51 protein-coding genes are annotated in these 57,080 nt (G+C 37.7%); 31 read left to right on the forward strand and 20 right to left on the reverse strand.

The genetic code is table 11. The features are described from left to right. Positions 1–39: 39 nt before the first annotated feature. Entirely contained in the window at positions 40–1,413 is a 1,374-nt protein-coding gene (yvcK, locus tag H5968_RS11795; protein WP_096571796.1) for a gluconeogenesis factor YvcK family protein, read from the reverse strand. 515 nt (positions 1,414–1,928) lie between these two features. Between yvcK and ruvC the strand changes: the two genes are divergently transcribed. The 4 genes from ruvC (at position 1,929) to H5968_RS11815 (ending at position 4,623) form a co-directional block, all read left to right on the forward strand. Beyond that, positions 1,929–2,420 carry a crossover junction endodeoxyribonuclease RuvC gene (ruvC, locus tag H5968_RS11800; RefSeq protein WP_096571797.1) on the forward strand — a complete coding sequence of 164 codons (492 nt, stop codon included), beginning with the start codon at positions 1,929–1,931 and terminating at the stop codon, positions 2,418–2,420. Between the two features lie 161 nt (positions 2,421–2,581). Beyond that, positions 2,582–3,001, forward strand: a complete 420-nt coding sequence (locus H5968_RS11805; protein WP_187040110.1) for an EVE domain-containing protein — start codon at positions 2,582–2,584, stop codon at positions 2,999–3,001. A 38-nt stretch (positions 3,002–3,039) separates the two neighbouring features. Then, positions 3,040–3,633, forward strand: a complete 594-nt coding sequence (locus H5968_RS11810; protein ID WP_187040149.1) for a cytochrome b/b6 domain-containing protein — start codon at positions 3,040–3,042, stop codon at positions 3,631–3,633. A 249-nt stretch (positions 3,634–3,882) separates the two neighbouring features. Beyond that, positions 3,883–4,623 (forward strand): molybdopterin-dependent oxidoreductase, encoded by a 741-nt coding sequence (locus H5968_RS11815; protein WP_187040111.1) that lies wholly within the window; start codon positions 3,883–3,885, stop codon positions 4,621–4,623. 63 nt (positions 4,624–4,686) lie between these two features. Here H5968_RS11815 and H5968_RS11820 read toward each other — a convergent pair whose 3' ends face one another. After that, entirely contained in the window at positions 4,687–5,487 is an 801-nt protein-coding gene (locus H5968_RS11820) for an Rpn family recombination-promoting nuclease/putative transposase (protein WP_187040112.1), read from the reverse strand. A gap of 362 nt (positions 5,488–5,849) precedes the next feature. Here H5968_RS11820 and H5968_RS11825 point away from each other — a divergent pair, with 362 nt between their 5' ends. From H5968_RS11825 to H5968_RS11835, 3 genes are all read left to right on the forward strand, one after another. Next, positions 5,850–6,041, forward strand: coding sequence for a hypothetical protein (locus H5968_RS11825; RefSeq protein WP_187040113.1), 192 nt, complete (start codon positions 5,850–5,852; stop codon positions 6,039–6,041). Positions 6,042–6,222: 181 nt separating this feature from the next. After that, complete coding sequence (locus H5968_RS11830) at positions 6,223–7,656, forward strand: bifunctional orotidine-5'-phosphate decarboxylase/orotate phosphoribosyltransferase (RefSeq protein WP_187040114.1); 1,434 nt, start codon at positions 6,223–6,225, stop codon at positions 7,654–7,656. Positions 7,657–8,082: 426 nt separating this feature from the next. After that, positions 8,083–8,340: a hypothetical protein gene (locus H5968_RS11835; RefSeq protein ID WP_187040115.1), complete on the forward strand. Its 258-nt coding sequence runs from the start codon at positions 8,083–8,085 to the stop codon at positions 8,338–8,340. Positions 8,341–8,649: 309 nt separating this feature from the next. Here the strand turns inward: H5968_RS11835 and ggt are convergent, their stop codons facing one another. Beyond that, a complete protein-coding gene (gene ggt, locus H5968_RS11840; protein WP_187040116.1) occupies positions 8,650–10,377 on the reverse strand; it encodes a gamma-glutamyltransferase in 1,728 nt (575 codons plus the stop codon). Between the two features lie 176 nt (positions 10,378–10,553). On the opposite strand from ggt, the gene H5968_RS11845 reads away from it, so the two are divergent. From H5968_RS11845 to modB, 3 genes are all read left to right on the forward strand, one after another. Continuing rightward, complete coding sequence (locus H5968_RS11845; protein ID WP_187040117.1) at positions 10,554–11,708, forward strand: AAA family ATPase; 1,155 nt, start codon at positions 10,554–10,556, stop codon at positions 11,706–11,708. Further along, the gene (locus H5968_RS11850) at positions 11,705–12,310 is read left to right on the forward strand and encodes a DUF4276 family protein (RefSeq protein WP_187040118.1); all 606 of its coding nucleotides are present in this window, start codon (positions 11,705–11,707) and stop codon (positions 12,308–12,310) included. Before H5968_RS11845 ends, H5968_RS11850 begins: the two co-directional genes overlap by 4 nt. Before the next feature lie 135 nt (positions 12,311–12,445). Next, complete coding sequence (modB, locus tag H5968_RS11855) at positions 12,446–14,254, forward strand: molybdate ABC transporter permease subunit (protein WP_187040119.1); 1,809 nt, start codon at positions 12,446–12,448, stop codon at positions 14,252–14,254. Positions 14,255–14,329: 75 nt separating this feature from the next. On the opposite strand, the gene H5968_RS11860 is transcribed toward modB, so the two are convergent. Further along, a complete protein-coding gene (locus H5968_RS11860; protein ID WP_187040120.1) occupies positions 14,330–15,601 on the reverse strand; it encodes a murein transglycosylase A in 1,272 nt (423 codons plus the stop codon). A gap of 230 nt (positions 15,602–15,831) precedes the next feature. Then, positions 15,832–17,157: a proton extrusion protein PcxA gene (locus H5968_RS11865; RefSeq protein WP_187040121.1), complete on the reverse strand. Its 1,326-nt coding sequence runs from the start codon at positions 17,155–17,157 to the stop codon at positions 15,832–15,834. 76 nt (positions 17,158–17,233) lie between these two features. Here H5968_RS11865 and H5968_RS11870 point away from each other — a divergent pair, with 76 nt between their 5' ends. Both H5968_RS11870 and msrA read left to right on the forward strand, forming a co-directional pair. Then, the gene (locus H5968_RS11870) at positions 17,234–19,411 is read left to right on the forward strand and encodes a recombinase family protein (RefSeq protein ID WP_187040122.1); all 2,178 of its coding nucleotides are present in this window, start codon (positions 17,234–17,236) and stop codon (positions 19,409–19,411) included. A 154-nt stretch (positions 19,412–19,565) separates the two neighbouring features. Next, positions 19,566–20,231 carry a peptide-methionine (S)-S-oxide reductase MsrA gene (msrA, locus tag H5968_RS11875; protein WP_187040123.1) on the forward strand — a complete coding sequence of 222 codons (666 nt, stop codon included), beginning with the start codon at positions 19,566–19,568 and terminating at the stop codon, positions 20,229–20,231. 347 nt (positions 20,232–20,578) lie between these two features. Here the strand turns inward: msrA and H5968_RS11880 are convergent, their stop codons facing one another. Further along, positions 20,579–23,230: a PAS domain S-box protein gene (locus H5968_RS11880; RefSeq protein WP_370569764.1), complete on the reverse strand. Its 2,652-nt coding sequence runs from the start codon at positions 23,228–23,230 to the stop codon at positions 20,579–20,581. A 319-nt stretch (positions 23,231–23,549) separates the two neighbouring features. Continuing rightward, positions 23,550–23,822 (reverse strand): adenylate/guanylate cyclase domain-containing protein, encoded by a 273-nt coding sequence (locus tag H5968_RS11885; RefSeq protein ID WP_370569765.1) that lies wholly within the window; start codon positions 23,820–23,822, stop codon positions 23,550–23,552. A 300-nt stretch (positions 23,823–24,122) separates the two neighbouring features. Between H5968_RS11885 and H5968_RS11890 the strand changes: the two genes are divergently transcribed. Together H5968_RS11890 and H5968_RS11895 are read left to right on the forward strand one after the other, a co-directional pair. Further along, positions 24,123–25,751 (forward strand): DEAD/DEAH box helicase family protein, encoded by a 1,629-nt coding sequence (locus H5968_RS11890; RefSeq protein WP_187040125.1) that lies wholly within the window; start codon positions 24,123–24,125, stop codon positions 25,749–25,751. Then, positions 25,681–26,901, forward strand: a complete 1,221-nt coding sequence (locus H5968_RS11895; protein WP_187040126.1) for a DUF790 family protein — start codon at positions 25,681–25,683, stop codon at positions 26,899–26,901. Before H5968_RS11890 ends, H5968_RS11895 begins: the two co-directional genes overlap by 71 nt. Before the next feature lie 110 nt (positions 26,902–27,011). Here the strand turns inward: H5968_RS11895 and H5968_RS11900 are convergent, their stop codons facing one another. Together H5968_RS11900 and H5968_RS11905 are read right to left on the reverse strand one after the other, a co-directional pair. Further along, positions 27,012–27,998, reverse strand: a complete 987-nt coding sequence (locus tag H5968_RS11900) for a hypothetical protein (protein ID WP_187040127.1) — start codon at positions 27,996–27,998, stop codon at positions 27,012–27,014. 40 nt (positions 27,999–28,038) lie between these two features. Beyond that, positions 28,039–28,776 carry a Uma2 family endonuclease gene (locus H5968_RS11905; RefSeq protein ID WP_187040128.1) on the reverse strand — a complete coding sequence of 246 codons (738 nt, stop codon included), beginning with the start codon at positions 28,774–28,776 and terminating at the stop codon, positions 28,039–28,041. Positions 28,777–29,002: 226 nt separating this feature from the next. On the opposite strand from H5968_RS11905, the gene H5968_RS11910 reads away from it, so the two are divergent. From H5968_RS11910 to H5968_RS11920, 3 genes are all read left to right on the forward strand, one after another. Next, the gene (locus H5968_RS11910; RefSeq protein ID WP_187040129.1) at positions 29,003–29,341 is read left to right on the forward strand and encodes a hypothetical protein; all 339 of its coding nucleotides are present in this window, start codon (positions 29,003–29,005) and stop codon (positions 29,339–29,341) included. 150 nt (positions 29,342–29,491) lie between these two features. Next, positions 29,492–30,835: a histidine phosphatase family protein gene (locus H5968_RS11915; protein WP_187040130.1), complete on the forward strand. Its 1,344-nt coding sequence runs from the start codon at positions 29,492–29,494 to the stop codon at positions 30,833–30,835. 108 nt (positions 30,836–30,943) lie between these two features. Beyond that, complete coding sequence (locus H5968_RS11920; protein WP_187040131.1) at positions 30,944–32,200, forward strand: dihydroorotase; 1,257 nt, start codon at positions 30,944–30,946, stop codon at positions 32,198–32,200. A gap of 572 nt (positions 32,201–32,772) precedes the next feature. On the opposite strand, the gene H5968_RS11925 is transcribed toward H5968_RS11920, so the two are convergent. From H5968_RS11925 to H5968_RS11935, 3 genes are all read right to left on the reverse strand, one after another. Then, positions 32,773–33,402: a 4Fe-4S single cluster domain-containing protein gene (locus H5968_RS11925; RefSeq protein WP_187040132.1), complete on the reverse strand. Its 630-nt coding sequence runs from the start codon at positions 33,400–33,402 to the stop codon at positions 32,773–32,775. A gap of 939 nt (positions 33,403–34,341) precedes the next feature. Next, on the reverse strand, positions 34,342–35,682 hold the full coding sequence (locus H5968_RS11930) for an alkaline phosphatase (protein ID WP_187040133.1): 1,341 nt from the start codon (positions 35,680–35,682) through the stop codon (positions 34,342–34,344). A gap of 27 nt (positions 35,683–35,709) precedes the next feature. Further along, positions 35,710–35,937 (reverse strand): hypothetical protein, encoded by a 228-nt coding sequence (locus H5968_RS11935; protein WP_187040134.1) that lies wholly within the window; start codon positions 35,935–35,937, stop codon positions 35,710–35,712. A 154-nt stretch (positions 35,938–36,091) separates the two neighbouring features. Between H5968_RS11935 and H5968_RS11940 the strand changes: the two genes are divergently transcribed. Continuing rightward, a complete protein-coding gene (locus tag H5968_RS11940) occupies positions 36,092–37,531 on the forward strand; it encodes a carotenoid oxygenase family protein (protein WP_187040135.1) in 1,440 nt (479 codons plus the stop codon). A 91-nt stretch (positions 37,532–37,622) separates the two neighbouring features. After that, positions 37,623–38,465: a lysophospholipid acyltransferase family protein gene (locus H5968_RS11945; protein ID WP_187040136.1), complete on the forward strand. Its 843-nt coding sequence runs from the start codon at positions 37,623–37,625 to the stop codon at positions 38,463–38,465. Between the two features lie 51 nt (positions 38,466–38,516). Here the strand turns inward: H5968_RS11945 and H5968_RS11950 are convergent, their stop codons facing one another. Further along, a complete protein-coding gene (locus H5968_RS11950) occupies positions 38,517–39,125 on the reverse strand; it encodes a hypothetical protein (RefSeq protein ID WP_137666097.1) in 609 nt (202 codons plus the stop codon). 237 nt (positions 39,126–39,362) lie between these two features. After that, positions 39,363–39,953, reverse strand: coding sequence for a thylakoid membrane photosystem I accumulation factor (locus tag H5968_RS11955; protein ID WP_096571829.1), 591 nt, complete (start codon positions 39,951–39,953; stop codon positions 39,363–39,365). Between the two features lie 306 nt (positions 39,954–40,259). Between H5968_RS11955 and H5968_RS11960 the strand changes: the two genes are divergently transcribed. Further along, on the forward strand, positions 40,260–41,597 hold the full coding sequence (locus tag H5968_RS11960; RefSeq protein WP_187040137.1) for a Mur ligase family protein: 1,338 nt from the start codon (positions 40,260–40,262) through the stop codon (positions 41,595–41,597). A 90-nt stretch (positions 41,598–41,687) separates the two neighbouring features. Here the strand turns inward: H5968_RS11960 and H5968_RS11965 are convergent, their stop codons facing one another. Continuing rightward, complete coding sequence (locus tag H5968_RS11965) at positions 41,688–42,461, reverse strand: hypothetical protein (RefSeq protein WP_187040138.1); 774 nt, start codon at positions 42,459–42,461, stop codon at positions 41,688–41,690. A 271-nt stretch (positions 42,462–42,732) separates the two neighbouring features. Here H5968_RS11965 and H5968_RS11970 point away from each other — a divergent pair, with 271 nt between their 5' ends. The 4 genes from H5968_RS11970 to H5968_RS11980 all read left to right on the forward strand — a co-directional run bounded on the left by H5968_RS11970 (position 42,733) and on the right by H5968_RS11980 (position 44,386). Next, positions 42,733–43,002 (forward strand): hypothetical protein, encoded by a 270-nt coding sequence (locus H5968_RS11970; protein ID WP_187040139.1) that lies wholly within the window; start codon positions 42,733–42,735, stop codon positions 43,000–43,002. Next, positions 42,999–43,199 (forward strand): putative toxin-antitoxin system toxin component, PIN family, encoded by a 201-nt coding sequence (locus H5968_RS25115; protein WP_222620658.1) that lies wholly within the window; start codon positions 42,999–43,001, stop codon positions 43,197–43,199. Before H5968_RS11970 ends, H5968_RS25115 begins: the two co-directional genes overlap by 4 nt. Beyond that, positions 43,199–43,426 carry a putative toxin-antitoxin system toxin component, PIN family gene (locus H5968_RS25120; RefSeq protein ID WP_222620659.1) on the forward strand — a complete coding sequence of 76 codons (228 nt, stop codon included), beginning with the start codon at positions 43,199–43,201 and terminating at the stop codon, positions 43,424–43,426. Before H5968_RS25115 ends, H5968_RS25120 begins: the two co-directional genes overlap by 1 nt. A 156-nt stretch (positions 43,427–43,582) precedes the next feature. Beyond that, positions 43,583–44,386, forward strand: a complete 804-nt coding sequence (locus H5968_RS11980; protein WP_187040140.1) for a type 1 glutamine amidotransferase — start codon at positions 43,583–43,585, stop codon at positions 44,384–44,386. Positions 44,387–44,506: 120 nt separating this feature from the next. Here H5968_RS11980 and H5968_RS11985 read toward each other — a convergent pair whose 3' ends face one another. The 3 genes from H5968_RS11985 to H5968_RS11995 form a co-directional block, all read right to left on the reverse strand. Next, on the reverse strand, positions 44,507–45,253 hold the full coding sequence (locus tag H5968_RS11985; protein ID WP_187040141.1) for a hypothetical protein: 747 nt from the start codon (positions 45,251–45,253) through the stop codon (positions 44,507–44,509). Positions 45,254–45,342: 89 nt separating this feature from the next. Beyond that, on the reverse strand, positions 45,343–46,176 hold the full coding sequence (gene thiD, locus H5968_RS11990; protein ID WP_187040142.1) for a bifunctional hydroxymethylpyrimidine kinase/phosphomethylpyrimidine kinase: 834 nt from the start codon (positions 46,174–46,176) through the stop codon (positions 45,343–45,345). Positions 46,177–46,312: 136 nt separating this feature from the next. Further along, entirely contained in the window at positions 46,313–46,744 is a 432-nt protein-coding gene (locus tag H5968_RS11995) for a hypothetical protein (protein WP_096571837.1), read from the reverse strand. A 123-nt stretch (positions 46,745–46,867) separates the two neighbouring features. On the opposite strand from H5968_RS11995, the gene H5968_RS12000 reads away from it, so the two are divergent. Both H5968_RS12000 and H5968_RS12005 read left to right on the forward strand, forming a co-directional pair. Next, positions 46,868–48,718 carry a S8 family peptidase gene (locus H5968_RS12000; RefSeq protein ID WP_187040143.1) on the forward strand — a complete coding sequence of 617 codons (1,851 nt, stop codon included), beginning with the start codon at positions 46,868–46,870 and terminating at the stop codon, positions 48,716–48,718. 361 nt (positions 48,719–49,079) lie between these two features. Next, a complete protein-coding gene (locus H5968_RS12005) occupies positions 49,080–49,310 on the forward strand; it encodes a hypothetical protein (protein ID WP_096571839.1) in 231 nt (76 codons plus the stop codon). Here H5968_RS12005 and H5968_RS12010 read toward each other — a convergent pair. After that, positions 49,297–49,620 (reverse strand): thioredoxin family protein, encoded by a 324-nt coding sequence (locus tag H5968_RS12010; RefSeq protein ID WP_096571840.1) that lies wholly within the window; start codon positions 49,618–49,620, stop codon positions 49,297–49,299. The two genes, H5968_RS12005 and H5968_RS12010, sit on opposite strands and share 14 nt — an antisense overlap. 1,593 nt (positions 49,621–51,213) lie before the next feature. Between H5968_RS12010 and hetF the strand changes: the two genes are divergently transcribed. From hetF to H5968_RS12030, 5 genes are all read left to right on the forward strand, one after another. After that, positions 51,214–53,706, forward strand: a complete 2,493-nt coding sequence (gene hetF / locus H5968_RS12015) for a cell division protein HetF (RefSeq protein WP_187040144.1) — start codon at positions 51,214–51,216, stop codon at positions 53,704–53,706. A gap of 222 nt (positions 53,707–53,928) precedes the next feature. After that, positions 53,929–54,267 carry a P-II family nitrogen regulator gene (locus H5968_RS12020; RefSeq protein WP_187040145.1) on the forward strand — a complete coding sequence of 113 codons (339 nt, stop codon included), beginning with the start codon at positions 53,929–53,931 and terminating at the stop codon, positions 54,265–54,267. A gap of 255 nt (positions 54,268–54,522) precedes the next feature. Then, complete coding sequence (locus H5968_RS25125) at positions 54,523–54,705, forward strand: hypothetical protein (protein WP_222620660.1); 183 nt, start codon at positions 54,523–54,525, stop codon at positions 54,703–54,705. A gap of 114 nt (positions 54,706–54,819) precedes the next feature. Next, positions 54,820–55,143 carry a HigA family addiction module antitoxin gene (locus H5968_RS12025; RefSeq protein ID WP_187040146.1) on the forward strand — a complete coding sequence of 108 codons (324 nt, stop codon included), beginning with the start codon at positions 54,820–54,822 and terminating at the stop codon, positions 55,141–55,143. A 96-nt stretch (positions 55,144–55,239) separates the two neighbouring features. Beyond that, positions 55,240–56,340: a hypothetical protein gene (locus H5968_RS12030; protein ID WP_187040147.1), complete on the forward strand. Its 1,101-nt coding sequence runs from the start codon at positions 55,240–55,242 to the stop codon at positions 56,338–56,340. Between the two features lie 33 nt (positions 56,341–56,373). Here the strand turns inward: H5968_RS12030 and rdgB are convergent, their stop codons facing one another. Beyond that, complete coding sequence (gene rdgB, locus H5968_RS12035) at positions 56,374–56,952, reverse strand: RdgB/HAM1 family non-canonical purine NTP pyrophosphatase (protein WP_187040148.1); 579 nt, start codon at positions 56,950–56,952, stop codon at positions 56,374–56,376. Between the last annotated feature and the right edge of the window lie 128 nt (positions 56,953–57,080).

The raw sequence follows: 57,080 nt of genomic DNA on the forward strand, positions 1-57,080 counted from the left end.
CCCAGTCCCCAGTCCCCAGTCCCCAGTCCCCAGTCACCATTACTTCCCATGTTGCGCTCCACTGTACCATTTCAATAACACCTTCGCTAGTTTTCGGGGATCGTGGCGGACAAAACCAGTTTCATCTTCGTGTAAAACGTTAGCGGGGACTAAGCGCCGTCCTAACTGAGTAACTGCTTCTCTGTCTAGGAAAACGGGATGGGAATTTTGTTGGGCGTAACGGATTAATGCTTGGGCTGATGGGGTTTTGCGATGTACGAGTACAGCATCAAAAAGTTTTCTGTCACCAGCAGCTTTATCAATGGCTTGGATATGTTCAGCAACGGTATAGCCCTCTGTTTCTCCCGGTTGGGTCATAATATTGCAAATATAAATGCGGGGAATTTTTGTAGCCGCGATCGCATCGGCTATTTCTGGTACTAATAAATTGGGAATTAAGCTAGTATACAAACTACCAGGACCAATAATAATGTAATCAGCATCTTTAATTGCCTTAATTGCTGCGGGTAAAGCGGGAGGATTTTCGGGAATACAGCCAATTTTAATGATTTTTCCGCCGGCTTTGGGAATACTAGACTCACCTTCAATTCTGCGCCCATCTGCCATTTCTGCCCACAGACGTACATCACTAAGAGTTGCTGGTAAAACTTGTCCCCTCACCGCTAACACCTTGGAACTAGCAGCAACAGCCCTTTCTAAGTCCCCAGTAATATCAGTCATGGCAGTTAAAAACAAATTACCAAAACTGTGACCTGTTAAGCCATCTCCAGCGCGAAAACGATATTGGAATAATTCGGTTAATAACTTTTCTTCATCTGCTAGTGCAGCTAAACAATTGCGAATATCCCCAGGAGGTAAAACACCAAATTCCTGCCGCAACCTGCCAGAAGAACCACCATCATCAGCGACTGTGACAATAGCAGTAATATTAGCACTATAGGTTTTTAAGCCCCGGAGTAAAGTAGAAAGTCCAGTACCGCCACCAATAACTACAATTTTTGGACCCCGGTATAAACGACGATGTGCCAATAGAACATCTATCAGTTCTTCTTCATCACCTTGAGGTCTTAAAACCTCTGTAATTGAACCTACAGTACGGGATTGTCCCCACAATAACAACAGCACACCCAGCAGCAACACCAAAGGTCCGCTGACATAGTTGGGTAAGATGTTGGTGAGGAAACCCAACAAACCTTTAAGAAATTCCAATGTCCAAAAAATTGGGGTTAGCTTAATCCAAATAGCTAACCCCAAACTTGCCAATAAGAAACCTCCTACACTGACTAGAAACCAGCGTTTTACCGATATTCCAGGGGATAACCACTTAAACCACTGGTTAACGCGGTGGGAAGTGCGGCTGTGTGACTGAAGTTGTATGGCGTTGAGGGCTTGTTTAAGAAAACCGATTGACATACCTAATAGGGAACTGTGGTAAAAACAATATTTAAAAGCAAATGTACACTAACAGGGACTGGTGACTGGTGACTGGTGACTGGTGACTGGTGACTGGGGAGTGGTGACTGGTGACTGGGGACTGGTGACTGGGGACTGGTGACTGGGGACTGGTGACTGGGGACTGGTGACTGGTGACTGGTGACTGGTGACTGGTGACTGGTGACTGGTGAAAAATATTTACCTCCTGCCTTCTGCCTTCTGCCTTCTGCCTTCTGCCTTCTGCCTTCTGCCTCCTGCCTCCTGCCTTCTGCCTCCTGCCTTCTGCCTTCTGCCTTCTGACTCCTGACTCCTGACTCCTGCCTCCTGACTCCTGACTCCTGACTCCTGACTCCTGACTTCTGAAAGTGCTTATTTCTTCATGATTGGCGATCGCTAACCGGAAAGTGCAGATTAAGTATAGTAGGAGTCGGGTGTTACAAATCGAGAATCATAGTTAATTTGATGGAAATTTAGAGAAAATTAGCCAAAATTTTATGGAAAAACGAATTTTAGGATTAGATCCAGGTTTAGCTATTGTGGGATTTGGTGCAATTACGTTACAGCAAACTCAAGGTAAAGTACAAGACTTTTCTGTAAAGATGCTAGATTTTGGTGTAATTCGCACGTCTTCAGATATGGAAATGAGTCAGCGACTAGCTACTTTATTTGATGATTTAAACACCCTAATGGACGATTTGCAACCGGATTTAGTGGCAATTGAAAAATTATTCTTCTATCGTATGGCCAACACTATTTTAGTGGCACAGGCTAGGGGTGTATTAATGTTGGTTTTGGGGCAGCGCAAACTTCCTTATGTAGAGTTTGCCCCTCCGCAAATTAAGCAAGCGTTAACAAATTATGGTAAAGCAGATAAGGAAGAAGTCCAGGAAGCGGTGATGCGGGAGTTAGATTTAGAGGAAATGCCTAAGCCTGATGATGCAGCAGATGCTTTGGCGGTGGCTTTGACTGCTGCGTTTCAGTTGTAATCATTTCCGTTTAATTAATTAGCATATCTGTTAGGACAGGGAATAGGGAACAGGGAACAGGGGAAGGAAAAAAATTCTTTTCAGTAATTAGCTGAAGATGATATCAATAGCGATAAAATTTACAGTGATTGATAAATAGTAATAACCATAGATAAAACCACATGAATTACTGGCTATTTCAAGGAAACCCTAAATATTACAAAGTTATAGAAGCTATAAAAGACTTTGAGCAAATGCCCTGGTTAGTGACTCGCTACGCTAAAGATATCGCTATCGGTGATGGTGTGATCATTTGGGTATCTGGTACACAAGCGGGAATTTATGCCATAGCAGAAATAACTGAATCTGCCAAATTTATCACCGAAATACCAGATAAAAAATATTGGTCTGATTCTACCCGTGCTTTAGGTAAACAACAAGCAATAGTTCGCTTCACAAATAAACTCATAGAACGTCCTTTGTTAAAAACAAGTTTACAGCAAGATCCCATACTTAAAAATCTGCTGGTAATTCGCGCTCCTAACTCCACTAATTTTAAAGTCACTTCCGAAGAATGGTTAAGAGTGCAAGAATTAATTTAATAATTCAGGAGTCAGGAGTCAGGAGTCAGAATATTGGTATGAATTATCAAGTGAAAAACCCAAAATTACCCACCCAAACACTAGCCGCTAAAATCTTCCACTCTATTAATATCATGAGCTTGTTTTTAATGATTACCAGTGGATTGCAAATTTATAATGCTAACCCCGTTTTTGGTGGCCGTGCAGGTTTACATATTCCCCCTATCTTCACATTAGGTGCTTGGTTAGCAGGAGGTAGACACTGGCATTTTGCAGCTATGTGGCTTTTTTCACTCAATCTTTTATTTTATGGAATTTACATTTTAATTACCCGACGTTGGCAACATAGATTTGTCGGCAGTAATGACATCAAAGCATTACAAAAAACGCAAAATCCTAAGCGTTTAACTTATGCTTGGCATCGGATTATTTACACATCTATTATTCCTGTATTGTTGTTAGCAATATTAACAGGAATCGGAATGTATAAACCTGCCCAATTTCCCTGGATAGTTGATATGTTTGGAGATTGGCAAGCATTAAGAATCGTACATTTTGCTTCTGTGCCATTGGTGGTAATATTTGTAATTATTCATTGGCGATTAGGACAGAAAGCGGGAGGTGATAAATTAATTGAGTCTATGTTTTGGTAATTTTGGAATTAATAATTTAACGCAGATAAACGCAGATAAACACGGGAGCATCCCAATTTTGAAAAAATCACCCTAGCAACATTAAAAAATCTCTTAAAATCTCTTACCTTTGTGTCCTTTGCGCCCTTTGCGGTTCAATCATATCAGAACCTTGGAGCGTTTTATTTCGTTAGTTCAACATAAATTTACACATTTGGGATACTCCCGATGAACACAGATAGTTTTTTAATTAGGGGAAGTTATTAAATCATGAATCATACTCATAAAAAACACCTAATTCATATAGTGAAACCTCGATTTAACCGCCGTAAGTTTTTACAAATATCTGGAATTTCCAGCATAGGTGGTTTACTTAGTGGTTGTGGTACACCAGCATTAGAAGACTTGGTAGGTAAACTTTCAGAACCCTTAAATCAAAAAGTTGAAGAATTAATATTTCAACCCCAGAAACTTGTACCAGAATTTGCAGCTAGTGAAATTCAACCAGCAGCTTTAATCATTAATAGTTTCCGGGGTATACCAATTATTGATGTTGATAAATTCCGGTTAATTATTGATGGTGAAGTAAATAATCCCCTGAGTTTAAGTATGGCAGAAATTCAAAATTTACCTTTAACTTCTATGATTATTCGTCATGTTTGTGTTGAAGGTTGGGCAGCAATTGTACAATGGGGAGGTATTCGTTTACGTGATTTAATCGCTTTAGCTCAACCCCAAGAAAATGTGAAGTATGCTTATTTTAAATCAGCAGATGGTTATTATGAAAGTTGGGATTTAGCTTCTGCTACTCATCCCCAAACTTTGTTAGCATATCAAAAAAATGGGGAAAAGTTGCCTGTGGAAAATGGTGCGCCTTTACGTTTATCTTCTCCTATTAAATTAGGTTATAAACAAAGTAAATGGGTAACGAGAATTACTTTAACTAGCCAGTTATCAGCTTTTAAAGGTTATTGGGAAGATCAGGGTTATGAATGGTTTGCGGGGTTGTGAACACATATTAAGTTGAGAAAGATTATTAGGTGTAAAAGATAATCCTTTACACCCTGTAAAAATTTAAGATTTTTGAATTTCTTGTTGTAAAGTTTGCACTTCCTCAACAGATAATTCTGTGACTTCAGCAATTTGTTCTAAACTCATTATTCCCATTCTTAACAAGTTTAAAGCTAACTTTCTGGTTGTTTCCGTTTTACCTTCGGCTTTACCTTCGGCTTTACCTTCGGCTTTACCTTCTTCTAGGATTTCTTGATAAATGACTGATTCGCGCATAATCTCACTCCTGAATATTTTCCTAATTACATCTTTGTTTAACACTAGACCAGCTAAAACGCTACTAGCAGCAGCTATATTTCTTTGTAACCTTTGTTCTGTGATTCTTTCTACTGCTTGTGCTACTTGTGTTAATACCATTGTAGGATCATTTGTCTGACTCAGCGCCGCGAAGGGGAATAAACCGGGAACTGTCAAAAATTGCTCTGTCGGTTGTTCCCATAAGCGGATAACCTCAAATTGATGGTAGGTGTTTTCTAATTTGAAATTGTTTTCATAGACTAATTCTGACCCTGTTTTTCGCAAATAGATGACTATTTGACGCATTTTTTTATGAGGAAACCGACGATGTCCCTTAATTCGATAATCTAACATCCGAAAAGGTATATCTTTATCTGTGTCGGTTTGAAATTCGATATGTAGAACTAATTCATCTGATTGTAATAAAATTAATGAATCAGCGCGAATTGGTTCGTTTGATAATTCTGTGGGGCTAAGTTCTGTTAATTTAACTGGTGAACCTAGTAACCATGTTGCTAAGTCGTCTTTGAAGTTTTCGGCTAAGAATTTGCAGATGTTGTCATACATGAGAATTTAAAACAATTCGATTAGCGATATTTTTCCTATTTACTTTGACAACCCAGGGGAAACGCATCTAAATTTTATTGACAAAACACCATTTTTATGTATAAACGAAGGAATCCTTATTTATCGTTTGATTGATTTTTTCAGAGTCATCGTGATGGTTTAAATTATTGTCAATAAGTAGACGTTAATGCGAATTTTTAGGTCATTATTGAGATTAAATTGTCCTTATTGATAAGATGCGTTTCCCCTGTGTGACAACCTAATTCTATGTCATCTTGATTAGGTAATCTTGGGTTTCTTTGTGTCAATCTAACCTACAGATGCTATACTACTATAATACAATTTCATTTAAAGACCTGAATATGAAAGAAGCTCAACATATTGCTACTGGAAGAATGGTTAAAGCGTCTGAAGTAGATTATCCAGAATACTACGGAAATTTTCAGTGTCCAAATTGTCAAATGCCATTGTATCTAAGAAAATATACTGATGCCAAAGGCACAACAATAGCTGCATTTATTATTTTCCACTTATCTAGAACGTTGATTCAGTAATGCTAGGCAATCTGTTTTTACCTTGTAGGGGCGAAGCATTCGGGTGATAACCTATCGCTGAAACCAGTTCATATTCTGTCCGAATGCTTCGCCCTTACGATTAATGAATCGGTGTTCTAGTTGGGTAAAACTGGATTGATAATCAGATAAAATAAAGAAATAAACCCCTAAAAACTTTAACATGAACTTTTTCGACAAGTTAAATACAGCAATCTCCCAAAATCAAAGTTTACTATTTGTGGGACTTGATCCAAATCCTGAGATGATTCCAGTTCGTTATCAATCATCTGATTTGATCACGGGTTTGGAAAATTGGTTGCAATTTATGATTGCGGAAACGGCTGATTTTGTTTGTGCTTATAAACCAACTTTGGGTTTTTATCAGGTTTTGGGTGTGCCGGGTTTAGAGTTATTAATGAGAACTTTAAAATCTATTCCTAGTCACATTCCTATTATTTTAGATGCTAAACATAGTGATTTAAACACTAGCAGTGTTTTCGCCCATTCAATATTTACAGAATGGCAGGTAGACGCGGTTACTCTTAGTCCCTATACTGGTCAGGATCATGTTGCACCTTTTTTAGTTTATCCTGATAAATTTGTATTTATTTTATGTTGTACTTCTAACCCAGGTGCAGCAAATTTACAGCAATATCCTAATAATAATTCTCCTCTTTATTTGCAAGTTGTTCAGGAATCCAAAACCTGGGGAACTCCTGAACAATTAGGTTTAGAAGTAGGAACTACAAATGCAGAAGTTTTAAAATCTATTCGTTCTCTTGCTCCCGAAAGAATTATTATGGCACGGAGTATTTGGGCTGGGGAAGGTAATATTAAACAAATTTTGGCAGCAGGTTTAAATGCTAACGGTGATGGTTTGTTAATACCTGTTTCTCAAGATATGTTAGGAAGTGCAAATCTATCTGAAGAAATTCAATTTTTACGCAGAGAGATTAATGAATTTAGAGGTGAATTTATCCATGATGCTTCTAGTTGTGAAGTTTGGTTTTCTGATGTTGATGTGCAAGATAAACATCCTCATCAAGATTTGATTTTACAACTTTTTGATATTGGTTGTATTATGTTTGGGGAATTTGTGCAAGCTTCAGGGGCGACTTTTCCTTATTACATTGATTTACGGAAAATAATTTCTAATCCCCAAGTTTTTAATCAGGTGCTTAGTGCTTATGAGGAGATTTTAAAAAATCTAACTTTTGATAGGTTGGCTGGTATTCCTTATGGTTCTTTACCTACTGCAACTGGTTTATCTTTAAGGTTGGATTGTCCGATGATTTTTCCCCGTAAAGAAGTGAAAGCACATGGTACGCGCAGAGTAATTGAAGGTAACTTCCATCCTGGCGAAACGGTTGCAGTGGTTGATGATATTCTCATCAGTGGCAAAAGTGTGATGGAAGGAGCAGAAAAGATTCAATCTGTGGGATTAAAGGTTAATGATATTGTGGTTTTTATTGATCATGAAAAGGGTGTAAAAGATAGGTTAAAAGCAAATGGTTATTGTGGTCATTCGGTTTTAACTATTTCGGAAATTGTGACTACTCTACACGAAGTAGGCAGAATAAATGATGAACAATTGTTAGCTTTTAGGGAAAGTTAGTTGGTAAGGAGTCAGGAGTCAGGAGTCAGGAGTGATCATATTCCATAAAAGTTGGGGATCTTATTCTCTACTCCCTAGCTATATCCTTATATCTGTGAAAAGAAGAACTTATAGATTATTTTTGAAGATTTTTGGAAAAATAGTAGTGATTGATACATACAATCAAAAAAACGATGGTTAACATTAAAAAAATCTTGTACTGGAAGAAAACATTTTGAGAACAACCTTTTTGTTCTGTGTTTGTCTTCTCATATCGCGGAAAACCGCATATAGGAGTCTATCTTCTTCAGAAATTTACCTGAGTTTAATAATATCAAATTCCTCTAGTCTAACCTTTTAGACTCATAATTTCTCTCACAAAAATGAGGCAGGTATTAACACAATCCTGTCTTAATGCAACATAAGCTAAACGCAAAGGAGTTTACCATGCAACGACAAATGTGCTGGTTATCTAAGTCTGGTGATGATGGTGAAAAAATCTTACATTTGCAGACTTCTCCTGGTCAACCTTGGCGGCCTTATACGGCGTTTCCTCAATTTTCTGTTCCTGATTATCAAATACCCGGTGGTTCTAAGGGTTGGGCAACTTATCAAAAACTGCTGAAAGCGGGCTGGAGTTTAATTCCTAGCGCACGGGCAAATGAGTTTAGTAATGATTTGGCAAAGTCAATAGTCAATAATTAACATAATTAGTAATTACTAATTGATAATTCATAATTAAAAGATGGGTAGAAATTCCATCAAAAATGCGGCGTTTTTATAGCCAAATTTAGTTATGCCAAAAACTAAAATATAAAAACGCAATTATGAATTATCAATTATGAATTATTAATTAGACATCTCCACAATAGAATGTATTAATTTGTCATAAGTTGTAGGGGCGAAGCATTTGGGCGATAATTTAACGGAAAAATCAGACATCTAGATATCCCAAATGCTTCGCCCTGCCCCCATAAATAAGTTCCATAATTTCTTTTCTGGAGATGTCTATTGTTAATAACCTTTAGCTGCACCTTCTCCACGGGGATCTGCGGCTGCTTCTAAGGTATCATTTTCTGTTACAGAAATTGCATTTGCATTACCCCAAGGTGCAGTTTCTTTGATTTTGTGTCCCCGACGACGTAAGTCTTGCAAGGTTAACGCATCTAAACCCCATGTTTCCACTCGTAACTCATCGGGTAGCCACTGGTGATGTATGCGTGGCACGGATACGACTGCACCTACATCCATTTTGTATTCCAAAACGTTGAGTATTATTTGCAATACTTGGGTGATGATGGTGCTACCCCCAGGAGAACCCACAACTAAACGCAAGCGGTTGTTTTCGGTGACGATGGTGGGTGTCATACTAGAAAGGGGTGTTTTCCGGGGGGCGATGCTGTTAGCTTCGTTACCAACTAACCCAAAGGCGTTTGGTACTCCTGGTGCAGCTGCAAAATCATCCATTTCATTATTTAACACTATTCCTGTTCCTGGTGTGACTATTCCTGCACCAAAACCTAAGTTAATGGTGAAGGTTAAACTGACGGCGTTTCTCTCTGCGTCAACTACGTTTAAATGGCTGGTTTCTGTTTTTTCAGGAATTTTTGTTGTTTTCAGTCCAGGTTTTATTTCTGTTGATGGTGTCGCTTTATTCATGTTAATTTGTTGGCGACGTTTTTGGGCGTAATTTTTGCTAATTAGTTCAGAAACGGGGACTTGCACAAAATCAGGATCGCCTAAATATTTGGCGCGATCACTATAGGCAATTTTCATACTTTCTACCATTAAATGGATCGCGTCTGGGTGATTCCATCCTAATGATTTTAAGTCTGTGTCACCAATAATATTTAACATTTGTAATAAATGTACACCACCTGATGATGGAGGTGGCATAGAACAAACTCTTGCTTTTCGGAAGTTGCCACAAACAGGATCGTGCCAAATTGGTTGATATTGTTTTAAATCTTCCAGAGTAATTAAACCGCCATTTTTTGCCATATCATCAACGATAAGTTTGGCAATTTTTCCAGTGTAAAAACTTTGAGGATTTTCAGAAATTTCTGTTAAAGTTTTTGCTAAATCACTTTGAATTAATCTTTCCCCTGGTTGATAATATTCACCGTTGCGACTGAAGATTTTACTGGCTGCTGGGTTGTTGAGAATTTTAGGTTTACGGTCTTGAAAACGGGAGAGAGAAAGCCAAGAAACTCTATTACTGATAATAAAACCATTTTTAGCCAGTGCAATTGATGGTTTAACAACTTCTTGCCAAGGTAACTTGCCATAACGACGATGTACTTCATACATACCCGCTACAGTTCCGGGAGTTGCTACTGCTAAATAACCGTTGGTACTTGCACCGGGAATTACTTTACCATCAGCATCTAAATACATATTTTTTGTTGCTTTGATGGGTGCGCGTTCCCGAAAATCTAAAGCTTTAATTTCTCCGGTTTTTTGAGAATGAAATAGTAAAAAACCACCGCCACCAATACCTGCGGAAAATGGTTCAACTACAGAAATTGCAAAGGTTGTCGCTACTGCTGCATCTACCGCATTTCCGCCTTTTTTTAATATTGAAAGTCCAACTTCACTTGCTAAGGGGTTGGCGGATGTCACCATTGCAGTTTTGCTTTTTACAGGTACGTTGATGGTAGCTGATACTGCTTGGGTGGTGAGGATAGCAGTCAGGGAGATGAAAGAGATGATGAGGTTTTGGGTTTTGGTTATGGTGGGCATTTTTATGATGGGTTAAGTAGTGACAAAAACATAAATTTATAAAGATTTATTAAAAATTCAGCATTATTTTGAACAGAGATGTTTTAAGTATGATGTAATTATTACATTGAAAAAGAATAAAAATCAGTCAAATGCTAAAATAATATTGATTTATGGTTATTGGCAAGAGTTAAATTATGAACTCATTTGAACGTATAACTATTGAAGGATACCGTCGCTTATTTAATGTACAACTAGATATGCGAGATCGTCCTCTTACAGTCATGATTGGTGCTAATGGTGCAGGTAAAACTTCTTTATTAGAAATTTTTTCACTTTTAGCAGCATCAGCAAATGCTCAATTAGCAAATAAAATTTCAGAATTAGGTGGACTACCTGATATTGTTACTCGTGATAGAGCTAATAGTATAACCATTTCTTTGTCCATGAGTGTACCAGGGTATGCACCACTTAATTACCAACTGGAAGTTGCTCTAAAAGGTTTCACTTATGAAATTGCAATAGAAACACTAACTCAACAAAATAACCCTCATGCTGTAGAGCCATTCCAATATATTGAATCTCGTGGATTGGATGTAAAATATTTTAATACGGAAGACAGAGCATTATTACGCCCAAATTGGGATCATAATCCCTTAGAAACATCTCTTGCTCAAGTTCCCAAAATGTATAAAGCACCGGAAACGCTGCGTAAAGAATTAGCATCATGCACATTTTACGATGCATTGAATGTTGCTCCTAAAAGTCCTGTGCGTTTACCACAGTCAATGCGTCCTGCAACTTTGCCGGGTGCTAATGGTGAAGATTTAGTTTCCTGTCTGTACTATTTACGAGAAACTGACCCAGAACGATTTGAAATTATTGAAGATACCCTTGCTGCGGCTTTTCCAGATTTTGAAAGATTAGGTTTTCCTCCAGTAGCAGCAGGAACTATTACAATGACTTGGAAAGATAAAAATTTTTCTAAGCCTCTTTATATGCACCAACTGTCAGAGGGAACTTTGCGGTTTATTTGGTTAATCACATTGTTGTTAAGTCCTGGTTTAACTGCTGTCACTCTGATCGATGAACCAGAAGTTAGTTTACACCCAGAATTATTAAGATTACTTGCTGATGTGATGCGAGAAGCTTCACAAAAAACTCAGCTAATTGTTGCCACTCATTCCGATAGATTAATTAGATTTTTGAAACCTGAAGAAGTGTTAGTTTGTGATGCAGAAGATGGTTTAACTACTATGACTTGGGGTGATACTTTTAATTTAGAACATTGGTTAGAAGATTATAGTTTAGATGAACTTTGGGCGATGAATTTAATAGGTGGTCGTCCATGAAAATAGCGATTTTAGTTGAGGGTGCAACAGAAACAGCTTTTAAGCCAGTTTTATTAGATTTTCTCAAATCACGTTTACAGCAAATGCCCAAACTCAAGTTTATTCCCCATGATGGACGCATTCCTAAAGGAGATAAACTAAGACGAATTGTTGAAAATTTATTGATAGGTAAAGATGCTTTTAATGCGGTAATTGCTTTAACTGATGTTTATACAGGAACAAATGATTTTCAAGATGGGGAAGATGCTAAAGCGAAAATGCAAGAATGGGTAGGGAATAATGCTAATTTTTATCCCCATGTAGCACAGCATGACTTTGAAGCTTGGTTATTACCTTATTGGTCAACAATTCAGAAATTGGCAAAATCTAATAAGTCAGCACCAACAGGTTTACCAGAAAAGGTAAATCATGGAAATCCACCATCTTATAGAATTAAAGAAGTATTTGAAACTGGTAAATGTCAACGCAGTTATAGTAAGATTCGTGATGGTGCGAGAATTTTGAAAGATCAAGATTTGATGGTTTCTGTGAATCAATGTCCTGAATTAAAGGCATTTATCAATACTATTATTGAATTAAGTAAGGGTGATGTACTTCCATGAATTAGGAAAATATGATATTAATTAAGCCTTATCTGTTAGCTTCCATATCCGCCCGGAAATTGATTTCCTTGCAGGACTTTTAAATTTTCCCCTATTTCCTGGTATAATACCAACTAAGTTGGAGCTATACAAATTATGCCACAGGACTTATCACCCCTCTGGATATCGCTGAAAACCTCATTTTTAGCGACTTTTATCACCTTCTTTTTCGGTCTTGGTGCTGCTTACTGGATGTTGGGATATCGGGGTAAAGGGAAATCTATAATTGAAGGGATATTCGTTGCACCGCTAATTTTACCGCCTACGGTTGTGGGTTTTTTGTTGTTACTATTTTTTGGTAAAAATGGTCCTGCTGGTAAATTATTAGAACCTTTTAATGTGACTATTGTATTTACTTGGTATGGTGCGGCGATCGCTGCAATGGTAGTTTCTTTCCCATTAATGTATAAAACTGCTTTGGGTGCTTTTGCACAAATTGATACTAATTTATTAAGAGTAGCGAGAACTTTAGGCGCTAAGGAATTTACAATATTTTGGCGGGTAAGTTTACCTTTAGCTTTTCCTGGTATTTTAGCAGGTGCAACTTTAGCTTTTGCCCGTGCTTTGGGTGAGTTTGGTGCAACTTTGATGTTAGCTGGTAACATTCCTGGACAAACGCAGAATATACCAATGGCGATATATTTTGCTGTGGAAGCTGGGGATATGAATGAAGCTTGGTTTTGGGCAATTATTATTGTTTCAATTTCCTTAACAGGAATTATTTTAACTAACTTTTGGCAAGAACGCAAGCAGAAAATTAGACGCACTAATAAAGCTGAAATTCAAATAATAAAATCAGAAAATCAATCCTTTTCTTTACCTCCTAATTCTTTGACATCTGGTTTATTGATAGATATTGAAAAAAAACTCTCAAGTTTTCATCTGAAAATTGCCTTTAATACGGATAACCAACCTTTAGGTTTATTAGGAAGTTCTGGCGCAGGTAAAAGTATGATTCTCCGGTGTTTAGCTGGAATAGAAACACCAACTAAAGGCAGAATCGTATTAAATGATAGAGTTTTATTTGATTCAGAAAAAGGAATTAATGTTCCTGTTCGTCAACGCAAAATCGGTTTTTTATTTCAAAATTATGCCTTATTCCCTCATCTCACAGTAGCGCAAAATATCGCCTTTGGTTTACCTAAAGAATTATCAAATGGGAATATTAAATTAGAGGTAGAAAAGCAATTAATAGCCATGCACTTAGAGGGTTTAGGTAATCGTTATCCTCACCAACTTTCAGGAGGACAACAACAACGGGTAGCTTTAGCGAGAGCGTTAGCAAGTCAACCAGAAGCTTTACTTTTAGATGAGCCATTTTCTGCCCTGGATACACATTTACGCAGTCAGTTAGAACAACAAATGACAGAAACTTTAGCTGATTATTCTGGTGTGACTTTATTTGTTACTCATAACATGGAAGAAGCCTATAGGTTGTGTCCTAATTTGTTAGTTTTAGAAGACGGAAAAGAAGCACATCATGGTTCTAAATATGAAATTTTCCAACATCCTGCTACTATGAATGTGGCAAAAATTACAGGATGTAAAAATTTTTCTGGCGCTGTTGTTTTGTCATCCCAAAAAGTAGAAGCCATTGATTGGGGTTGTACTTTAGAAGTTGTAGAATCTATTCCTGAAAATTTATCTCATATTGGTATTCGCGCCCATCAAATTGTGTTTAAGAATGATGCAAATCTGGAAAATACTTTTCCTTGTTGGTTGGTGAGAACTAGCGAAACACCCCACCGCATGACTTTATTTTTAAAGTTGCATTCTCCAGCGGAAAATGTTCATGATTATCATCTACAAGCAGAAGTTTATAAGGAAAAATGGGTGACAATTAAAGATCAACCTTTTCCTTGGTATGTACATTTAGATCCTGTAAGGTTGATGTTAATGGAATAGTCAGGAGGCATTCTATTTACTGTCACCTGTCACCTGTCACCTGTCACCTGTCACCTGTCACCTGTCACCTGTCACCTATTTCAACAACAAATAAAATAGTTGTCCATTGCTGACTGTCACACCAGCGCGATCGCCAGCAATATCTCCTGTTCCCAAGTAATAATCTACTCTACCTGGTCCTTTAATTGCACCACCTGTATCTTGATCTAATACAAAACGGCTAACTGTCCGATTTTCCAATTCTCCGTTATTATTAACAAAAGGAAAAGGTGCGCGAATTAAAGCTAAAGCACCAGGAGGCATTAAAGATTTATCGGTAGCTATAGAACGTTCTGGAGTCAGAGGTACACCAACAGAACCATGTGCCGATCTCCCATAGGTTTCTCTGAAAAAGACAAAGCTATTATTTCTGGGTAAATAAACATTTAAATCTTGGGGATTTTTTTGGAAATACTCAAAAATTGTGGGCATGGTTACGCCATTTTCAGGTAATTTTCCAGCCTCTACTAATGTCCGCCCCAAACTTTTATAATTATGGGCTGTATTCCCAGCATATCCTATACTTGTTTCTGTTCCATCTGTTAATTTTAACCGTGCAGAACCTTGAATTTGAATAATATAAGGTTCAAATCTATCTCTAAACCAAAATAATTCTAAACCTTTTAATTTACTTTGAGAACCTTGTAAACCATCTGCACCTTCTAATTCTAATCGAGTGGGATGAGGTCTAGTCCAAGATTTTAAATCAGGTGGTAAGCGGTAAACAGGATATTTAAATTCTTTGGTTGGTTTGCGACTAGCTAAATATAATGGTTCATAATAGGCAGTAAATAATACAGTACCTTGACTATCTCTGCCTATAGATTGATAATAAACAAACTCTTTTTCAATAGCTGTTTGTAATTCTTGAGGCGAATTAGTTGATAATACTAATTCTCTGAATCTTTGCAAACTACGATAAACACGATTTCTGGTAATTCCAGAAATTTTATATCTTTGATAAGTAGCCGCAGCCCGCCGAGTTCTTAAATATTTTAAACTCTGATCAATAGATTTTATTAATGCTTTTTTATCCGCTATTTCTTCTTGTTTACCACCATAAATCCTTGCATCTAAACAAGAATCATCATTTTCACAACAACCAACCGGTAATCTTTGTACAAGTACAGGTAAATTTTTAGTATTTTCAGTTTTTAAAGCTGTTGGTTTCAACTCTGTGGGTAAATTCCACTTAGTTACTTGACATTCGGGAGGAATTGTGTATCGATTTTTAATCGCTGGCATTTCCAGGAAAAAAATCGTGAAAAAAAACGGTAAGCTAAAAGTTGTATTAAATATCTTTTTCATGGAATTAATTTATTCTCTTTTATTCTGATTGGAAGATTTTCACAATTATTCTGACTCCTGTACGGGCGAAGTAGGGGCGAAGTAGGGGCGAAGCATTCGGAAAATAGCCTGGTCATAAAATTGATAATTTGTTGCCCGAATGCTTCGCCCTTACAGGAAAATAGCCTGGTCATAAAATTGATAATTTGTTGCCCGAATGCTTCGCCCCTACAACTCCTGACTCCTGAAATTTACTCATTCATATTATGGTAAGTAGCAACAGCGGAAGGAGAAATGCGATTCAAATAACGGAAAATCCAATATTTGAAAATTGTATCTAAAATCACGGGAAATGTCGCAATGAATAAGAAAATAAAATCCCTATTTGCTGGTAAACCCCAGTGTCGCGATAAACCTTCCAGAATTACTTCCCAACCGTGGGGAGAGTGGAAGCCGACAAAGACATCAGTAAATAATATAATAATAAATGCTTTGGCGCTATCACTCAAGCCATATACTACATGATCAAAGAAATCTTTGAGAACTGAAATAGAAGATTGGCTGATCAGCAACAACCAGACAAAAGCAACTACAGAAAAAACATCTGCAAACACATTTTTAATCGCATTAGCACTTTCACGCCGAAATTCCTCTGCTACCTCCTGTGCTTTTTCTTGCATTTTAATTTCTAGCACTTCCGATGATAGCGGTGGTGCATCACTAATCAAATTTTCAAACTTGATTCTTTCTTCAAATCTTTGCAGTTCTATTAGTGCTTCTTCTTCCATTTCTTCATTGAGAAAAATCTGTTCTGTTTCTGAACCTCTAAAACGATCAACTACAGGACCTACTACCACAGCCTTAGCTATTTGATGGGTGAGAAGTGGCACAATAATTAATAGTAAAATAAATCTCACAGAGATAATTGTGATTTTTTGCGTCTGCCGAAAATTCTGCACTACTTCTTGTTCTGAACTGGGATCTAATTCCGCTTGCAAACGAGTAATAGTTGTTAGAATTGAACGCGGTAAAACTCCTGTAGAATCAGCTTTTCTTTTGGGTTTATTATTGTTGTTTTTAATTACGGATTTTGGTGTGATTGGTTGATTACTTACTTTATTTTCTGCTACAATTATAGATGAATTTACTAAATTTTCTGAATTGTTTTCTAGAACATCATTTACAGCGTCATTTGTATATTTACCAATGACTTGATCAATGAATTCTAACTTTTTTAAAACTAAAGCCGCATTGGAATATTCTATACCTGCTTTGGCTGCTGCTTTTTGCTTAGATTCATTGGAAAACCAACGACTGGCTTTAAACTCTGTCAGCCGCATCCGTACATTTTTTAATAATTTTTGTAAATCTGCTTGAAAATAATCCATGACACTACTACTGTACATAGCAGCATCACTGCTAATTTTATTACCATTAAAATGATGATCTTCTATTTCTTTAATTTTTAAAGCTGATTGATAAGCTTCCTCTAAGGAGCGTTCTGGTGTCAGTAAATACCATCTGTAAGCAGCCAGGAAAAAAGAGTATATTTTTTCACTAAACACAGGGTTTTTCATCCTCAATGCTCATTTAAAACTGTTTGGTGATTCCTAAATTTAAGTTAACGCAGAAGTTATAATCAGGAGTAGATTAGTGGTTTCAAATTCTTTTTGGATTGTTGGTACTAGCCGCAGCGGAAAAACTACTCGTTTAGCCCAACAGTTTTGTGATTGGGTGCAACAAAATGACAATCAAGATATAGGATCATTTTATCAGAAAAATCAAAATCGGAAACAAGCTAAAAGTGCAATTAAAACCGCAAATCTTTTGCAAACAGAACCCGGTGCTTTAGTTTTAGCATCTAATGATGATAATCGCCGATTATTAACTGATAAAATTGTCACTTTAACTTCAGGAAAATACCCTATTCGAGCAAAAACAACCTTGGGTTTTATTCAAGATGAAGTGATTTTATTTTGGCCGTTATTGGTGGAATCTTTACAAATAAAAGCACAATTTCCGGTAAGATTGCGCCCAGAAACAGAGCAAGAATTAGCAACAAAGCGTTGGAATTATCAATTAGATGCAGAAACTTTGCGACGTGCAGGAGTGAATGAATATCGCTTAGTGAGGCGGATATTAGACTTATGGCAACTAGCAGCTTATAGTGGTACAGCTTGTGAAGATATTGCTAAAGTTTTACAAACAGGTTTACAAGAAAATACTAATAATCTAGAACCAGAATTTTTCACATCTTTGCTGTTAGATTGGCGGAATTGGTGTTTAAAAAGAGGATTATTAACTTATGGTTTAATTACCGAACTTTATCACCAACATTTATTAACTAATAGCGATTATCAACAACATTTAAAAAAACGTTATCAGATGATAATAGCTGATGATGTAGATGATTATCCAGCCATAGCTTATCACTTATTTGAGTTTTTATTAGATGCGGGTGCGGTGGGAGCATTTAGTTATAGTCTTAATGGGGGAGTGCGTTGGGGTTTAGGTGCGGATCCTGAATATTTAAACAGGTTAGCAAAACGTTGTCGGGTAGAAAAGTTAGTGAGTTTTCCTGAAGCTAATTTAGCTGAAACCTTGGTTCAACCGATGATAGAATTAGTCACTGAACCGATGACAATTTTAAGTTTACCAAAGTCGGTAAAATGTATTCAAACTGCTTCTCGCGCTCAACTTTTGCGACAAATAACAGATGTGATAATTAATGGAATTAAAACGGGAAAAGTAGAACCGGAAGAAATAGCAATTATCGCTCCTGGGTTAGATGCGATCGCTCGTTATAGTCTCATAGAAATATTAACCAAGCAAAATATTCAGGTAGAAGCTCTCAATGAACAACGTCCTTTAATTAGTTCACCCGCTGTCAGAGCATTACTCACCTTACTTACTTTAGTTTATCCCAATTTAGGAAGATTAGTAGATCGGGATGAAGTGGCAGAAATGTTAGTTGTTTTAAGTCACAGTCACACCAATGATGGGAAAGATGGAGAAAAAAAAGAATTTCCACAACCAAAAATTGATCCAGTGCGTGCTGGTTTAATAGCAGATCATTGTTTTGTACCCCATCCAGAAAATCCCCATTTATTAAATATTAAAACCTTTGAACGTTGGGATAGAATCGGCTATACTGCAACCACAGCTTATAATGAAATATTGGGATGGATTGAAAAACAGAAAACAAAAGTTCAAGAAAATGTAATTTACACACCAGTTAATCTTTTATATCAAGCAATGCAAGACTTTTTGTGTAAAGATAATTATACACCATTTCCAACATTAGCAGCATTACGAGAATTATTAGAAACTGCTCAACATTATTGGGAAATAGACACCAGGTTAAAACAAACAATTACCAATTCAATAATACAAAATAATACCATTGCCGAATTTATTCAACTATTGCGACGTGGTACAATTACTGCTAATCCCTACCCCATTCGTCCTATAGGAAAAGCCAAAAAAGCCATTACCTTAGCTACCATTTTCCAATATCGTGCTAGTCATAGAGATCACAAATGGCATTTTTGGCTAGATGCGGGTTCACCTCTTTGGGCTAAAGGTGGTGCAGCTACTTTATTTGGTGCTACTTTATTTTTACAAGATAGGTTAGGAAAACCTTGGACAGCAGCAGATGAACAAGCAGCAGAAACGCAAAGATTACGTCGCATTATTGCAGATTTACTAGCGCGTGTTTCCCAAAGAGTTTATTTATGTCACAGTGATTTAGCTGTCAATGGACAAGAACAAATGGGTCCATTATTACCTTTAGTTCATGCTTGTGATGTAATAGAAAATGAACGCAGATGAAATTAGATGAATGAATGGATTTGATGATTTTGTGTAACTTCGCAACAAGTTGGTTTTAGAGGTTTAATCATAATTATTATCTATATTTCCAGCAATCACCAAAATCCTTACAATATAAAGGTAAAGCCATCATACATAAAATACATCAAAAACAATGGGATTATTCGGATTTGGTAAAAAAGTGGCAATGCCCACACCTACACAAGCACTGCCAGGACGCACAGAAAAAATGCCCGTACCTGCAACACACTTTGTCAACAAAAACCCCTTAAAACCTCCGTTTCCTGAAGGTATGGAAACTGCGATGTTTGGTTTAGGGTGTTTTTGGGGTGCAGAACGCAAGTTTTGGCAACAAAACGGAGTTTATACTACTGCGGTAGGTTATGCTGCTGGTTACACACCCAACCCCACCTACAGGGAAGTTTGCACTGGTATGACCGGTCACAATGAAGTGGTGTTTGTGGTGTTTGATCCCAAAGTTATTAGTTATTCCCAACTGTTAAAAGTCTTTTGGGAAAGTCATGATCCCACCCAAGGGATGCGTCAAGGTAATGATGTCGGTACTCAATACCGTTCTGGTATTTATGTCTATTCCCCAGAACAAAAACAACTAGCGGAAGCTTCCAAGGATGCTTATGAACAAGCGTTAGTAAAAGCAGGTTATGGCAAAATTACCACAGAAATTTTAGATGCACCTGAGTTTTATTATGCTGAAGATTACCATCAACAGTATTTAGCTAAAAATCCCGGTGGTTATTGCGGTTTAGGTGGTACTAATGTTGCTTGTCCTGTGGGTGTGTTTGAAACTTCAGTGAGTTAGAAGCTTAGGTGACAGGTGACAGGTGACAGGTGACAGTAAGAAGGCAAGAGGCAGGAGACAAAAGGCAAGAGAAAGAAGAATGAAAGAATCAAGAAGTAATTTTTCTTCTCCTGCTTCTCCTGCTTGCCCTGTTCCCACTGCTTCTTGCTCCTTGCCCCTCACAGGGGTAGGTTTTTAATATACAGCAGTTTTCATGTCTTTAGACCACAGTAAGGGCGAAGCATTCGGATGATAGTCTTAGGTAAAAACCGATAATTAATTGTCCGAATGCTTCGCCCCTACATTGTTGACGCGAAACCTAGCCTACTTACTTAACCAATTACCCATTATCAATTACCAATTATCAATTATCCTGTTCTTCCCGCTAAATTAGCAACCACCGCTGCTAATTCTCCAGGATTCACTGGTTTAGGAATATGTAATTGAAAACCTGCTAATAAAGCTTGAGTCCGGTCTTCTGATCTAGCATAAGCTGTTAATGCTACTGCGGGAATTTTACCTCCTTCATTACTAGGAAGACTTCTGACTTTACGAATTAATGTATAGCCATCTTCTTCGGGCATTCCAATATCACTAATTAATATATCTGGATGGAATTGTGATAAAGCTGTCATTGCTTCTTGAGTAGAGGCAACAGCAGTCACTTGAGCGCCATATTGTCCTAAAATTGTAGTTAGTAAATTCCTTGTATCTGCTTCATCATCCACTACCAAAACTCGCACATTTTCCAAGATTGATAATTGGTAATTCACAGATTCGCTATTTGTGAGAAATGGTTGTGATTTGGGTGTATCATCTTCATTAATCACGGCTTTCATTGGTAAATTGACAATGAAAGTTGCACCTTGTTCTAGTCCTGGACTGGTAGCGAAAACTGTACCTCCGTGCAGTTCTACTAAATGCCGGACTATAGCTAATCCTAATCCTAATCCACCATGCGATCGCGTAGTTGAACTATCAGCTTGACAAAAACGCTCAAATACATGAGGTAGAAATTCGGTAGCAATTCCCGCACCATTATCACTGACTTGAATCTGCACACGGGACTTAATGCGCTGTATTTTTACCTCCACTTTTCCCCCCTTGGGTGTAAATTTTACAGCATTGGAAAGCAAATTCCAAACTATTTGTTGCAAGCGGTTAGCATCACCTATCACCACTCCTACGGCTGGATCAAATTCCGACTCAATGCAAATATGTTTAGCATCCGCAGCAGGACGCACTGTGTCTATTGCTGCTTCTATTACTGGTACGATTTCCACTGAGGACATATTTAGACGCAGTTTACCACGAATAATCCGAGAAACATCTAATACATCTTCAATTAACTGAGCTAAAGACCGACTATTGCGATCAATTGTTTCCAATGCTCTAGCAGTGGTAGCTTCATCAAATTTACGGCTTCTGAGCAACTGTGTCCATCCTAACATGGCATTGAGGGGGGTGCGGAGTTCGTGGGATAGTGTGGCTAAAAATTCATCTTTGATGCGGTTAGCTGCTTCTGCTTCAGTTCTTGCTGCTTTTTCTCGCGCTAGTATTTGTTCTCGTTCTTGTTCTGCTTGCTTACGTTCTGTAATATCAATCATAAACCCATGTATCTGTTTTGCTCCATCTTTACTCCGCACCACATTCACAATGTCATATAACCAAACCACTCTGCCATCTGCGGCTAACATTCTATATTCAAATTCGTAATTTTCCTCGGTTTGTGAACTCATCAGGCAATACTTAACTGCCCACTCTTTGTCTTCAGGATGGATATGTTCTTCCCAAAAATTATCACTGTAACAATCAGTTAATGAATAACCGAGTATTTCTTCTGTTTGCAGACCAATGTATGTAAAATTTCCAGTTTTAGGATCTGCTTCCCAAGGAATGACGCGCACTTTTTCTGTTAATTTGCGGAATTTTTCTTCGCTTTGTTTGAGAGCATTTTCAGCTTGCTTTTGTTCTGTAATATCTCTAATGAGGGCAACAAATCCTTCTACTTTTCCTTGCTGATTGAATTGGGGAATATAAGTAACGCTGGTATCATGAATTTTACCATTTTGATGCAAGAGTTTCGTTTCATAAGTGACTTGATTTCCAGATAATACTGTTTTTACATAAGGAACAATTTTTTGATAAACTGACTCTCCTAAGATTTCTTTTATGTGTTTTCCATAAATTTCAGCAATAGGTATACCAAACCATTCTTCATATCTTTGATTATTAAAGCGATAACGCTGTTGAGCATCTACATAGGAAATCTGTACTGGTAAAGAATCGGTAATCAAGCGCAGTTTTTCTTCCTGTTTTCTCAGGGAATCTTCTGCTTTTTTGCGCTTGCTCACATCGACAACAAAACCAATTACTTGATCTGAATTATCTTCTAATAAAGCTAAACCAAGTAAAACATTAACCAGACTACCATCTTTGCGGATATATTGTTTTTCAAAAGGTTGACAAACTCCTTGGTCTATCAGTTCCACTATTGAGCGATCGCTTTTTTCCAGATATTCTGGAGGTGTCATTTTTCGGCAGTTTATTCTTCCTGCTAGTAGTTCTTCTCGTGTATAACCTACCATGTTTAAAAAAGCATCATTCGCTTCTAAAATGCCGCCTTTTATATCAGTTATGATCACTCCAATGATGTTGGCATCTTTTAACCTGCGAAATCTCGCTTCACTTGCTGCTAGGTGTTTAAAACTTATTTCTAATTTCTGCTTAGAAGTACGTAATTCTGAGTTTAGCCAACTGATAAACATTGTCACTAGCGTAAACAATCCTAACTTAATGATACTGTCTGGACTCTCAACAGAAAATGAAAATTGGGGATTGATAAAAAAGTATTTAACAAGTAGAGCCGACAAAACAGTAGCTAATAATCCAGGCTTAATGCCACCATACCAGGTACTCACTGCTATAGCCGCAAAAAATATCAGAAAGATAGAGCGATCTAAAAATGGCTCTAACAGTAATGTTAGTACTAAGGCGATACCAACACATAAAATGGACACAGAATAGTTTGATAGAAGAGAAATTTTTCCTTTCAATTTAGCATCTCCTCTGGTGCTGCAAGCTACTTGCAGTCATGAAATTTGTGAGCGAAAAAAATATAGATCCAGACCTATTATGCAACAGGACAATACAAAGCTTACATTTCTGGAATAGGAATCTACCTAAAGTAGTAAAAATCAATGCAAACAAACCTTTTCTAGTATAGTATACTTTCTCTGATTTAAATTATATTGTTAGCGGTGCTGATAGCAACAGAAATTATTGATTTAGGACTTACGTAAGATGTGACTGAAAACCTTATTCTTGCGTAGGGGTAATTCATGAATTACCCCTACTTTCGTTCCCTTTTGCGTAAGTCCTGTGATGATTAAATTTTGCTCCCAGACGGATACGAAATGATTGATTTTGTTCTTCGTTAAACTTAGCTACAGCCTGTTGCATATCTAAAGCCATATTTGCTATGGACATAGGATGATCACTGCGATAATTAGGTAATCCAGCAACTGTCATGTAAGCATCACCAATAGTTTTGATTTTTTTGACTCCATGCAGTTCAGCTAATTCATCAAATAAGCAGAATATTTCGTTAATAAATAAATGCTATTTTCTACATACAAATATAAAGGATGCTTAAATTTAAATTTATTCAGCAAGCCCTACTTAAAGAAAAAATTGTTCCTATCCAACTCTTGAAACTGTCACCGTGGCGTAGCACCTGTCACCTGTCACTGGTCCTTCACAGATAACTTTTTCAGCAAACCCTATTTGCAAGTCCGATATTTCGGAAGTTAACAGCGCCTCTAGTTGGTTTATACCAAAATTTCTTTTGGGAATCATGCACTTTTTGGGTTATGAGTAATTAAAGATGAATGAGTTGGGAGAAAACCTAACATGGGTCGCAACCCCACTTTAACTTTTGATCGTGGTACGTTAATTTTACATCCTCCTCCACGCTGCAAAGCTTGGATAGATTTTGCTACCTGGGATGATAGAATTGAAAAATTCCGCATTCCCGCGATTAGATACCGTTGTTTAGTCGAAGCACTGCAAGCAGAAGATACTTTTTTTATTGATGAGGCTAAGGAATTTTCTGCTTTGGAGTTAGTCCCTAGTTTAGAAATGACTCCCTATCCCCACCAAAATGAGGCTTTAGCGGCTTGGAAGTTGGCAGGTAGACAGGGTGTGGTGGTGCTACCCACGGCAGCGGGTAAGACTTATTTGGCACAAATGGCCATGGAAGCAACACCCCGCACTACTTTAATTGTTGTTCCAACTTTGGATTTAATGCACCAGTGGTATGCACACCTAAAAGCGGCTTTTCCTGATATGGAGTTAGGTTTGTTGGGTGGTGGTTCACGGGATAAAACACCTATTTTAGTGGCAACTTATGATAGTGCGGCTATTCATGCGGAAAGTTTGGGTAATAAATATGCGCTGATTATTTTTGATGAATGTCATCATTTACCCACAGATTTTAATCGAGTGATTGCGGAATATGCGATCGCACCTTATCGTTTAGGACTTTCTGCTACACCAGAACGCACCGATGGCAAACACGCTGATTTAAATATTCTCATCGGTAGAGAAGTTTATCGGCAACGTGCTGAAGATTTGGCAGGTAAGGCTTTAGCAGAACATCAAGTTATACAGATAAAAGTCAAATTATCTCAACTTGAAAGAGAAAAATATAATCAGTTAATTCAAACTCGGAATGATTTTTTAAAGCAATCTCGCATTTCTTTGGGCAGTTTGCAAGGTTGGCAAACTTTTGTCCAAATGAGTGCGCGATCGCAAAATGGACGCAGAGCAATGTTAGCACATCGTCAAGCTAAAGAAATCGCTCTGGGGACTGATGGGAAGTTGAGAATTCTTGCTGATTTATTAGCTGAACATTACCCCTCTAGAGTGTTGATTTTTACGGCTGATAATGCTACGGTTTACCGTATTTCTGGTGAGTTGTTAATTCCTGCTATTACTCATCAAACTCCTGTGAAAGAACGGCATGAAATTTTAACTAAGTTTAAGGAAGGTATTTATAATACTTTGGTGGCTTCTCATGTTTTAAATGAGGGTGTTGATGTTCCTTCTGCTTCTATAGCAATTATTCTTTCTGGGACTGGTTCTGCAAGGGAATATATCCAGCGTTTGGGTCGGGTTTTACGTAAGGGAAATGTGGAAAATAAACAGGCGATTTTATATGAAGTTGTGGCGGAAGATACGAGTGAGGAGGGTACTTCGGCTAGAAGACGAGGTTTAAAAAGTATTGAACCACGAAGACACGAAGGACACGAAGAGAAGAGGGAAGAGAAGAATGAGAAGAAAGAAGATAAGAAGAAGGAGAGAAGGGGTAATTTAAGGGTTGTTTATGGGGGTGGTAAGGAAAGAGAAAATCAAAGGGATTTGCGGGCGGCTGAACAGTTGGAAATTAATTATTCTCTTAATAAGAAAGATGTTGACAACGGAGTTATTGATTCATCGTCAAAACGGGGAGGAAATTATCCCGAAGAGACTGAAACTTGATGATAAACATTTGGGTTTAGCTAGTGATTTAATTCAGTTTTTTCAGGATGCTGTGAGGAAGTCTCAAGGGGTTCTTGAACGTCAATTGGCTGATTTTGAAGGTGATACTACTGATTATCGAATGAAGCGCGGTTTGGCTTATATTCTGAAAAGTAGTTTCTGCACTTTTGAGGTTGTTAGTCCTCTCGAACCTGCTATGTTAAGAGAACGGGTGTTTTCTCTGGCTGCAAAATCTGTTTCTAGTCGGGAAAATACAGAGGCAATTTTAACTAAAATTGCTGATGATTTAAGTCGGGAATTACAACGGGAAGTTTTACCTGTTCATGTTCATGAAGGTCTTTATGCTGATTTATCGGAAAATAAAATTTTAACCTCTTTTGATGCTCCTAAACCTGAAGATTTATTACATCGTTATAATTTGTCTCAGGTACAAGGTGTGTTTTATAAAGCTACTCATTTGGTGTTAAATGCTCATCGCAATGTACCAGGAGAATATAAGTTATTGTTCCGTTATTTGAAGTTGTTTCAATTAATGGCTTATATTGAAGGTGATGCGGATCATGGTTTTACTATTAGTATTGATGGTCCGACAAGTTTGTTTAGTCCTAGTACCCGTTATGGTTTGGCGATCGCTAAATTAATTCCTGCTTTACTTCATGTGACAAAATGGAGTTTATCCGCAACTTTACAAACACGAGATTTTTATACTAATGAATGGAAAACTGGCAGGTTTACACTCAATTCTGAATGTGGTTTAGTCTCTCACTATCCTCAAGGTAAGCCTTATGATAGTATGTTAGAACAATCTTTTGCTGATAAATGGGATAATTTAAAAAGTGGTTGGATTTTAGAACGGGAAGTTGATTTAATTCCTATTCCTGGAAGTGTGATGATTCCCGATTTTCGGCTGGTACATCCTGATGGTAGAACTTTTTTATTAGAAATTGTCGGTTATTGGCGACCAGAATATTTACAAAAGAAATTTTCTCAAGTACGCCGTGCTAATTGTGATAATTTAATATTAGCTATTTCGGAAAGATTGAATTTAGAAAAAGCAGGTGTAAAATTAGATAATGTCCCTGCTAGAATTGTTTGGTTTAAAGAAAAATTATTACCCAAAGCAGTTTTAGCGGTAATGGGTGATGGGTAATTGGTAATTGCTAATTGGTAATTGGTAATAACACCCAGATCCCCGACTTCTGCGTTCAAGTCACAATTTATTGACAGGATAATAAAAGGAAATTGGGGATCTGATTACTCTTAATTATTACTGCTCAAATTCTCATTAATTAACTGTTGAAATTCCTCTAAAGAACTGACGCTAATACTAGGTAAAAGTAAGGTTTCTAACACAGATATATCATCAATTTGATTGATAGATGTGACGAGATCATCTGGTAAAGTATCAAAGCGATTTTGCAGAATTTTGATAATATCTTGTTTGCGTGTTTCTTTTGCTCCTATTTGCTGCCCAATTTGCTGCCCAATTTGTTGACCTCTTTCTAGTGCCATTTCTTCTATTGTGCTTAAAAAAGGCATATTGCGCTCCTTTTCGTATTGATTAAGTTTATTTTTAAATTCCAGTTCTAGTTGTGTTGGTAAAGTCATCATTTTATCAAGGAACTTACCTAAATTAATGATATCAAATTTAGTTAAGCCCCTTTCATACAAACTTCTGACTAAATTCCATTTCCATTGTTCTCTTTGGGTTAAATTGCTAGTAGTAGCTTTGGTTTTTAAATGCGCCATGACTACTGTAGCAAAAATATTATCACTAGCTTCTAATTGCTCCCACTGATAATCTAAGAGTTTCACGTTACTGAAAGTCATTTTAACTTGGCTTTCTCCCATGCCGTATTCATAAGAATTGGGTCGCCAAGTTTTACTCTCATCTCCTAGTATAGCTAAACTGATGACGGGTTTATGATATAAATCAAAGGCGCGATAGTTATAGATAAACATTCGCTGAGGAAATGCTTTATCATATTGGCTTTGAACTTCAATATGAATCAAAATCCAGACTTCTTGTTCATCCAGTAACCAAACCTTATACAATTTATCAGCATAGCGTTTTTCTGTTTGGGAAGATGCTGTAATTTGCTCTAATTCTTTATCGAGGGAAATGGGGGTTTTTTGCCAATTAATTTGTTGATGAAGATGGGGGTAAAAGAAAGATACAAAAGATTCAAAGTATTCTGATATTGCTTCTTTCCATGTTTCGTCATAATTAGCGGTAGTTTCATTCATTCAAGCACCTGGGAAAAATCTATTACTTACTAAGTATTTACTAAATATTAGGATCTATACCATGAGAACGTAATATTTCTTCTAAACGTTGCGATCGCAATTTTTCAGATTCAGCTTTTTTCCTTTCAAATTCAGCCCTTTGTCTTTCAAATTCTGCCCGTTCCCTTTCCTGTTGCAGTAGTTCTTCTGCTGTTAAATATCTCTTTCGTTGTTCATCATACCAATATAACCATTCTCTGGTAATTCCTTGATATTTTCCTTCTTCTCTACCTATTCCTAAATTCAATTCTGATAACCATACTGCTTCACCTGGCAATAATTGATATTTGCCATTTTCTAATTTATAAACCTCTAACCTTTGTTTCCTTTTTCTTAATGGGTTATAAATCACATAATATAAAATTCCTAATTCTGCATATTCTTGTTTCTTTTGGGTATATTCTCCCCTTCTAGTTTGAGATACTACTTCTAACACCATGATTGGTAGTTTTTGTTCTTCCCATAACACATAGGATAAACGTAAATCTGAGTCAATAATTCTCGGTACACCAATACTTAGAAATCCATCTGGTACTATTGCTGGTTTATCTGGATCATAATATATTCCCATATCTACGCCAAAAAACCAATCCATTCTTTCTGACCAAATTAAGGCGAGTATGGTTTTTAGTAACCCTGGTATTAAGTCTTGTAATTCCTTATCCACTGGTGTATCGTCTGAATCTGGTAAGTCTTCAGCAGAAGGTAAACATTGCCGAGTATCATATTTTAATAACATATCTTCTCAAACCAATCAATGTTTCTTTTTTACAATATAACATATATAATACATCAAGAATCATTGAATGCAGATAAACACAGATAAAGATGAATAATTAATTCAATGTCCAAAATATAAAATTTTCCTTAATTTTAAATTATATGTAATTAGCATTACAAATCTATCTGGGGCATGATTTATGATTACCCCCAGTTAGAATATTTTTATGAAAAAACTCAAAATCATGAAAACTAAAATTTCTGTCATTTTAACAATTGTAGCGGCTGTTTTTGGTGTGAATAGTGCCGTTTATGCACAATCAACTGAGCAAGTTAATCAAGGAAACTTTACTTTAAAAAGTGATTCTTTAGTTGATGTTAATGATCGTCGTGCAGAAAATGATTTTAGCAGATTTTTTAATCAACAAAATAATCAAGGTACGGAAAATAATACTTCTGAAGAATTGCCCTTGAGTGAATCAATCACAATTCCTGCTACTCTTATTTTTCTGCAACCAGCAAATCAAAATCTGAATGAAAATGATGGTCTGCAACTACAGTTAGATTTAAGTGATAACCAATAGGAATAATTGGTAATTGGTAATTGGTAATTGGTAAAAACTATCAACTGTCACCTGTCACCTGTTACCTGTCACCTAATTTCTGACTCCCAAAAGATAATTTGGCAACATTTTGCAGTAAAATTAATCCTTTGGAGAGAAGAGGTTTTTTTAATGACTCGTGTCATCATTGTGCGTCATGGTCAAAGTACCTATAATATTGAAAGACGTATCCAAGGACGTACTGATGCGTCAACTTTAACGAAAAAAGGTCAAGACGATGCTAGGAAAACGGGTAAAGCTCTGAGTAATATAGCATTTAAGGCTATTTACACCAGTCCCCTGAACCGCGCTAAAACAACAGCAGAAATTATTTGCAGTGAGTTAGTGGAAAAGTTTGGGGAAATACAAGTTTGTGAAAATTTAGTAGAAGTAGACTTACCGTTATGGGCGGGAATGTTATCTGTTGATGTCAAAGAGAAATTCCCTGATGATTATAGTATATGGAAAAAACGTCCCCATGAATTGCGGATGATGATTAATGACGCAGATGGGACAAGAGAACATTTTCCAGTTTTAGCTTTATACGCACAAGCACAGCAGTTTTGGCAAGAAATTTTACCCCGTCATCAAGGGGAAACTATTCTTATAGTTGGACATAATGGTATTAACCGAGCTTTAATTAGTACGGCTTTGGGTATTCCTCCTAGTGGTTATCATGGACTACAACAGTCTAACTGTAACATTAGTGTATTAAATTTTGCTGGTGGTTTGGGTGAACCTGTGCAGTTAGAATCAATGAATCAAACGCAACACCTGGGAGATACTTTACCGAGTTTACGCCCCAATCATCAAGGATTTAGATTATTATTAGTACGTCACGGCGAAACCGAATGGAATCGTCAAGGTAAGTTTCAAGGGCAAATTGATGTACCTTTGAATGATAATGGCAGATCCCAAGCGGGAAAAGCTGGGGAGTTTCTCAAAGATGTGACATTTGATTTTGCTTTTAGTAGCACTATGGCACGTCCCAAAGAAACCGCCGAAATTATTCTTAAACACCATGAGGATATTCAGTTGCAGTTATTGGACGGTTTAAGAGAAATTAGTCACGGAACCTGGGAAGGTAAATTTGAATCAGAAATAGAACAGCAATTTCCCGGAGAGTTGGAACGTTGGCGCACTGTTCCGGCTGAAGTGCAAATGCCAGAAGGGGAAAATTTACAACAGGTACATGAACGCAGTGTAGCCGCTTGGCAGTCAATATTAGCAACTGCTGAGAAAAATCAGTTACAAACGGGCTTAGTGGTTGCCCACGATGCGACTAATAAAACTTTGCTTTGTCATATTCTAGGATTATCACTGGAAAATTTCTGGAATTTCCGTCAAGGTAATGGGGCTGTAAGTGTCATTGATTACCCTAATGGTGCTGGTGGTTTACCCGTATTGCAAGCAATGAATATTACTGGTCATTTAAGTGGTGGTGTGTTAGATAAGACAGCCGCAGGAGCATTATAATTGCGCTGATTAGCATATCTGGGGCGGGCAAGATGCCCACCCCACATTATATTCTTCCCTAATCACCAACTACCAATTAGAACAGATATTTTAAGTATTAAAACAGACATGATAAATGAACTTCTACAACAAGTAAGGGTAATTGATCCGGTTTCGGAAACTGACCAAATAGCCGATGTATTAATTGTTGAGGGTGAAATTAAAGCGATCGCTCCCCAAATTTCCGATATTAGCGCCGATACTGTTATTAAAGATTGTCGGGGTTTAGTTGTAGGTACTGGTTTAGTTGATTTATATAGTCATTCCAGCGAACCAGGGTTTGAAGAAAGAGAAACTTTGGTTTCTTTGCTGCAAGCTGCATCTGCTGGTGGTTTTACGAGGGTAACAGTATTACCAGACACAAATCCAGCTATTGATAATCCCGCTTTAGTGACACAGTTACAGCAAAAAAGAGTAGAGAAAGGTTCACCCCATCTTCAGGTTTGGGGGGGAATGACTTTAGATTTAGCTGGTAAACAGTTAACTGAGTTTGCAGATTTAGTTACTGCTAGAGTTGTGGGTTTTACGGATGGGAAACCTTGGGAAAATTTGGGTATAGTCAGACGGGTTTTAGAATATCTGCAACCTTTTGGTAAAGTTGTGGCGTTTTCTCCCTGCGATCGCTCTTTGTCTTTAAATGGTACAATCCGAGAAGGTGCGGAGGCGTTACGTATCGGTTTACCCCCTGTTCCTGCTATTGCGGAAACAAGTGCGATTGCTGCTTTATTGGAATTAGTCGCGGAAATTAGGACACCTGTACATATTATGCGGGTTTCTACTTCCCGGAGTGTGGAATTAATTGCTACTGCAAAATTTCAGGGTTTACCAGTGACAGCTAGTACCACTTGGATGCACCTGTTATTAAACACCGCAGATATTAAGAGTTATCATACTAGCTTGCATCTAGAACCACCTTTAGGTAATGCTACTGATGTTAAAGCTTTGCGTGCTGGTGTGCGTGGAGGTGTAATAGATGCGATCGCCATTGATCATGCAGCTTATACTTACGAAGAGAAAGTACAAGCTTTTAGTGAATCACCACCAGGAGCAATAGGATTAGAATTAGCATTACCCTTACTATGGGAAAATCTCGTAGAAACTGGAGAATTTACAGCTTTAGAATTATGGCAAGTTTTGAGTAATAAACCAGCAGCTTGTTTACAACAAGAAATCAAACCGATTAAACCAGGGGAAAAAGCAGAGTTAACATTATTTGATCCTGAAAAAATCTGGAGAGTTAGTCGAGAAAGTCTTTATTCACAAGCTGATAATACACCTTGGTTTGGCAAAGATATTAAAGGTAGAGTTTTACAAACTTGGTGTTAATAGGGAACTACCAGATTATTTACTTTTGTAAAGTTTGATATTTCGACTTATGGGGGTATGAAGAGGGTTGAAATACCCTTATCTTATGGTTTTGGGGATTTGTAACGTTTTTCATAACCAATTCCCCGCAAGGGGATGGAAACAACTTGTTTATCTCGCTCCAAGGGGAGCGATTTTTTTAGGGTTTTTCATAACCAATTCCCCGCAAGGGGATGGAAACCAGCAGACAGTTCCAGACAGGTGTCTGTAAGAGTCATCAGTTTTTCATAACCAATTCCCAGCAAAGGGATGGAAACCAGCAGACAGTTCCAGACAGGTGTCTGTAAGGGTCATCAGTTTTTCATAACCAATTCCCAGCAAAGGGATGGAAACTTGGCAAAGTCTTGATTCTGCTCAGAAGTTTTTCACAACCAATTACCCAGAAGAGCATGAAAACAAACCCCCGATCGCAACAATTAAAACAAATGCGATCGCGCTATTTTCCATAATTCCCAGCAAGGGGCTAAATATATTACAAATACGGGATTTCTTAAAGAAACCCCATATCTATCAGTAGTTATAAACTTGCAAATTTAAGTTAATTCTAACCATCCTTGATAACCGGTCACAATGCGATCGCCATCTTTGAGAATATGAACTTCTATTTGATCACTCGCCCAACTAATTTGATCTTTAAATTCTGGGTTAAAAACATGAACTTTTTGATTTCTGGAAGAAACCGGAGACAAAGGAGAATTAATAGCTAAAGACTTGACAAAAGGACCATCTATTAAAATATCTAATTCCGCTAATAATTCCTGAGAACCAGGAGGTGCAGATTCAGATTGTAATTCTTTTAAAGTAAAACCAGTAAAAGCCATCACATTTAAACCAGCAGCTTTAACTTTATGTGCTAAACTAGCTAATGCGGAAGCTTGCCAAAATGGTTCTCCACCAGAAAAAGTTACACCTGTATTATGGGGGTTTTTAATAATATCTTCCGCTAGTTTATCAATCGCAACTAATTGATTTATTTCAAATTCCCAAGATGCGGGATTAAAACAACCTTCACACTCACGCGGACAACCTTGCACCCAAACCACAGCGCGACAACCAGGACCATTCACTTCTGATTTATCAACATAACCCATGATGTTAAGATAACCATCCGGAATTTGTTTCAGTGCTGATAAGATTTCTGTTGTTGTTTTTGTTGTTGCCATATTTATTTAACTCGTGAAAAATACAACTGTAAGCAAGTAGGTAATAGGTAATAGGTAATAGGTAATAGGTAATAGGTAATAGGTAATAGGTAATAGGAAAAAATAAAATTGATTACCCAGTCCCCAGTCCCCAGTCACCAGTCCCCAGTCACCAGTCACCAGTCCCCCCCCAGTCACCAGTCACCAGTCACCGTTTGTATTGCCATCCTTCCCTGATATTCTTGTCTAAATTGTGTAATTCCTTCAATAATATTTGGTAAATCAATTGTCTCTAGAGGACGATTAATTTGCTGTAGTTTATTTGACGAAACAGCATCCAATACTTTTCGGTTAAGCCCAAAACAACGAAATAACGTAGGTTGGGTTGAGGAACGAAACCCAACATTTACAAGGGTTTGTTGGGTTTCACTTCGTTCAACCCAACCTACAAAAATCCTTAACCGAACAGTATTGAAACAGCATCCAGTTTAACGGCAACAATATCCGCTATTGATATAGCAGGCGACAGTTTACAAGTCAAATTACAAGTCAAAATTCATGCGTTCAAAAGTCAAAAGTTTTATCTATTGATAAATCAAGAGGATTGAACGATATCTCATGGTTTACGCTTCACAAACAGACTGTTTTAACTAATCTTATTGAGAATTTATCATTAATTTGTGAGGAAGTTGTGAGGTAAATTTTCTTATCTCTTGGTAGTGAATACAGTTGTAAACATCATCACCATACCACCTACAAGAATAGCGATCGCTAATCCTCCTGTGAGCAAATCTAACGTACTATTATCTATGTTCATTGTTTAATCACTCCCAAATTTACTAAAAATTTACTAAAAATTTACTGTAATTTTCTGAGTAAATTACTAACATCCTTCCCTGCAAGTGAAGGTGAGAAAATTAAAGCCTCTCTCCTACGATGAGAGAGGTTTGGAAAGAGGTCTTAATTTTTCCCTAATTCCTTACCAAACAAAGTCCGATACATCAACCGATAAATATCTGTATTATCCACCGTTCCATTTAACAACCCAGCATTAAAACCATGCGCTTTCGCTATTATTCCTCCAGCATTATCACCAAAACCAGACCATGATATAGCAAAGGGAAAACGTCTACCCTGTTTATCAGGTGCAGAAATAAAAGGTAACGTACTTGTTCCTTCTTTCCCATCCCAAGGTGCGCCATTTTCACCTTTTTGTGGTAATGGTTTATCAAAAGGAAAATCTTTCCCTGTTGCTCCCACCAATTCTAACCCACCAGCATCACTATCAGCCGTAGTTACTAATAAAGTATTCGGGTTTTTCTCAATAAATTTCATTGCCACACCAACAGCATCATCAGCACGTTTTAAGGCAGTGAGACAACCAATGGCATTATTATAATTACCGAAATTATCGCTGCCTTCTTCCTCTAAAACAATCAAGAAATTTTTACCCTTTTGCGATAAAATCTTTAACGTTACATCCAACTGTTCCCCTACCGTCGGTGCAGTGGCCACATATAACGGTAAATTACGTTGTTTCAAGTTTTCTTCTGTTTCATCATTGTAGGTATCATCAGCCGCAAAAATTCCCAACACCTTTTTAGTATTTGTTGGTAACTTCAATAATTCATCACGAGTGTAAACAACGGTGTAACCTTTCTTTTTCGCTATTTCTACTAAATTTAACCCATCAGTTCTTTGACTTTGAGATGCGGTAGAATGTCTTCCCGCTACTCCTTTGGGAAGATACCACATTTCCCCACCACCTAAAATTACATCTGCACCAGATTCTACTATTTGTTTAGTAATATCTGCAAAATTGCGACGACTGGGAGATTTTGCTAAAAATGCACCTGTTCCCGGTTCATGAATCATCCCAGAATTAATAATAGCCGTTCCTTTGCCCGCTTTTATGGCTTCTTCCATAATTGTTTGTGGTTTTCCAGAAAGCGCCACCACTGGTTTACCGTTTTCATCCAACCCAAAAGAGTCAGCATTTACCTTTACCCCAGTAGCATGAGTTACCGCCCCACCATTGGAAGTTCCAGATAATTGATTTTTCATGTGTCCCAGGTAAACAGCCAAATTTGACATTTGATCCCAATTTAATCTGCCATCTGGTCCAGTGTAGAGTATTCTAGTTGCGCCCCAGTGCGCTGCACTCGTACCATCTGGATGGATAAAGATCACATTACCTTGGACAGAGGTATTATTGGCTAAGATATGTGGTGTATGACTGAGGACAGATATCACAGCCAAAAGTAAGAAACCAATAACTTTTTGATTCAATCGTCGTAACATTGCTTTACATTTAAACTATAGGTACAATCAAACGTAAGAAGTCAGAAATCGTAAGGGCGAAGCATTCGGGCAAGAAATTATCAATTTTCTGACCAGGCTATTTTCCTGTAAGGGCGAAGCATTCGGGCAAGAAATTATCAATTTTCTGACCAGGCTATTTTCCTGTAAGGGCGAAGCATTCGGGCAAGAAATTATCAATTTTCTGACCAGGCTATTTTCCTTTAAGGGCGAAGCATTCGGGCAACAAATTATCAATTTTCTGACCAGGCTATTTTCCGAATGCTTCGCCCCTACTTCGCCCCTACGTCGCCCGTACAGGTCTTTTGATAATACATACTTTAATCGGTAATTGTTAAGAAATGGTAATTAAGCTGTTGGACATTTAACTTACATACTATCTAAAATTAAAATGCAGACAATTGAAAAAAAGTCAAGTAAAAAAACCTGGGCAAAAGCCATATCCCAACCGGCAAAAGAATTTCCCCCCACTCAATTACCAATAATTGCGGGTAAAATTCCTGAAGGGTTGCGTGGTACACTTTACCGCAATGGTGCAGCAAGATTACAACGGGGGGGTGTATCCGTAGGACATTGGTTTGATGGAGATGGGGCTATTTTAGCAGTTCATTTTACCGATGCAGGTGCTACGGGAATTTATCGGTATGTGCAGACTGCTGGTTATCAAGAAGAAACCACTGCGGGTAAATACCTATATGGTAATTATGGCATGACTGCACCGGGTCCGATTTGGAATCAATGGCAAAAACCAGTGAAAAACGCTGCAAATACTTCGGTTTTGGCATTACCGGAGCAACTTTTAGCACTTTGGGAAGGTGATAACCCCTATGCTTTAGATTTAGAAACTTTAGAAACCAAAGGTTTAAATAATTTAGGTGGTTTAACTAAAGGACAACCTTATTCTGCTCATCCTAAAGTTGACTATCAAACGGGAGAAATATTTAATTTTGGCATGACTCCTGGACTTAATGCCATATTGCATATTTATAAAAGTGATTTTACTGGTAGAATTATTCAACAAGCAAAGTTTACGTTAGCAGGTTTTCCGATTATCCATGATTTTGTTTTAGCAGGACAATATTTAATATTTTTTGCTCCGGCGGTACGGTTAAATATTTGGCCTGTTTTATTTGGGTTGAGTAGCTACAGTGATTCTTTAACGTGGCAACCAGAAAAGGGAAATCAGATTATAGTTATTGATAGAGAAAATTTATCTTTAGTCAGTCGGGGAGAAACAGAACCTTGGTTTCAGTGGCATTTTAGTAATGGATATGTTGATGATAGTGGTACTGTAATTGTTGATTTTGCTAAATATGATGATTTTCAAACTAACGAATATTTGCGAGAAGTAGCGACAGGAGAAACTCACACCTTTGCTAAAACTTCCTTGACACGGGTAAAACTAAATCCGCAAACTGGCAAAGTACAAGAAATTGCAACTTTATTAAATAGAACTTGTGAATTTCCTCATGTTCCAGTTAAAAATGTCGGTAATTTCTCTCGTTATAGCTATATGTCTATTTTTCGGGAAGGAACAGATACAGAAGGTGAGATATTAAATAGTATTGCTCGTTTTGATCATGAAAATGGAAATTTAACAGAAGCAAACTTAGGTGAAAATTTTTATCCTTGTGAACCTCTTTATATTGAAGATACTCAAAACTCTCAGCAAAGTTGGGTGTTGACAGTGGTTTATGATGGTAATAGTGATAGTAGCGAAGTTTGGATATTTGATGGCGATCGCCTCAATGAAGAACCTGTTTGTCAACTTGGTTTACCCAGCGTTATCCCCCATAGTTTCCACGGTACTTGGAAACCTGGTGACTGGTGACTGGTGACTGGTGACTGGGGAAGAAATATTTACCTCCTGCCTTCTGCCTCCTGCCCTCTGCCTCCTGCCTCCTTGAACTCCTGAAAATTCAATGTTTCAACTACAACACACCCAAAACAGAAAACCAGGATGGTCTTTGGATGAACGAGATCCAAAGTTCATCGAAAATATCATGCCTATATTGGGCATTTTATACAACTACTATTTTCGCGTCCAAACCAGTGGCTGGGACAATATTCCAGAGGGAAAAGTTCTGTTTGTCGGTTCTCACAATGGCGGTTTGGCATCCCCGGATACATCCATGATGCTGTACGACTGGTTACGTCGCTTTGGTACACAAAGACCTATTTACGGTTTGATGCACCCCAAAGTTTGGGAAGTTTTTCCCCCAGCAGCGGAAATGGCGATGAAAGGTGGTGCTATTATGGCACATCCAAAAATGGCTTATGCGGCTTTTAAGGCTGGTGCGAGTGTGTTAGTTTATCCTGGTGGTGCGGAAGATGTGTTTCGACCCCATCAAATGCGGGATAAAATCTATTTTGCAGAACGTCGCGGTTTTATTAAGTTAGCACTGCGGGAAAATGTGCCTATTGTTCCCGCTATTTCCTGGGGGGCGCATGATACCCTGATAGTTTTGGCTGATTTGTATAAAATTATGCAGCAATTCCATCAATGGGGAATGCCTTGGTTGTTTGATGTTGATCCGTTGGTATTTCCTGTTTATTTAGGTTTACCTTGGGGTTTAGCAGTAGGACCATTGCCGAATATTCCTTTGCCAGCGCGTATTCATACCAGAGTTTGTCCACCTATTGTATTTGAACGCTATGGAAAAGAAGCAGCAAGCGATCGCAAATATGTGAATGAATGCTATGAATTAGTCAGAAGCAAAATGCAGGAAGAACTAGATAATTTAATCAAAGAAGCAAATAAATAAGGAGTCAGGAGTCAGAAGATAAATATTTCTTCCCCAGTCACCAGTCACCAGTCACCCTATAGGATAATTTCCAGGGTTAACAGCATGAATAAACTCACTACCAGAATGTGGTCTACCTCTTTTATAGGCTGCTTCTTCTGGTTTTCCCCAACCCATCTGTAAAATTAATTCCAAAAAATTCGCATTTTCCCACTTTAAAAAACTTGCCCATTCTGTCCTTTGGGCTATTCTTTCTACATCTAAAGTATTAATTTTTTCGTGTTGTCTACCATTACTCAAACTTAAATATAAATCCATATCTGTTGTAACTTGATCCCAAAATTCCAACATAGAATTTTTCGCAGCTTTCAATATTTCCAAATCAGTATTTAACGCTATTAACTGCGCGTCAACCTCTGGATAATGGAAAGTTTTACCCTTCACAGTCAAATCTTTCCAAACAATTCCAGAAACTTGATTTTCGCGTTGATATTCATGAATAGAAGCTTTAAAATCTTGATAGGCAGTGAATTTTTGTAGCCCTTCCGTTGGGATAAACTGGTCTATAACTGGATTACCTGAAACCGTCACATCCAACTTTAGGCGTTCTCCTTTCAAGCAAGCTTGCCGTTCTGCTGCTAAAATTTGAATGAGTTCCAGCGTAGTATAAACTTTGTTCATTAGTTATTGGTTATTAGTTATTGGTTATTAGTTATTGGTCATTAATTATTAGTCATTAGTAATTTAACTATTATGTCTTGGTAAAAATAAAAATGCAGTATCAGAACCAACTAAAAATTCAAATCTGAATATAAAACAAGTATATCGAAATTTTTACAGAGTAGTCTTGAGACAACTTTTGATATTAGCCTGAGAATTAATTCTCAGACCGTGGTACAATTACAAAATGTCTAGAGTTTACTGGCTCAACTCACTGCTATACTCATTAAATGAACGCTGTTTGAACTCAATAGACTGATCACGAGGTAACAAATTAAATACCTCCCTAAATTTATCATCTATTTCTTCAAAAGGTACTTGACCTTTTTTATTCAAAACAACTTTTCCCGACTGATCAAAAAGAACAACCTGCGGTACAACACCAGAATAATAATATCCTGGTTCTGTGGGTTCATAACTGTCTTTCACAGGAATAGTATCAACACTTACAGGAATAATTTCCGCAGCACGTCCATAAAATGCTTGAGTCTGGGAAATATACACCGCATACTGTTTACAATCGCTGCTATCATCTACATAAAAAGCCAGCATTGCGGGTTTATGTTCTGCTAAAGTCTGTCCTAAGGTTAGTTTGGAAGGAACGAGAGAACCATTACCCGCAAAAACCACGAAAATATTACCTTCGTATCTGTCATCCTTCATACCTGCAAAAGCTGGTTGTATACCTACAATAAATAGGCAAAGCAGCAATAATAGGCATTTTGACAGCAACCGTCGCCAGTTAGCAGTTATGTTAGTTTGTAAAAAAAGCCAATTTATGCTACTCATCAACAAAAACCTTACTTAACACTTTTGCCTAGATTTATCCTAGATATATAATTACATCTGAGTGCTATTTTTTCACCATAACTTTTAGTGGTATTCTCTTTAGCAACAATTGAAAATTCTAAACTACACAAAAAAATCACTCTTAAACCCTCTTAACTTTGCGTTCTTTGCGTACTTTGCGGTTCGTTATAAAGCTGAATACTGATAAGTAACTACTGATAGCTATAAATGACTGGTATTTTTTACCAATATTAGCTAAACTGACAAAATTAATTTTGTAAATAAAGACATTACTTAACAACTGCTGTGGGAAAGAAAATACAACTTATAGATAGAGTCAAACTGGGTTTAGCAGTATCCATTGCTAAAAGTGTGACATTTTTAGTACGTTCTTTGCGTCTTGGTGCTGCTAGTGTATTACCAGGTTCTATTGCGCGACGCATCGAACCCAGACTTTTACAATTATTGAGTCAACAAGTTAAAAACGGTGTAATTTTAATTGCGGGTACAAATGGAAAAACCACAACCGCGCTGTTATTATGTACGATTTTAGAACGCACAGGTTACAAAATTGCCCATAATTCTACTGGTGCAAATTTAGAGAATGGTTTAGCGACTGCTTTAATAGAAAATTCCAGTTTATTAGGTGCTTTAAATGTTGACTATGCAATTTTAGAAGTTGATGAAAATATCGTTCCCAAGGTTTTAAAACCTTTACAACCAAAAATTATTATCTGTTTAAATTTATTCCGGGATCAACTTGATAGATATGGAGAAGTTGACACTATCAGTAAAAAATGGACTAAGGTAATTTCCACCTTACCAGAAGAAACTGTAGTTATTCCCAATGCTGATGATCCAACTTTATCATATTTAGGTCAACAGTTAAATCAAAAAGTGCTATTTTTTGGATTAAATGAACCAGAGAATTATTTAGAATCAATTCCTCATGCAGTAGATTCTATTTATTGTCCCAAATGTGGACATTCTTTAGAGTATCAAGGGGTTTATTTATCCCATTTAGGAGATTTCTCCTGTCCTAGTTGTGGGTTTAGTAAGAGTCAACCCAGTTTAGAAAGTAGTGAATGGTCACAAATTCTTGTAGGTTTATACAATAAATATAATACCTTAGCTGCTGCTACTGCTGCAAAAGAATTAGGAGTTGAAGAAGGGAAAATTAGAGAAGCAATTAATAATTTTCAAGCAGCTTTTGGACGTGCAGAAGATTTGGTAATAGATGGTAAAAAAGTGAGGATTTTGTTATCTAAAAACCCTGTAGGAACAAATGAAACTATTAGGGTAGTTACTCAAAGTACAGATAAAACTACATTAATGGTTTTGAACGATCGCACACCTGACGGAACAGATGTATCTTGGATCTGGGATGTGGATACAGAAAAATTAGTAGAAAGAGGTGGAACATTGGTAGTGAGTGGCGATCGCGTGTATGATATGGCGTTAAGATTACGTTATAGCGAGAAATCTATTGACAGTAAAATTAACTTAATTGTTGAATCAGATTTAAAGAAAGCTATCACCATTGCTTTAGAACATACACCGAAAAATGAAACTTTGCACATTCTTCCTACCTATTCAGCAATGTTAGAAGTGCGGGAAGTTTTGACTGGGAGGAAAATTCTTTAACAATTGATAATTGACAATTGACAATTGAAGGTTTACATCAAATAAAATAGATCCCCAACTTATTGAATAAAGTCGGGGTTCTAAATAAATTTACACTAAATAACTGGTATTTGGCACAATTTGAAAGAAAGCATATTCATACCAAGCAGTCCAAATAAAACTTCTAATCCAACGTTGATATTTTTCAGGAGATAATTCATAATTAAACTCTCCCTCAGAAATATCAATAGAAGATAAATGAGAATTACAACCGCAACCGTGATGATAGGTAAAACCGTATTTTGAAGCAATACTTTGTACCTTCATTTGCACTGCAAAAACTTTACCTGAATGTAAAATTGCATCCCAAGAACGTTTATGTTCAATATCTCGTTTGTCAAATCTTAAAGCGCGTTCTTCAAATACATGATCTCTGTAAATTGGTGCTAAATGCACATGATAAAAACTTGCAGGTAAGTCATATCCAAACTCGTTAAAAAGGTCAATTCCAATTAAAGCAACTTTCACTTCATGAGATAAACCTTGAGATTTCACATCTTTTAAAATTTGTTGAAAATCTGGATATTGATCCTTTAAAAAATCATTTCCGTAAAATTCCAAAGTTTCATAAGCTAACTTTCCAAACAACTGAGAAAACGCTGATTTAAAACCAGCTAACTCTGGACGTTCATCAAATAAATCTACATCACCTTGCGCGAGTTTATATTGAAATAACTGCGCCATTTTTACATAAACATCGGGATTTTTAAACCCTACATTTGCTTTTCCGTCAGCGATATTTTGCCAAATAAAGGGTAGTTGAGAAATAGAAACCGCATTTTCACCAGAAATTACTGTTAAATTGGGAGTTTCAATTAGTTTCATAGATGATTTACCTTTGAGGAGAATTATCAAGATAACTTGTGATTATGGTGACAAAATGCTCAAAAAAACTGTTACGTAAAATACTAAATAAACCCAAATAAAAATTATGACAGGGTGTAAAACAATGAAAAAGCAAGATTGTAAATTCAAGTAACTACCGAATAGGAATTTTTACCCAATCGTGTAATATTTATGTTATAATCATTTAGACTTAGAACTATAATATTATTAATCACAATAGAAGCTACATAAAAAAGCAAAGGAGTAAAAAATGACCACTAAACTCATTGCCAAAGTCACCTCAGAAGGAAAACTAGAAATTCCCCCAGAAATATTACAGCAGTTGCAACCTGAATCAGAGTATGAAATAACTGTAACAGAAAGGTCTATTATTCTAGAAAAAAAATCTAACTCAACAGTTGATTTAGATAAATTTCTGGAAGAACTAGACCAATTAGAACAAGATCCAGAACAACCGACTTTAGAAGAAATTAGTGAAATTGTAAAAGAGGTTAGACAAGAATTATGGGGTAAGAAATGAGAGTTGTTCTTGATGTTAATGTTTGGATATCAGCTTTACTGTGGGGAGGTGTACCATCTGGTATTTTACATCTTTCTCGACAGAAACAGTTAACTATTTTTGTCTCTCAATCCTTATTAGAAGAATTAGAGAATACTGTAAAACGTCCTAAATTCCAAGGTCAAATAAAAAGCAAAATCGTACAATTGAATATTTAATGTCAATAACTCAAGGGTTTTGTGAAAAATGTCCTAATATTTCCCTAGATATAGATATATCCCAACTAAGAGATATGAAAGACTATCATATCTTAGCTGCTGCTGTATCTGCTCAAGCTGAAGTTTTAATTACAGGTGATCAAGACTTATTAGTATTGAATAAATTTGCAGAAATATTAATTATGACACCTGCGGATTTTCTAAATACTTATTTCACATCTTCATGAATAAGAAAAATCAAACTTAATTCCTCTGCGTCCTCTGCGTCTGGATCGGTTCGTTCCTATCATACCCTATAAACACCAAACAAATTATCTAAAAAATATTGAAAACTCCCAAAAATGAGTTAACATAAAACGCAAAATAAACATAACTGTAAAACAATGGAAATAATAATTGGTTGGTTATATCCCAAATTAATGAGTACCTACGGAGACAGAGGAAACGTCATTACCATAGAAAAACGCGCTCAGTGGCGGGGATATGATGTTAAAGTATTACCATTAGATCAAAATGCCACCGCAGATGATATAAAATCAGTAGATATAATTGTTGGTGGAGGAGCGCAAGATCGTCAACAAGAAATAGTCATGCGTGACTTACAAGGTGCAAAAGCTGACGCAATGCGAGATCAAATTGAAAACGGTACACCAGGAGTTTTCACCTGTGGTTCTCCCCAACTTTTAGGACATTATTACGAACCTGGTTTTGGACAAAGAATAGAAGGTTTAGGAATATTAGACTTAGTTTCCATTCATCCAGGAGAAAATACTAAACGTTGTATAGGTAACTTAGTTATAGAAGTTACCGCTTCCCGACTCGCGCAAGAACTAGAAGCAATGATAGGGACAAAACCTTATTTAGTCGGGTTTGAAAACCACGGAGGAAGAACAAAATTAGGGAAAGTAGAAGCTTTAGGAAAAGTAGTTTATGGTTTAGGTAATAATGGAGAAGATGGTACAGAAGGAGCGTTTTATAAAAATGCGATCGCTACCTATTCACATGGTCCTTTATTACCAAAAAATCCCTTTGTTGCAGACTGGTTAATTCAAACAGCGTTAAAATTAAAATATCAACAAGAAATTAAACTGACACCTTTAAATGATACCTTAGCAATCCAAGGTAGAGAAGCAATGTTTCACCGTTTAAAAGTGAACTTACCAAGTGTTACTAAGATTCAAGTTTAATATCATTTCCGTTAGATCACAAATGACTCCTGACTCCTGTACGGGCGAAGCATTCGGGCGATAAATTATCAATTTTATGAAAAGGTTATTTTCCGAATGCTTCGCCCCTACGACTCCTGACTACTGATTACTATTTTGACTTTGAATTTGTAAAAAAGGACGTACAATCAAATAACCCGCACTAAACCCACCAATCATAATAAACACAATAGTAAAAAATAACCACCAACCATTCAACCCCCTAGACTCAGACTCTAGGGGTAAATAATAATGTACTTCTTGTTCTTCTATATACATGGGTTCTGATACCGGAAAATTCATATCCATCACAGGTACAGAAACAACCTCACGACGGACTTTTTTCGGTGGTTTAGGAGTTGGTTGACGTGGGGAAGGTGCTGTTTTCACCATCTTCTTTTTAGGTAATTTTCCCTCAATTTTTTTACGGCCTTTGGGTTGAGGTTTAGAAGTATTTTTTACATTTGCATTAGCTATAGGTATAGTTTGATTATTTGGTTTATTGTTTTGTGCATTATTTTGTGTATTGTTTACATAAGCATGATTTTGAGGAGTAGAGTGAGAAATTGGTGTACTAGGTTGAGTTTGAGAACTTGGTGCATGAGAACTTGGTGCAGAAGAGTCAATTAACTTTTGCAGTTCTAAACAAGACTGAACAAGTTTGTTAATTTCTTGACGCAGTTGTTGATTTTCCTGGGATAATTTTTGATTGTGGTTAGTGACTACATCTAACTTAGCTTGTACTGCTTGTAACTCTGCAACTAATTCCCGGTATACCGAAACAGGTACAGACGGGGAATATCTGGGAGTCGGTGGTTTAGTATGAACATTAGGGGTAGTTGCTCTCATCTGCATATTGGTATAAAAATTAGGTTTTTAGATTAACAAAATATACTATCAGAGTAAAGTTATCCCGGAGAGGAAGTTTCAACCAATTTTTAACGTTTTTCCAACAACGGGAAAAAATGTCCCACAGGTCCACTTCCCTTCCCAATATCCAAAGAATAAGTAAGTGCAGTTGTCACATATTCCTTAGCTTCTTGTACCGCATTCCATAAATCTTTACCCAAAGCTAAATTAGCAGTAATCGCAGCAGATAAAGTACAACCAGTACCATGAGTATTTTTCGTTTCTACCTGTTTCGTCCTCAAAACTTCCAACCTTTCCCCATCAAACCAAACATCCACCCCTCTCAACTCTCCAGACATTCCCCCACCCTTGACTAAAACCGCTTTTGTACCTAAATTTTTATGTATAATTTCGGCAGCAATTTGCATATCCTCCAAAGAAACAATTTCCAACCCGCTTAAAATCTGCGCTTCATAACGATTTGGTGTAATAATAGCCGCTTGGGGAATCAATTCATCACGTAAAGTTTTCACCGCATCATCATCAATCAACTGCGCTCCTGTCCGTGATACCATGACAGGATCTACCACCAAATTATTAATTTGTAAAGTTCTGACTTCCTGCGCTACAGTTGAAATAATTTCTTGATTTAGCAACATTCCTGTTTTTGCAGCTTGCACACCAATATCTTCAACTACCGCCCGAATTTGTGCTATAACAGCCTCTGAAGGCATGGCATCAACCCGGATCACATCTAGAGTATTTTGGGCTGTAATACAAGTAATAGCACTTGTACCATGAACACAGTGAAAAGCAAAAGTTCTTAAATCTGTTTGAATACCCGCACCACCACCACTATCCGAACCAGCTATAGTTAAAGCTACAGGTATAAATTTTTGATTTGTTTTTTTATTGGTAGTCATTAACATTAACTCTCAATTTTAACAACATTAGACATCTCCGGAAATTAAATATACATAACCTGAAACCCATTCGTAGGGACAACTCATGAATTGTCCCTACATCTTTTTCGGACAAGTCTATTAACAATATAAAAATTTACTCATTTGCAGAATGTAAATTTCCCAGAAATCCCTGCAAAAATTTAGCCCATTCTGCTGCTAAAGGAATTTCTGTAAAGGGAACTCGTACTGATTTAGCAGATTCAGAAAATACAAATTCTAACTCAATCACACGACCTTTTAAGGGAGGATTTTCCATTTCCACTTGTTTATCATTTACCAACAAGCTGATTTTTTCAACATCTAATAAACTAAAAGTTTGCAGTTGAATAGGTCCTTTAGTAGTAGGTTTTCCCCAAGTGATATCATTACCTTTTTGAGCGAGTACAGCATAAATATCATACTTAGCCCGTTCAAACTGTTCTGCCCAAATTTTATAAGCTTCTAGTTTCTGATATTCCTGGGAACCTTGCCAGGCTAACCAGAAAAATGCGCCTAACAAAGGCAACCATAAAAGACCACGTTCCATAATTCGTAATTGGTAATTAGTAATTCGTAATTTTTTCTAGATTTTTTCTAGTCTCCACTGTCCCAAAAATACCACTATATGAGTTATCGTAGTGTGCAAACTGACAAAAAGCGATGAGTTGATATGAGAAGACTTATATTATTGTGCTTGTTTGTCATCGGCTTGGTTGCTGCCGTATTCGGATACCTGAATTTTCAGGGATTGGCAACCAAAGGTGAATTTGAGACAATATTACTGGATTTTCGGGAAGATTTACCAGCAACAGTCATAAAGCAAGACTTACAAGCGATCGCTCAACAATATAACGTTACACCCCAACTGGATAACCAATTTTCAGAGGCTGATAATGTGTATATTATCAAAGGCGATCGCCAACGGTTAAAAGACCTGAGAAAATCAGCTTATGCCCAAAACACAGAATTTATCGAGCCTAACTATATTTATCAAGCAGTTCCCATTGGTGAAACAGCCTGGTTAGGAGACTTTCTCCGTCCTCAAGATGGCGATGAAGAACCAAGCACCTCCTTAACAGGTCCCAACGACCAATATTACAGCAAACAATGGAATTTGCACAAAATTGGCGTAGAAGGTGCATGGACACGCACCAAAGGCAGCGGTGTAACAGTTGCAGTCATTGACACAGGTATCACCAAAGTCCGGGACTTGTATGAAACCAAAATAGTCAAAGGTTACGACTTTGTAAACGACACCGAAACCGCCCAAGACGACAACGGACATGGAACTCATGTAGCCGGTACAGTCGCCCAAGCCACCAACAATAAATATGGTGTAGCTGGAGTTGCCTACGAAGCAAGTCTCATGCCCTTAAAAGTATTAGGTGCTGATGGTGGTGGAACAGTAGCCGACATTGCCGAAGCCATCAAATTTGCCGCCAACAACGGCGCAGATGTCATTAACATGAGCTTAGGTGGTGGTGGCGAAAGCCAGTTAATGAAAGAAGCCATCGAATACGCCCACAGAAAAGGTGTGGTAATCGTTGCCGCCGCAGGTAACGAAAGCACCGACGGTTCTAGTTATCCCGCCCGTTATCCTCACGTCATTGGTGTTTCCGCCTTTGGACCCGACGGGGAAAAAGCAGACTATTCTAACTTTGGTGCAGGAGTAGACATTTCCGCCCCTGGTGGCAGTGATGCAGGTGCAATACTCCAAGAAACCATCAACGAAAACGGCGAAGGCGTATTTTTAGGACTGCAAGGTACAAGTATGGCCGCCCCCCACGTCGCAGGGGTAGCAGCATTAGTCAAAGCAGCCGGAGTTACAGACCCAGAGGAAATTTTAAAAGTCCTCAAACAGTCAGCTAGAGTCATACCAGAGGACGCATTAAACTATTATGGCGCTGGACAACTTAACGCCGAAGCCGCAGTTAAACTTGCTAGTGAAGGACAAATTAGCTTTAACGACTTTTTCCGGTGGTTAAGGGATAACGGCTACATCAACCCCGGCTTTTGGATAGATGGTGGCGTTGTTGCCCTAGTACCGAAAATTTTAATGGTAGTAGGTTCTTATCTCCTCGCTTGGTTTTTACGGGTTTACTTCCCCTTCTCCTGGAGTTGGTCTTTATCCAGTGGTTTAATATTTGGTAGTTCTGGTTTATTCTTCCTCAAAGGAATTTATATCTTTGACCTTCCCCAGTGGCCATTCCGGGTTTTGGGTAGTTCCATACCCGAACTAGGCAACAGTATACAAGGAACAGGTGCTTTAAATCCCCTCTTTGCCAGTGTATTAATTCCCATGCTTTTAATAGCATTGCTATTAGGACATCCCAACTGGAAATGGTTTGCCATAGGTTCTAGCCTTGGTGTAGCAGCCTGTTTAATAGTCAGTGCCATTTATGACCCCGCAGTTTGGGGTCTAGGAGATGGTACATTAGCCCGCATTTTCTTACTTGTCAATGCCCTACTGTGCTACGGACTAGCCCGTTTAGCATTGAAAAACGACGAACAACCAGCTTAGGAAGAGGTGACAGGTGACAGGTGACAGGTGACAGTGAAGAAAAACTTTCTATGATTTCTGACTCCTGACTCCTTGAACTCCTGACTCCTTGAACTCCTGACTCCTTGAACTCCTGACTCCTTGATATCCTGACTCCTTGAACTCCTGACTCCTTGAACTCCTGACTCCTTGGTTTCCTGACTCCTTGAACTCCTGACTCCTTGAACTCCTGACTCCTTGGTTTCCTGACTCCTTGGTTTCCTGACTCCTTGAACTCCTGACTCCTTGGTTTCCTGACTCCTTGGTTTCCTGACTCCTTGGTTTCCTGACTCCTTGAACTCCTGACTCCTTGAACTCCTGACTCCTTGAACTCCTGACTCCTATGATCACAATTACAGGCAAAATAGAACGCCGAAATATTGGTCTCGGCGCTTGGGCTTTTGTTACAGATGATGGTGTTACTTACGAAATTCCTAAAAGTGCTGACAAAAATTTGCTCAAGTCCGGTCAAAAAGTTTCAATTACAGGAAAAATACGCGATGACATCATGACCACCGCTATGATTGGTTCTGTTTTACAGGTAGAATCTTTTGAAATAATTAATTCTGACTAGCTGCTGTGTCCAAAACCGCCTGAAGACGACTTCTAAACTCGCCTTTGGGATGTCCACCTTTGACTTCACCAACTATTTGAAATTCACCTTCGGGAGAATTGCATATAATATAGGTAGGCCATCCCATCTCCGATTTATCAGGATACTGGGTGAGCAGAATTTTCCGATATTTACGATAAGTTGCCGTATCCTGCATTTTCACATCAATAAATTGCAAACCTAGTTCCTCTGACACCTTTTTGTCATAAAAAGACATTTTGTGGCAGATGCCGCAATCTTCAGAAGAGAACTTAATCACTGCTAAACTCATTGGTCTCTGGGATTTTCTTAATGTTATAGCCGTGGACAGAGTGGTTAGGACATCAATTTATCATGAAAGAGGGCAACCACAGGGGGTTTGCCCCTACTGAATCTTGCTACAAGTACAACTTAATGAGTTTTTAGAATACAGTATGAATCAGGTTTTTCGTAAAGCTTGGTTATTTTGGGCAAAACTTGTCCCATTTGATGTTTGAAGAAAATCATTACAACTGTTCCCTTTTCCCTGTTCCCTGTTCGCTGTTCACTGCCTCTACCGATAATGTTGGGAATCAAACCGGATTCCTCTTATGTCATAAAATGTTAACAGATATCTAGAAAATCACACAGGCATGAATTATATAAAAATTATTAAGATTCCTATTATATATCGCTATAATCATTCTGAACTTGGGCTGAAGCTGAAAATAAAATCACAGGAATTACAAAATTAGGCTTGGCATTTGGCAGCAAACAGGAGTAAACTGGAAGCCAACACTGAGTAGACAAAAGAAGAGAAAAGCACTTGTGGCGGACAACTCGCTTTTGTCTACAAAAAACCCCCAATCGGTGTTAACCAACTAGGGGCGATTAGTTATCAGGGTGCATCTACCAATTTAATGTTCCCAGGTACAGAACCATCGTCCGGATAAATTTGTTCCTGGAAGTTTGTTTTTATTTTTGAATAAAAAACCCCCAGTGGTGTTAGCCAACTAGGGGAGATTATTTATCAGGGTGCATCTACTAATTTGGTTCTTCTTGGTTTTCACACCATCCTCCGGAACAATTGAAGTGCATCATTATTATTGTTTATAAATTCTGGTTTGATGGGTTCTGAAACCAATAAAAAACCCCCAATTGATGTTAGCCAACCAGGGGAAATTAGTTATCAGGGTGCATCTACTAATTTGTATCTTCTTGGTTTTCATGTCAGACTCCGGAAAATTTGGTTGGTTTTTCATGATTGATATTTGGTAATTAAATAAAAAACCCCTAGCGGTGTTAGCCAACCAGGGGTGATTAGTTATCAGGGTGCATCTACTGGTTAAATGTTCATTGGTTTTAATATTATTTCCGGAAAATTGGGTTGTATTTACATGATTGATCCTTGTCAACCAAATAAAAAACCCCCATTGGTGTGAACCAAATAGGGGAGATTAATTATCAGGGTGCATCTACCATCTAAACGTTCTCATTTAATGCACTATGCTCCGGATAAATTTCAACAAATGTAGGTGCTTGTCACTTACCGAAAAAATCCATAAGGCTAGTAGCTGGGTAGGGGAGTTAGTTATCAGGATTTGATTTTCTATACAGTTGAGCAGAAATTCTTGGGTCAAACATTGCTTTTTTTGCCAAAATTGAAAAGAAAACCCCCAGTAGGTGTTAACCTACCAGGGGAGTTGAAGATCAAGGTGCATCTACCAATAAAGTGTTCTAGTTGGAAGTAATCCAATCCGGATAAAGTTGTACCAGCACTTTAAGGCGAAACAACCCGAAAACAGAAACATTCCTCGGCAAGATGCTTCTAAAGTATCAGTTAGAGAGAAAACACTAGAAACTTTTACGGTGAAAACCGGATTTTAGGAGGCAAACAGGAGAAGTTGTGACCCAGGAATTTCATATTTCCGTGACTCCAGTAGGGCAAAATGACTACTTGGTGCGGACGGAACAAGTCGCACCTGGGGTGCCATTGGCAGAAGAACTGGTGAGTTGGCCTGTGGCTGAGTGGTTAGCGGCCGCAGGACATTTAATGAATGACCCTTTACAGTCAGTGCTACAGGGGGATGCTATAGCCAGAAACTCTGTAAACTTGGTGGCACTGGGTCAACAATTATATAATGCACTGTTTCAAGGCACTCTCAGAGATAGTTGGATTACTGCCCAAGGCATTGCCCAGAACCAACAACAGGTACTGCGCTTGCGTTTGGGATTAAAAGATACACGGTTAGCGCGGTTGCCGTGGGAAGTGATGCACGCAGGCGATCGCCCCTTAGCCACCGGTCCTTATATCGCTTTTTCCCGTTATCAAAGTGGAATTCCTTCCACATCAAGATTACCAACACGCAACCTACCCACACCACAGGACGAAAGCGGAATAAGAGTGTTAATGGTGATTTCTTCTCCTACAGATCAAGTCCGTCTGGATTTGCTCAAACAAGAAGCAATCAAACTACAAGAAGAAATGCATCGCCAAGTCCCCCGCTCTGTGGAAAATGGTATTTATCTGCCAGAAATTGAATTGACTGTCTTGGATCAACCAGGAAGAGAAGAGTTAACCCAAGCTTTAGAACAGGGAAGATATCATGTTCTTCACTACTCTGGTCATAGTAATGTGGGTGCTAATGGGGGGGAAATATATTTAGTTAGTCGCAGAACTGGGTTAACAGAAACTCTCAGTGGTGATGATTTAGCCGGGTTGCTGGTGAATAATAATATCCAAATGGCAGTGTTTAACTCTTGTTTGGGAGCATATAGAGCAAAGTCTGATGGTTCTGGGGATACAGGAGAACGTAACTTAACGGAAAGTTTGGTGAAAAGAGGGATTAGTAGCGTTTTGGCAATGTCAGAACGGATTCCCGATGAAGTGGCGCTGACGCTGACACAGTTGTTTTACCGCAACTTAAGCCAAGGCTATCCTTTGGATCTGTGTGTGAGTCGGGTGCGTCAGGGCTTAATTTCTGCCTATGGTTCTCACCAGATGTACTGGGTATTACCGATGTTGTATTTGCATCGGGAATTTGAGGGTTTTCTGAGACCGCAACTAGGTTTATCTGCTAGTTCGGAGTTCCTCAACGACTATCAGCCTCCTGTGGGAGCATCTACTAATGCCATGTATGCGGCGGCGATAGATGATTTGGAAATACCTTTAACTCTGGAAGAGATGATGTCCTCTGAGTTGGCAAGAGAGCCTTCTGAGTTAGATTGGCTGGAGGATGATACTTGGGGGGATCTCATGGATGAAATAGATTATGATCACCCCGGTTATGATGAGGATTCAACGATTGTTGCGGATTTATTTCGCCAGTTGGGGAATCAACAAGCGCCAACTGACGAAACGCCCATGAAGGCGGAACTAGAGACCCCAGTCTCCGAAAATCATCTTCATGAACAGCAACCTGCAAAAGAGGAAGAGGAATTTGATTTTTGGGGAGATAAACCAACTCCAACAACGCCCAATAATGCGCCCAATAATGCGTCCAATAATGTTGAAGGTAATCAGGTAAATTATCAACAGATACCTTTACCATCTTTTCGGCAACCACGTCGCCGTCGGCCATGGCCAATTTTAGGCATTTTGGGCGCAAGTGCTTTGGCTGTGATCATTGGTTTAAGTTGGTGGTGGAATCAGCGCCAGTCTGTAGTTCCTGAAATTCCAGTTATTCCTATTCCGACTGTTCCTGAGCCAAAAACAACACCCTTTGATTTAAAAAAATCATCAACAGGTATTGTTACTGCTAAAGCTACAGCAGAATTGAGCCAAGGTAATTTACAGGCTGGGCTAGACGCTGTGGCAGAATTACTCAATCGTGGGGCTTTAGAATCAGCAGATACGGCTTTAGCACTGATTCCTGCTAAACAAAGCGAAGATCCGTCTGTGAATTTTTTCCGTGGACGATTGGCTTGGCAATTTGCCCAAACGAGAAATACAAAATACAGTATTGATGATGCCCGTCGTTATTGGGAAATTGCTGTGCGGGATCGCCCTGATTCGGTTCTGTATAACAATGCTTTGGGATTTGCTTACTATGCAGAGGGAAATTTGAATCGGGCTAATGATGCGTGGTTTAAGTCTGTGAATTTAGCACTTAAAGATCAGAATACAACCTTGATTGCAACTCCAGACGCTAATACTATCATGCCTTCAGAGGCTTTAACAGCTTATGCAGGATTAGCTTTGGGTTTATATAAATCTGCAAATAATCAATCTGCTAATAAACAAGGACAATATATTAAAGAAGCAATTAAACTGCGTCAAATGGTAATTCAGAATGAACCTGTTAAGTTTACAGTGGATAAATTAGCGCAAAATTGGCTGTGGACAGATCAGGCGATCGCAGATTGGCGATCACTGCTGCAAGAACAGGAAAAGAGGTGATTGGTGATTGGTGATTGGTAATAGGACAGAAGGCTTTTTGGTGTCTAAGTTTGATAAGTAGCTTACGTCAAGCTGCCCTAACAGTTAGTGAACTACCGTCTTGTCCGTTGCTATAAAATACATAACACTCATGGGAAATAAGTAGAGCTTGATTTACAGCTTTAGACAACGAATCTGGTTAGATATATAAACAACGCTCTGAGAAGTTAGGAATTGAAAAAAATGAAAAAAGTAGAAGCCATTATTCGTCCATTTAAGCTGGATGAGGTCAAAATTGCCTTGGTTAATGCGGGAATTGTGGGAATGACAATTTCGGAAGTCCGTGGTTTTGGACGGCAAAAAGGTCAAACTGAACGCTATCGGGGTTCAGAATATACCGTTGAGTTCTTACAAAAACTGAAGTTGGAAATTGTTGTAGAAGATAACCAAGTCGATATGGTGGTTGATAAAATTATCTCCGCCGCCCGTACTGGTGAAATCGGTGATGGTAAAATTTTCATTTCCCCTGTTGAACAGGTTATACGGATTCGGACTGGGGAAAAGAACACCGAAGCTGTGTAAGTTTTGAAGGTGTATAAATTGGGCGTTGTTGAATTTTCTTGTTCAGCAGCGCCTTTTATGCTTTGGTTGTGCTATGTAGGGTTTGCTGAGAAAGTCTTTCCGTGAGGGCATAGGAGTCAGGAGTCAGGAGTCAGGAGTCAGGAGGAGATTTGAAAATTTCTTTGCCATCTCTTGAAATCCCAAAAAATGCACACTTTTTCCGGTATACCCTTCAAAACCCTTGCACTAATTTCTGTGTTTATCAGCCTCTAACCTTTGATATATCAAGGTTTTAGGTTTATTCAGCAAACCCTATGTAGTAGGAGTCAGGAGTCAGGAGTCGTAAGGGCGAAGCATTCGGGCAACAAATTATCAATTTTATCAACAGGCTATTTTCCGAATGCTTCGCCCCTACTTCGCCCCTACTTCGCCCGTACAGGAGTCAGGAGTCAGGAGTAAAACCCTGTGGTAGTCAGAGTTTCATAATTAATTGATGTCCTAAATACTCTGTGTACGGCTATACTAAAGGAGTTATTTACAATATGTCTCCATTGATCACTGAAGGATAATTATATGGCACGTCCACCCATTCATCCTGGAGAAATTTTAGCTGATGAACTGCATCAATTAGGAATAAGTTTAGGAATAAGTGCAAGTGAATTAGCTCGTTTACTTCATGTACCCAAAAATCGCATTACCGAAATAATTAATGGTAAAAGATCAATTACTGCTGATACCGCTTTACGCTTAGGACAATTTTTTGGTATGAGTGCTGAATTTTGGATGAATTTGCAGAAAAATTATGAACTCAAACTAGCTGAACAAAAAATTGGTCAAGAAATTAAAGCAACTATTTCTCCTTGGATATCCACTGGGAATATGCAAGTTACAATCTAAAATGTAGCAAGTTTTCAACTCTTGCCGGATAGTTTTTTTCAGACAATATTACAGTAAATTACTAAGCAAAGCATTAATAAATCTCAAATTTCAAATATGTACAAAGCACGTTATATAAGCACTGGTACTCATGTTTTTGCATCTGAAATGAAACCTATAGACTATAATGGTATTTTCCAGTGTCCACATTGTAAAACTGATTTGATCTTAGTAAAAGAACATAAAAGATATGGTAAAATTGTATCTGCTTTTTTTAAGCACCGTGAGGCAGAAAATGATTTTCAAGAAAAATGCCCTTTTAGAGTAAAAACTAATCCTAATAAAAAAAATCAAAAAATAAAGAATACAGAATCTAAAGAACAAAACTTAAAACTTTTAAAACAAAATCTTATCTTGAGACTTAAAAAATACAATGATGCCCGTTTGACAGATTTTTGTAAATACAATACAGTTTTAATTAAGTATGTAAATTCATTTATGGATTTAAGTTATAAATTAATTACTGCTGCCTCTATAAACGGAAAACCTTTAAATGCTAGTTTTATATATATAAAATCTGAAGAAATCAAAAAATATTGTCAATTCAGAATCAAGGAATTAACTGAAGAGATAAATTTATACAAAAGACAACTTAAACATTTGTTTAATTCAGACCCTCAACTAGAAACTGCTGTATCTATTTATGACTACGGCTTGAGGATGTACAATAAAAAGAAAATAACGAAAAAACCTCCTTTTGATCCTTTACTGGAATTTTGTAGAAAAAAGCAACAAACAATAGATAAACTTGAATATGGGGAATATGGGGTACAAGTTTTTAAAGCTTATCAACATTCAGTAGGATGGCTATTAGATTTTTTATCTGTTCAAACAGATATTGATTTTATAAAAGAATTTTTAGATTATATTTTGGGTAGTTATGTTAATAAACACGAAATTCAAGTTAATGATATATGTGCAAAAGTTTTTGGGTTTCATCTATCTTTTATAAAAGAACTTAACCAACTAAATCAAATATTTTCAGAACACAAAGCAATAAAGACTTTTTTTGAACAGAAGCATCAACAAAAATTCTCAGGCGAACATCAAATCCTTTTTATAATATGTAGCGTTATACACAAGAGGATGTTTGAACATATTATAAATTATTTCTTACCTGAAGGGTGGGATAAAAAGTCTGAAAATGAAATTGGGTAAAGAAGATGAAACAATTAGCCCCCAAAAACCCTCTTAACCCTGCAACTTCACCAACTGAGGAACTAAATTTTTCAAAGCATTACCGCGATGACTAATTGACTTTTTCAATTCTGGTGACATTTCGGCAAAAGTCAACTGTTTTTCTGGGACATAAAAAATCGGATCATAACCAAAACCACCTTCTCCACGAATTTCATAGAGAATTTCACCTTTACAAATACCCTCAGATTGTAAAACTATTTCTCCTTGAGGATTCGCAACTGCTATTGCACAGATAAACTGAGCTTGACGATTTTTGGTATCTCCTAATTCCCGTAATAATCGCCCAATTCTTTCTGCGTCACTATTACCATAACGGGCAGAATATACACCAGGTGCGCCATTGAGGGCATCTACAGCTAAACCAGAATCATCAGCGATCGCCCATTTTCCTGTAGCTTTGGCAATTTCTGAAGCTTTTAAACAAGCATTTTCTGCAAAAGTTTCTCCAGTTTCATCAACATCTAAATCTGCTGGTTTTAAGGTTAATTCCCAACCAGAATCAGCTAAATAAGCTTGCATTTCCCGCAATTTACCGGGGTTTCCTGTAGCTACTACGAGTGTTTTAGTCATTGGTTATTAGGGAATAGGGAATGGGGAATAGGGAATGGGGAATAGGGAATAGGGAATAGGGAACAGAGTTTTTGACTTTTGACTTTTGACTTGATTCTTCCCAGTCACCAGTCCCCAGTCCCCAGTCC

Source organism: Sphaerospermopsis sp. LEGE 00249 (assembly GCF_014299995.1).
Lineage (GTDB): Bacteria > Cyanobacteriota > Cyanobacteriia > Cyanobacteriales > Nostocaceae > Sphaerospermopsis > Sphaerospermopsis kisseleviana.

What these genes read in the sequence shown, in the direction of transcription:
- yvcK (WP_096571796.1), bottom strand. Translation starts at nt 1,413, where the DNA reads ATGTCAATCGGTTTTCTTAAACAAGCCCTCAACGCCATACAACTTCAG.
- ruvC (WP_096571797.1), top strand. Translation starts at nt 1,929, where the DNA reads ATGGAAAAACGAATTTTAGGATTAGATCCAGGTTTAGCTATTGTGGGA.
- H5968_RS11805 (WP_187040110.1), top strand. Translation starts at nt 2,582, where the DNA reads ATGAATTACTGGCTATTTCAAGGAAACCCTAAATATTACAAAGTTATA.
- H5968_RS11810 (WP_187040149.1), top strand. Translation starts at nt 3,040, where the DNA reads ATGAATTATCAAGTGAAAAACCCAAAATTACCCACCCAAACACTAGCC.
- H5968_RS11815 (WP_187040111.1), top strand. Translation starts at nt 3,883, where the DNA reads ATGAATCATACTCATAAAAAACACCTAATTCATATAGTGAAACCTCGA.
- H5968_RS11820 (WP_187040112.1), bottom strand. Translation starts at nt 5,487, where the DNA reads ATGTATGACAACATCTGCAAATTCTTAGCCGAAAACTTCAAAGACGAC.
- H5968_RS11825 (WP_187040113.1), top strand. Translation starts at nt 5,850, where the DNA reads ATGAAAGAAGCTCAACATATTGCTACTGGAAGAATGGTTAAAGCGTCT.
- H5968_RS11830 (WP_187040114.1), top strand. Translation starts at nt 6,223, where the DNA reads ATGAACTTTTTCGACAAGTTAAATACAGCAATCTCCCAAAATCAAAGT.
- H5968_RS11835 (WP_187040115.1), top strand. Translation starts at nt 8,083, where the DNA reads ATGCAACGACAAATGTGCTGGTTATCTAAGTCTGGTGATGATGGTGAA.
- ggt (WP_187040116.1), bottom strand. Translation starts at nt 10,377, where the DNA reads ATGCCCACCATAACCAAAACCCAAAACCTCATCATCTCTTTCATCTCC.
- H5968_RS11845 (WP_187040117.1), top strand. Translation starts at nt 10,554, where the DNA reads ATGAACTCATTTGAACGTATAACTATTGAAGGATACCGTCGCTTATTT.
- H5968_RS11850 (WP_187040118.1), top strand. Translation starts at nt 11,705, where the DNA reads ATGAAAATAGCGATTTTAGTTGAGGGTGCAACAGAAACAGCTTTTAAG.
- modB (WP_187040119.1), top strand. Translation starts at nt 12,446, where the DNA reads ATGCCACAGGACTTATCACCCCTCTGGATATCGCTGAAAACCTCATTT.
- H5968_RS11860 (WP_187040120.1), bottom strand. Translation starts at nt 15,601, where the DNA reads ATGAAAAAGATATTTAATACAACTTTTAGCTTACCGTTTTTTTTCACG.
- H5968_RS11865 (WP_187040121.1), bottom strand. Translation starts at nt 17,157, where the DNA reads ATGAAAAACCCTGTGTTTAGTGAAAAAATATACTCTTTTTTCCTGGCT.
- msrA (WP_187040123.1), top strand. Translation starts at nt 19,566, where the DNA reads ATGGGATTATTCGGATTTGGTAAAAAAGTGGCAATGCCCACACCTACA.
- H5968_RS11890 (WP_187040125.1), top strand. Translation starts at nt 24,123, where the DNA reads ATGGGTCGCAACCCCACTTTAACTTTTGATCGTGGTACGTTAATTTTA.
- H5968_RS11895 (WP_187040126.1), top strand. Translation starts at nt 25,681, where the DNA reads ATGTTGACAACGGAGTTATTGATTCATCGTCAAAACGGGGAGGAAATT.
- H5968_RS11900 (WP_187040127.1), bottom strand. Translation starts at nt 27,998, where the DNA reads ATGAATGAAACTACCGCTAATTATGACGAAACATGGAAAGAAGCAATA.
- H5968_RS11905 (WP_187040128.1), bottom strand. Translation starts at nt 28,776, where the DNA reads ATGTTATTAAAATATGATACTCGGCAATGTTTACCTTCTGCTGAAGAC.
- H5968_RS11910 (WP_187040129.1), top strand. Translation starts at nt 29,003, where the DNA reads ATGAAAACTAAAATTTCTGTCATTTTAACAATTGTAGCGGCTGTTTTT.
- H5968_RS11915 (WP_187040130.1), top strand. Translation starts at nt 29,492, where the DNA reads ATGACTCGTGTCATCATTGTGCGTCATGGTCAAAGTACCTATAATATT.
- H5968_RS11920 (WP_187040131.1), top strand. Translation starts at nt 30,944, where the DNA reads ATGATAAATGAACTTCTACAACAAGTAAGGGTAATTGATCCGGTTTCG.
- H5968_RS11925 (WP_187040132.1), bottom strand. Translation starts at nt 33,402, where the DNA reads ATGGCAACAACAAAAACAACAACAGAAATCTTATCAGCACTGAAACAA.
- H5968_RS11930 (WP_187040133.1), bottom strand. Translation starts at nt 35,682, where the DNA reads ATGTTACGACGATTGAATCAAAAAGTTATTGGTTTCTTACTTTTGGCT.
- H5968_RS11940 (WP_187040135.1), top strand. Translation starts at nt 36,092, where the DNA reads ATGCAGACAATTGAAAAAAAGTCAAGTAAAAAAACCTGGGCAAAAGCC.
- H5968_RS11945 (WP_187040136.1), top strand. Translation starts at nt 37,623, where the DNA reads ATGTTTCAACTACAACACACCCAAAACAGAAAACCAGGATGGTCTTTG.
- H5968_RS11950 (WP_137666097.1), bottom strand. Translation starts at nt 39,125, where the DNA reads ATGAACAAAGTTTATACTACGCTGGAACTCATTCAAATTTTAGCAGCA.
- H5968_RS11955 (WP_096571829.1), bottom strand. Translation starts at nt 39,953, where the DNA reads ATGAGTAGCATAAATTGGCTTTTTTTACAAACTAACATAACTGCTAAC.
- H5968_RS11965 (WP_187040138.1), bottom strand. Translation starts at nt 42,461, where the DNA reads ATGAAACTAATTGAAACTCCCAATTTAACAGTAATTTCTGGTGAAAAT.
- H5968_RS11970 (WP_187040139.1), top strand. Translation starts at nt 42,733, where the DNA reads ATGACCACTAAACTCATTGCCAAAGTCACCTCAGAAGGAAAACTAGAA.
- H5968_RS25115 (WP_222620658.1), top strand. Translation starts at nt 42,999, where the DNA reads ATGAGAGTTGTTCTTGATGTTAATGTTTGGATATCAGCTTTACTGTGG.
- H5968_RS25120 (WP_222620659.1), top strand. Translation starts at nt 43,199, where the DNA reads ATGTCAATAACTCAAGGGTTTTGTGAAAAATGTCCTAATATTTCCCTA.
- H5968_RS11980 (WP_187040140.1), top strand. Translation starts at nt 43,583, where the DNA reads ATGGAAATAATAATTGGTTGGTTATATCCCAAATTAATGAGTACCTAC.
- H5968_RS11985 (WP_187040141.1), bottom strand. Translation starts at nt 45,253, where the DNA reads ATGAGAGCAACTACCCCTAATGTTCATACTAAACCACCGACTCCCAGA.
- thiD (WP_187040142.1), bottom strand. Translation starts at nt 46,176, where the DNA reads ATGACTACCAATAAAAAAACAAATCAAAAATTTATACCTGTAGCTTTA.
- H5968_RS11995 (WP_096571837.1), bottom strand. Translation starts at nt 46,744, where the DNA reads ATGGAACGTGGTCTTTTATGGTTGCCTTTGTTAGGCGCATTTTTCTGG.
- H5968_RS12000 (WP_187040143.1), top strand. Translation starts at nt 46,868, where the DNA reads ATGAGAAGACTTATATTATTGTGCTTGTTTGTCATCGGCTTGGTTGCT.
- H5968_RS12005 (WP_096571839.1), top strand. Translation starts at nt 49,080, where the DNA reads ATGATCACAATTACAGGCAAAATAGAACGCCGAAATATTGGTCTCGGC.
- H5968_RS12010 (WP_096571840.1), bottom strand. Translation starts at nt 49,620, where the DNA reads ATGAGTTTAGCAGTGATTAAGTTCTCTTCTGAAGATTGCGGCATCTGC.
- H5968_RS12020 (WP_187040145.1), top strand. Translation starts at nt 53,929, where the DNA reads ATGAAAAAAGTAGAAGCCATTATTCGTCCATTTAAGCTGGATGAGGTC.
- H5968_RS12025 (WP_187040146.1), top strand. Translation starts at nt 54,820, where the DNA reads ATGGCACGTCCACCCATTCATCCTGGAGAAATTTTAGCTGATGAACTG.
- H5968_RS12030 (WP_187040147.1), top strand. Translation starts at nt 55,240, where the DNA reads ATGTACAAAGCACGTTATATAAGCACTGGTACTCATGTTTTTGCATCT.
- rdgB (WP_187040148.1), bottom strand. Translation starts at nt 56,952, where the DNA reads ATGACTAAAACACTCGTAGTAGCTACAGGAAACCCCGGTAAATTGCGG.